The organism is Martinezella calliandrae (assembly GCF_030272695.1).
Classification (GTDB): domain Bacteria; phylum Pseudomonadota; class Alphaproteobacteria; order Rhizobiales; family Rhizobiaceae; genus Rhizobium; species Rhizobium calliandrae.
In genome coordinates, this window is sequence record NZ_JARFYN010000016.1 from 55,655 (window position 1) to 113,325 (window position 57,671).

General features: G+C 59.0%; 47 protein-coding genes and 2 pseudogenes (2 of these 49 running past the window's edge). 28 read left to right on the plus strand and 21 right to left on the minus strand.

Annotation, left to right across the window (positions count from 1 at the left end; all coding sequences use genetic code 11):
- The 5 genes from PY650_RS14415 to PY650_RS14435 form a co-directional block, all read right to left on the minus strand.
- Positions 1-811, minus strand: the 5' portion of a protein-coding gene (locus PY650_RS14415; protein WP_285879986.1) for an SDR family oxidoreductase. Its footprint begins 29 nt before the window's first position; the window shows 811 of its 840 coding nt (coding positions 1-811); its start codon is at positions 809-811; its stop codon lies off the left edge, out of view.
- A 125-nt stretch (positions 812-936) separates the two neighbouring features.
- Positions 937-1,587: an HD domain-containing protein gene (locus PY650_RS14420; RefSeq protein ID WP_285879987.1), complete on the minus strand. Its 651-nt coding sequence runs from the start codon at positions 1,585-1,587 to the stop codon at positions 937-939.
- 66 nt (positions 1,588-1,653) lie between these two features.
- Complete coding sequence (locus PY650_RS14425; protein ID WP_285880054.1) at positions 1,654-3,114, minus strand: catalase; 1,461 nt, start codon at positions 3,112-3,114, stop codon at positions 1,654-1,656.
- Positions 3,115-3,229: 115 nt separating this feature from the next.
- Positions 3,230-4,060 (minus strand): alpha/beta fold hydrolase, encoded by an 831-nt coding sequence (locus PY650_RS14430; RefSeq protein WP_285880055.1) that lies wholly within the window; start codon positions 4,058-4,060, stop codon positions 3,230-3,232.
- Between the two features lie 987 nt (positions 4,061-5,047).
- Positions 5,048-7,777 (minus strand): ATP-binding protein, encoded by a 2,730-nt coding sequence (locus PY650_RS14435; RefSeq protein ID WP_285879988.1) that lies wholly within the window; start codon positions 7,775-7,777, stop codon positions 5,048-5,050.
- A gap of 450 nt (positions 7,778-8,227) precedes the next feature.
- Between PY650_RS14435 and PY650_RS14440 the strand changes: the two genes are divergently transcribed.
- Positions 8,228-8,851: an HD domain-containing protein gene (locus PY650_RS14440; RefSeq protein WP_285879989.1), complete on the plus strand. Its 624-nt coding sequence runs from the start codon at positions 8,228-8,230 to the stop codon at positions 8,849-8,851.
- 62 nt (positions 8,852-8,913) lie between these two features.
- Here the strand turns inward: PY650_RS14440 and PY650_RS14445 are convergent, their stop codons facing one another.
- Positions 8,914-9,765, minus strand: a complete 852-nt coding sequence (locus PY650_RS14445; protein ID WP_285879990.1) for an alpha/beta fold hydrolase — start codon at positions 9,763-9,765, stop codon at positions 8,914-8,916.
- A 539-nt stretch (positions 9,766-10,304) separates the two neighbouring features.
- Here PY650_RS14445 and PY650_RS14450 point away from each other — a divergent pair.
- The 9 genes from PY650_RS14450 (at position 10,305) to PY650_RS14490 (ending at position 17,564) form a co-directional block, all read left to right on the plus strand.
- A complete protein-coding gene (locus PY650_RS14450; protein ID WP_285879992.1) occupies positions 10,305-11,186 on the plus strand; it encodes an NmrA family NAD(P)-binding protein in 882 nt (293 codons plus the stop codon).
- A gap of 32 nt (positions 11,187-11,218) precedes the next feature.
- A complete protein-coding gene (locus PY650_RS14455) occupies positions 11,219-11,593 on the plus strand; it encodes a hypothetical protein (RefSeq protein ID WP_285879993.1) in 375 nt (124 codons plus the stop codon).
- 68 nt (positions 11,594-11,661) lie between these two features.
- Positions 11,662-12,378 (plus strand): SDR family oxidoreductase, encoded by a 717-nt coding sequence (locus PY650_RS14460; protein WP_285879994.1) that lies wholly within the window; start codon positions 11,662-11,664, stop codon positions 12,376-12,378.
- Positions 12,335-12,940 (plus strand): MarR family winged helix-turn-helix transcriptional regulator, encoded by a 606-nt coding sequence (locus tag PY650_RS14465; RefSeq protein ID WP_285879996.1) that lies wholly within the window; start codon positions 12,335-12,337, stop codon positions 12,938-12,940. The genes PY650_RS14460 and PY650_RS14465 overlap by 44 nt, the downstream gene beginning before the upstream one ends.
- A gap of 484 nt (positions 12,941-13,424) precedes the next feature.
- Positions 13,425-13,826 (plus strand): GFA family protein, encoded by a 402-nt coding sequence (locus PY650_RS14470; protein WP_490390929.1) that lies wholly within the window; start codon positions 13,425-13,427, stop codon positions 13,824-13,826.
- Positions 13,827-13,870: 44 nt separating this feature from the next.
- Positions 13,871-15,250 (plus strand): aldehyde dehydrogenase family protein, encoded by a 1,380-nt coding sequence (locus PY650_RS14475; RefSeq protein WP_285879999.1) that lies wholly within the window; start codon positions 13,871-13,873, stop codon positions 15,248-15,250.
- A 126-nt stretch (positions 15,251-15,376) separates the two neighbouring features.
- On the plus strand, positions 15,377-16,381 hold the full coding sequence (locus PY650_RS14480; protein ID WP_285880000.1) for an alpha/beta fold hydrolase: 1,005 nt from the start codon (positions 15,377-15,379) through the stop codon (positions 16,379-16,381).
- Between the two features lie 41 nt (positions 16,382-16,422).
- Positions 16,423-17,217, plus strand: coding sequence for an SDR family oxidoreductase (locus PY650_RS14485; RefSeq protein WP_285880001.1), 795 nt, complete (start codon positions 16,423-16,425; stop codon positions 17,215-17,217).
- Positions 17,218-17,453: 236 nt separating this feature from the next.
- Positions 17,454-17,564, plus strand: coding sequence for a hypothetical protein (locus PY650_RS14490; protein WP_285880056.1), 111 nt, complete (start codon positions 17,454-17,456; stop codon positions 17,562-17,564).
- Here the strand turns inward: PY650_RS14490 and PY650_RS14495 are convergent.
- From PY650_RS14495 to PY650_RS14520, 6 genes and pseudogenes are all read right to left on the minus strand, one after another.
- Positions 17,525-17,950: pseudogene (locus tag PY650_RS14495) on the minus strand (aminotransferase class I/II-fold pyridoxal phosphate-dependent enzyme); the annotation flags it as partial. The gene PY650_RS14490 and the pseudogene PY650_RS14495 overlap by 40 nt on opposite strands.
- 519 nt (positions 17,951-18,469) lie before the next feature.
- Entirely contained in the window at positions 18,470-19,441 is a 972-nt protein-coding gene (locus tag PY650_RS14500) for an HlyD family secretion protein (protein ID WP_432761531.1), read from the minus strand.
- A 222-nt stretch (positions 19,442-19,663) separates the two neighbouring features.
- Positions 19,664-19,867 (minus strand): DUF1656 domain-containing protein, encoded by a 204-nt coding sequence (locus PY650_RS14505; RefSeq protein ID WP_285880002.1) that lies wholly within the window; start codon positions 19,865-19,867, stop codon positions 19,664-19,666.
- Entirely contained in the window at positions 19,864-21,756 is a 1,893-nt protein-coding gene (locus PY650_RS14510) for an FUSC family protein (protein ID WP_285880003.1), read from the minus strand. The genes PY650_RS14505 and PY650_RS14510 overlap by 4 nt, the downstream gene beginning before the upstream one ends.
- 32 nt (positions 21,757-21,788) lie before the next feature.
- A complete protein-coding gene (locus PY650_RS14515) occupies positions 21,789-22,262 on the minus strand; it encodes a winged helix-turn-helix domain-containing protein (protein WP_285880004.1) in 474 nt (157 codons plus the stop codon).
- A 229-nt stretch (positions 22,263-22,491) separates the two neighbouring features.
- Positions 22,492-23,127, minus strand: coding sequence for a response regulator transcription factor (locus PY650_RS14520; protein ID WP_285880005.1), 636 nt, complete (start codon positions 23,125-23,127; stop codon positions 22,492-22,494).
- Between the two features lie 1,059 nt (positions 23,128-24,186).
- Between PY650_RS14520 and PY650_RS14525 the strand changes: the two genes are divergently transcribed.
- Entirely contained in the window at positions 24,187-24,513 is a 327-nt protein-coding gene (locus PY650_RS14525; protein ID WP_285880062.1) for a response regulator transcription factor, read from the plus strand.
- Here PY650_RS14525 and PY650_RS14530 read toward each other — a convergent pair.
- Positions 24,506-30,394, minus strand: coding sequence for an AAA family ATPase (locus PY650_RS14530; protein WP_285880006.1), 5,889 nt, complete (start codon positions 30,392-30,394; stop codon positions 24,506-24,508). The genes PY650_RS14525 and PY650_RS14530 overlap by 8 nt on opposite strands.
- Positions 30,395-30,679: 285 nt before the next feature.
- On the opposite strand from PY650_RS14530, the gene PY650_RS14535 reads away from it, so the two are divergent.
- The 16 genes and pseudogenes from PY650_RS14535 to PY650_RS14610 all read left to right on the plus strand — a co-directional run bounded on the left by PY650_RS14535 (position 30,680) and on the right by PY650_RS14610 (position 47,714).
- Complete coding sequence (locus tag PY650_RS14535) at positions 30,680-31,594, plus strand: 3-hydroxyacyl-CoA dehydrogenase (RefSeq protein WP_285880007.1); 915 nt, start codon at positions 30,680-30,682, stop codon at positions 31,592-31,594.
- A 21-nt stretch (positions 31,595-31,615) separates the two neighbouring features.
- Positions 31,616-32,569: a 3-hydroxyacyl-CoA dehydrogenase NAD-binding domain-containing protein gene (locus tag PY650_RS14540; protein ID WP_285880008.1), complete on the plus strand. Its 954-nt coding sequence runs from the start codon at positions 31,616-31,618 to the stop codon at positions 32,567-32,569.
- A 68-nt stretch (positions 32,570-32,637) separates the two neighbouring features.
- The gene (locus tag PY650_RS14545; RefSeq protein ID WP_285880009.1) at positions 32,638-34,164 is read left to right on the plus strand and encodes a CoA transferase; all 1,527 of its coding nucleotides are present in this window, start codon (positions 32,638-32,640) and stop codon (positions 34,162-34,164) included.
- 121 nt (positions 34,165-34,285) lie between these two features.
- Positions 34,286-35,653, plus strand: a complete 1,368-nt coding sequence (locus PY650_RS14550; protein WP_285880010.1) for an NAD(P)/FAD-dependent oxidoreductase — start codon at positions 34,286-34,288, stop codon at positions 35,651-35,653.
- On the plus strand, positions 35,650-36,120 hold the full coding sequence (locus PY650_RS14555; RefSeq protein WP_285880011.1) for a hypothetical protein: 471 nt from the start codon (positions 35,650-35,652) through the stop codon (positions 36,118-36,120). Before PY650_RS14550 ends, PY650_RS14555 begins: the two co-directional genes overlap by 4 nt.
- Positions 36,121-36,352: 232 nt before the next feature.
- Positions 36,353-37,759, plus strand: coding sequence for a cytochrome ubiquinol oxidase subunit I (locus PY650_RS14560; RefSeq protein WP_285880012.1), 1,407 nt, complete (start codon positions 36,353-36,355; stop codon positions 37,757-37,759).
- Positions 37,752-38,762 carry a cytochrome d ubiquinol oxidase subunit II gene (gene cydB / locus PY650_RS14565; protein ID WP_285880014.1) on the plus strand — a complete coding sequence of 337 codons (1,011 nt, stop codon included), beginning with the start codon at positions 37,752-37,754 and terminating at the stop codon, positions 38,760-38,762. Before PY650_RS14560 ends, cydB begins: the two co-directional genes overlap by 8 nt.
- Before the next feature lie 67 nt (positions 38,763-38,829).
- Positions 38,830-39,012 (plus strand): annotated as a pseudogene (locus PY650_RS14570) (3-hydroxyacyl-CoA dehydrogenase NAD-binding domain-containing protein); the annotation flags it as partial.
- Between the two features lie 279 nt (positions 39,013-39,291).
- Positions 39,292-40,152, plus strand: a complete 861-nt coding sequence (locus tag PY650_RS14575; RefSeq protein ID WP_285880016.1) for an AMP-binding protein — start codon at positions 39,292-39,294, stop codon at positions 40,150-40,152.
- Between the two features lie 19 nt (positions 40,153-40,171).
- Positions 40,172-40,396: an AMP-binding enzyme gene (locus PY650_RS14580; RefSeq protein WP_285880017.1), complete on the plus strand. Its 225-nt coding sequence runs from the start codon at positions 40,172-40,174 to the stop codon at positions 40,394-40,396.
- Positions 40,397-41,391: 995 nt separating this feature from the next.
- A complete protein-coding gene (locus tag PY650_RS14585; RefSeq protein WP_285880018.1) occupies positions 41,392-42,570 on the plus strand; it encodes an acyl-CoA dehydrogenase family protein in 1,179 nt (392 codons plus the stop codon).
- An 11-nt stretch (positions 42,571-42,581) separates the two neighbouring features.
- Complete coding sequence (locus PY650_RS14590) at positions 42,582-43,937, plus strand: LLM class flavin-dependent oxidoreductase (RefSeq protein ID WP_285880019.1); 1,356 nt, start codon at positions 42,582-42,584, stop codon at positions 43,935-43,937.
- 11 nt (positions 43,938-43,948) lie between these two features.
- Complete coding sequence (locus PY650_RS14595; protein ID WP_285880020.1) at positions 43,949-44,290, plus strand: DUF3088 domain-containing protein; 342 nt, start codon at positions 43,949-43,951, stop codon at positions 44,288-44,290.
- A 13-nt stretch (positions 44,291-44,303) separates the two neighbouring features.
- Positions 44,304-45,527, plus strand: a complete 1,224-nt coding sequence (locus tag PY650_RS14600) for an acyl-CoA dehydrogenase family protein (RefSeq protein ID WP_285880021.1) — start codon at positions 44,304-44,306, stop codon at positions 45,525-45,527.
- Complete coding sequence (locus PY650_RS14605) at positions 45,524-46,852, plus strand: LLM class flavin-dependent oxidoreductase (protein ID WP_285880022.1); 1,329 nt, start codon at positions 45,524-45,526, stop codon at positions 46,850-46,852. Before PY650_RS14600 ends, PY650_RS14605 begins: the two co-directional genes overlap by 4 nt.
- Positions 46,853-46,865: 13 nt before the next feature.
- Positions 46,866-47,714 (plus strand): NADPH-dependent oxidoreductase, encoded by an 849-nt coding sequence (locus PY650_RS14610; RefSeq protein ID WP_285880023.1) that lies wholly within the window; start codon positions 46,866-46,868, stop codon positions 47,712-47,714.
- Positions 47,715-47,725: 11 nt separating this feature from the next.
- Here PY650_RS14610 and PY650_RS14615 read toward each other — a convergent pair whose 3' ends face one another.
- Positions 47,726-48,730, minus strand: a complete 1,005-nt coding sequence (locus PY650_RS14615) for a LysR substrate-binding domain-containing protein (RefSeq protein ID WP_285880025.1) — start codon at positions 48,728-48,730, stop codon at positions 47,726-47,728.
- Positions 48,731-49,027: 297 nt separating this feature from the next.
- Between PY650_RS14615 and PY650_RS14620 the strand changes: the two genes are divergently transcribed.
- Positions 49,028-50,647, plus strand: a complete 1,620-nt coding sequence (locus PY650_RS14620) for an ABC transporter substrate-binding protein (protein WP_285880026.1) — start codon at positions 49,028-49,030, stop codon at positions 50,645-50,647.
- 62 nt (positions 50,648-50,709) lie between these two features.
- Here the strand turns inward: PY650_RS14620 and PY650_RS14625 are convergent, their stop codons facing one another.
- The 7 genes from PY650_RS14625 to PY650_RS14655 all read right to left on the minus strand — a co-directional run.
- A complete protein-coding gene (locus PY650_RS14625) occupies positions 50,710-52,128 on the minus strand; it encodes an FAD/NAD(P)-binding protein (protein WP_285880027.1) in 1,419 nt (472 codons plus the stop codon).
- Between the two features lie 7 nt (positions 52,129-52,135).
- Positions 52,136-53,371 (minus strand): acyl-CoA dehydrogenase family protein, encoded by a 1,236-nt coding sequence (locus PY650_RS14630; RefSeq protein ID WP_285880029.1) that lies wholly within the window; start codon positions 53,369-53,371, stop codon positions 52,136-52,138.
- Between the two features lie 74 nt (positions 53,372-53,445).
- Positions 53,446-54,504, minus strand: coding sequence for an aldo/keto reductase (locus tag PY650_RS14635; protein WP_285880030.1), 1,059 nt, complete (start codon positions 54,502-54,504; stop codon positions 53,446-53,448).
- 15 nt (positions 54,505-54,519) lie between these two features.
- Positions 54,520-55,455 carry an ABC transporter ATP-binding protein gene (locus PY650_RS14640; protein ID WP_285880031.1) on the minus strand — a complete coding sequence of 312 codons (936 nt, stop codon included), beginning with the start codon at positions 55,453-55,455 and terminating at the stop codon, positions 54,520-54,522.
- Positions 55,433-56,428 carry an ABC transporter ATP-binding protein gene (locus PY650_RS14645; protein WP_285880032.1) on the minus strand — a complete coding sequence of 332 codons (996 nt, stop codon included), beginning with the start codon at positions 56,426-56,428 and terminating at the stop codon, positions 55,433-55,435. Before PY650_RS14645 ends, PY650_RS14640 begins: the two co-directional genes overlap by 23 nt.
- Entirely contained in the window at positions 56,428-57,429 is a 1,002-nt protein-coding gene (locus PY650_RS14650) for an ABC transporter permease (RefSeq protein ID WP_285880034.1), read from the minus strand. Before PY650_RS14650 ends, PY650_RS14645 begins: the two co-directional genes overlap by 1 nt.
- On the minus strand, positions 57,426-57,671 hold the end of the coding sequence (locus PY650_RS14655) for an ABC transporter permease (RefSeq protein WP_285880035.1). It continues 744 nt past the right edge of the window; only the last 246 of its 990 coding nucleotides appear in the window; the start codon falls outside the window, past its right edge — the gene reads right to left on this strand; the stop codon is at positions 57,426-57,428. The genes PY650_RS14650 and PY650_RS14655 overlap by 4 nt, the downstream gene beginning before the upstream one ends.

Consider the following 57,671-nt stretch of genomic DNA (forward strand, 5'->3'; position numbering starts at 1 on the left):
CATCCTTTTGAGACTGTAGGGCGGCGAGGCGTTCGGCGAGAGCGCTGTGCACGAGTTCGTAAGCGTCGCTTCCAAGTGTCAATCGCTTGGGTGCAGGATGAACTTCAGATGACGCGATGATCGCCGCCGCAACCTTGCGTGGATCTCCGCGAAACATCTTCAATCCGGCAGCCTGAATTGCGCGTCGAAAGTCACCGGCACCTGTCTGATCATAGACATCTAGGACCGGCGCGCCGTCCGCGCTCGACCCCGCGAAGTTCGTCCGGGATGCACCGGGCTCCACTAGCGTGACCTCTATACCGAACGCTGCGATCTCCGGGATCGTCCCTTCGAAAAAGCCCTCGATTCCCCATTTCGTGGCGGCATATACGCCCATGGTCGGGTAGGCAGCTTGGCCCACCGACGAGGAAATCTGGAAAATCCGACCGCCGCCTCTTTGGGAACGTAGGTGCGGAATAACCGCTCGCGCAAGCCGTATGGAGCCTAACAGATTGGTGTCGATCTGGCGCTCAATCTGAGCGTCACCCAACTCTTCTGCCGCCCCAAAGAGAGCATAGCCGGCGTTACTGACGACAAAATCTATCCGGCCAAGATCGTGGAATGCCATTGTGACGACACTGCTGATCGCCTCAGCGTCTGTGACATCCAGATTTCCAACCCATAGCCTATCACCATAACGGGCCTTAAGGTCCGCGATATCGACGGAGTTGCGCACCGTTGCGGCCACGCGATTGCCGCGCTCCAGCAATAACTCAGTCAATTGACGGCCGAAGCCGCTACTGGTCCCAGTGATAAACCAGGTCTTGGTCATCTGGGTGCCCTTCTCTTTACGATTGTAACGATTGTGCCGACAAGGCTGCGTCTTCGAATTCTAAAGTCGTGGATGATGCAGCAGTAACCGCACCACCCACAGGCGCCTTCGGGATTGCGGGGAACTCAGCTCTCCCAAGGCGAATTGAGCACGATATCGGCGAAGTTTCCGCGCTTGTAGGTCGGATCCATCTTCTCGAGTACGTCCGCCTTGACGTTGCCGAAGGTGGTCTCCGGCTTCCTGATGGTGCCAAGGCAAAAGCTCGACAGGATGCCGTGCTTGAACTTCAACCCGCGAGGGTGGCAAGCGCAGACCTCGGCGCGTTCATCTGCGGAAAAGTCGTTATAGGCCAGACCCATGACGTCCATCTCCACCCCAGCCGTGACGAGAGCAACCGTCGGCCGCTTATGCTGGGGAATGCCGGGCGTGGTGTGAAGGGCAATGGAGTCCCACACGTCGTCGACATCGCGTTCCGAAACGTCGTAGGCCGCGAGAAAATTCCGGGCGGCATTCGCGCCATCGACCTCGAACCGCTCCGTCTCGCTGGCATAGCTGTCCATTATACCCATGTCGTGGAACATCGCGCCGACATACAGAAGCTCGGGATCGAAGCTCAAGTTCTTGCGCTTCCCCGTGAGAGATCCCCAAATAAAGACACGTCTTGAGTGATGGAATAGCAAGACCGTTTCAGTGTCGCGAACCAGCTCGGTTGTCGCCTTTGCCATTGCACTGTCGGGAATTTTGATCCCCGCGATTACGCTTGGTGTGGCTTCCATAGTCCTCTCCTCAATTTGAAACGTGACGCACCCGCATCCCCTTCGGCAGGGATGCGGGCCTAGTAATTACTCGGCCGCATCCAGCTCGTTCAGTCCGAGCGCCTGAGCTATGCCAGCTCCGTACCGAGGGTCGGCCTTGGTACAATTCGCCGCATGTCTTTGTCGCACTGCCATCGAGACACCCTGCATCGCCCTTGCCGTGTTTTGGAAAAGCACCTGCTGCTGTTGTGGGGACATCAGGCGGAAGAGGTTACCCGGCTGCTCGAAATGGTCGACATCAACCCTGTGATCCCAATGGTCCGCGTCTCCGCTTATGGCGAGCGGGGGCTCCCGGAAGTTTGGCTGTTCTGCCCATTCGTTCTGGGAGTTCGGGACGTAACTAGGGGTCGGACCGTGATTTCCATCGATCCGCATGGCCCCGTCGCGGTGGTAGGAATGGTGCGGACACTTCGGCGCATTGACCGGAATTTGATGATGGTTCACACCCAGGCGATAGCGCGCGGCGTCACCATACGAAAACAGTCGCGCCTGCAACATCTTGTCGGGAGAAAAACTTATCCCCGGCACAACGCTTGCGGGCGTAAAGGAGGCCTGTTCGACCTGTGCGAAGAAGTTATCAGGGTTGCGGTTGAGTTCGAAATATCCAACCTCGATCAAAGGATAGTCGCCATGAGGCCAGACCTTCGTCAGATCGAATGGATTTACCGGGTGAGATGCTGCGGCAGCTTCCGGCATGATCTGTATGTACATGGTCCAACGCGGAAATTCACCACGTTCGACGCTATCGAAGAGATCGCGTTGATGACTTTCCCGGTCGTTCCCAAGGAGAGAGGTCGCCTCTTGGTCAGTGAGGTTCTGGATTCCTTGCTGAGTCTTGAAGGTGAACTTGACCCAAAAGCGCTCATTCGCAGCGTTGATCAAACTATATGTATGGCTTCCAAAGCCATTCATATGTCTGAATGTTCTCGGCAAACCTCTGTCGCTCATCACGATTGTCACCTGATGTAGCGCCTCTGGCAACGACGTCCAGAAATCCCAGTTGCTTTCCGGATTGCGCATCCCCGTCCTCGGGTCTCGCTTGATCGCGTGATTGAGATCAGGGAACCTCAGCGGATCTCGGAAGAAGAAGACCGGGGTGTTGTTTCCGACAAGATCCCAATTCCCCTGCTCAGTATAGAATTTCAAAGCGAAACCCCGGATGTCACGCTCGGCATCCGCCGCACCGCGTTCGCCGGCGACCGTCGAGAAACGGGCGAACATCTCTGTCTTCTTGCCGACACTTGCAAAGACAGCGGCCTTGGTGAACCTGGTTATATCGTGAGTGACCGTAAAGGTGCCGAATGCACCTGCCCCTTTCGCGTGCATGCGTCGCTCAGGAATCACCTCCCTGTCGAAATGCGCGAGCTTTTCGATCAACCAGACATCCTGAAGAAGCGCAGGCCCTCTTGGACCGGCGGTCTCGATGTTGAAGTTATCGACGACAGGCGCGCCCGCCGCCGTTGTGAGCGATTTGGACTCGTCAGCCATAACAATTTCCCCTCTTGATCGGCATTTGAACGGGCAACAAAAACTTTCTAGGCGTTGAACGCCGGTGATTGCTGTAGAAAGCAAGCGCGGCGGCGCGTGCGCCGCGCTCTTCTGGTCAGGCCTTGATGAAGGCGAGTAGATCAGGATTGATTACATCGGGATTCGTGGTGCACATCCCGTGCGGGAACCCGTGGTAGGTCTTGAGTTCGCCGTGCTTGAGCAGCTTGGCTGAAAGAGGACCAGCATCCGCGTAAGGAACAATCTGATCGTCGTCGCCATGCATTACCAAGGTTGGCACCGTGATTTTCTTCAGATCTTCAGTGAAATCTGTTTCGGAGAAGGCCTTGATGCAATCATAGTGGGCCTTCGCACCGCCCATCATTCCCTGACGCCACCAATTTTGAATAACGCCCTGGCTAACATTCGCCCCTGGGCGGTTGAAGCCGTAGAATGGTCCACTCGGCAGCTCCAGATAGAACTGCGCCCTATTCGCCAACAGCGCCGAACGCAGCCCATCGAAGACGTCAATGGGAAGACCGCCCGGATTCTTGTCGGATTTCAGCATGACGGGTGGCACCGCGCCGATGAGGACTGCCTTGCCGACTCGTCCAGGCTTCGCCCGGGCGACGTAGCGCGCGACTTCGCCTCCCCCCGTGGAATGGCCGATATGAACTGCATTCTTCAGGTCGAGTTCGTCGGTCAGAGCCGCCACATCCGCCGCGTAAGTGTCCATTTCGTTGCCTGTCCAGGTCTGCGAAGAGCGACCATGGCCACGGCGGTCGTGGGCAATCACGCGATAACCCTTCTCCAGGAAGTACATTGTCTGCGCATCCCAGTCGTCGGCGCTCAACGGCCATCCATGATGGAAGACAATCGGTAGCGCTTCGCGCGGACCCCAGTCCTTATAGAAGATTTCCGTGCCATCTTTTGTCTTGATGAATGACATGATGCTTATCCCTTCGTGAGGTTTAATCTTTTTCGTCGCGGCCAATGCCGCGCCTGGAAGCGCCAGCGCTGCTGCAGCCACACTGCCAGCGACCAGCAACTGTCGACGCGTTGTCTCCGACGAAAAGGAACTCGTTCGATTTTTCATCGCTAAATCCTTCGCTGACGATCGCTCCTCCAACGATGACGACTGTACGCACTCCCGGAGACTGGACGAGTAAAGCGTCGTAAATTGATGCAAATCAGAGCGAGTATGCGGGGATCGAAGACATCCAGTTGAGATGAAGCGTGGTCTTCAACAATCCAGAGCTGGCGGGCTATACGGCCTACGCAAGAAGCCGACGTCTGACAGATGCGACTTTAAAAAGGGCGTGCGCCGCAAGTATAGGCGAATCCTTGGTATCGCAGACAATCAAGACGCCCCCCCTGGGGCGGTCCGACGTCAGATCTAGTCGGCGACCGGGGACGACCGCCACGGGCTTCCCTTGATCCAAAAAGGACCGGACCGTAGGGGCCAACCCACCTTCGCTTGTCGCCCATATCGAACCCGAAATGCCGATGCAAAAGGCAGCGTCAAAATCCTCGATGACCACCTGGTTTATCGGAAGGCAATCAGCAAGGTCGTCGCGAGCGGTACGGTCGGACAGAAAGCGCTTTACGTGCAGATCTTCGCGCGAAGGCTGTCGGATGTCTGGCGCCAACGTTGGCGGACCACCAAGAGGAGAGGCTAAGGCCACGTCAGCAGACCTGTCCTTGAATAGGTAATATGGCGGCGCAATCCGTGCAACCATATACTCGCTGTTGAACAGCTGATCACGCTCGTCCGATAACGCTATGAGGAGGCGGATAGGAGTTGTGCCGTCCATGTGAATTCCTCCAGCTGAAGCAGTATGGCTACCATGACGGGAATCCACGAGTTCAGTAATGTAAAAAGATGTAAACAGGATCGTTTATCTAACGCTGTCGAAAGCTGGCGGAGTCAACACGCTCAATGCGAACGAGCTACGAGGGAAAGAGGGACTCGGTCCCGTTGAATTTCCGAACTGAGACGCCTTTGCCAAGCGACAGCTCCGTCCTCTGTCGCGACCCGCATTGCTTGACCGAAACAACGTTCCGCTGCCGATCCGGCATTTCGACTACTTGATTGAAGATGCAGGTTACCATGGATCCTGTAAAGCTCGGGCAAGCACCAGCGCTCCCCAGATGACAGGCACTGCGCGATTGCGGAGCCGATAACCTGCTGGGCTTCTTCGGGCCTTCTGGACCCGGCCGTCGCTTGTGCGTCAACAGCCAAAAAGATTGTCTGGAATAACAAAAAGCCCTGGTTCCGCAACACGCGCATTGCGGGACGCAGCTGGGCCAAGCATTCGTCATATTGCCCGGAATGAAGTTTTAGCTCTGCTTCAAAGCAGTCCGCATATGTGTGCCACACGTCAAGAGAGAGAGCTTTTGTATGCTTGCGCAGATCTCTAATATAGTTGGCTGCGAGATCGTAACGTCCAGAAAGAAGTGCGAGAGGGCACGCGGCCTCAGCAAGCACATTACTGAGCGATAATGTATGGCCAATGTCCTTGGCATACCGAACCGCAGTTTCCACCTCATTGAAGGCTTCATCTTCGAAGCCTAAAACCCACAGGCAACGCGCGTTGATTGTTCTCGCGGCGACATTCTGATCAAATTGAAAGCGGATCGCGTGTCGCTCGGGCGAGATTTCGGAATAATCCGCTATCATGCCGGTTAGATCGCGATTTGCCTGCTCGTGTTGCCCAATCCAATGCCTGTTGGCACCGCGAAGACGTCGGGCGATGATGGAATCAGTTGGATCGGGCGACTTAGCGGCAAGCAATACAAAGCGTTCCGCCATCTTGGCCCCGGCACGCGGTTGACCTTTGTTAATCGCGTCGACCCAAAGCGCCCAGATGGCACGAAGCTGATGGTCGACATCACCGAGCTTTTCTGCGATCCGTAGCGTGGTCGACCAAGCCTCGAAGCCATATTCAGGTGCGTCCGTGGAGCGCAGTTGAGGCCACCCGAGCGCAGAGTACAGCTTCATCCGGCTCGTCTCATCTGTCCCAGGGTCGTTCTCCAAAAACTTAATCGCCATCGACACGGCGGCAAGGCATTCGTCCAACATGGATTGTTGGAAGAACAGCGGAAGGGCTGCGATAGTGAGTCTCACACCCAAACGCTGATCGCCGCCAGCCGCGAGAGTCCAATCGAGCGCGGCTCGAAGCGGTGGTACATAGGTGGCAAAATCCCGCGACCAGCCGTTCGCGGTCGTCGTATAGAGCTCTCGTTCCGCAGCCTCCAAGACGCCGACTAAGTGACCGGCGAGGCATTTTATCGTCTTGGGCCGATTGCCGGTTTCTCGAAGCTTTTCGCCGGCGTACAGCCGTGTGGTATCCAAAAGCCGGTACAACGTGTCGTTGGTCGAGATCGCTGCAACGACGAGCGATTTAGCCACCAATGATGCGAGAAGATCACCCGCCTCGTCGCCGCCGATTAACACCTCACCGAGTTCGGCGGAAAACCAGCCCGGTAACACCGAAAGCTGCCTGAGAGCCGCCTGCTCGGCAGGCGACAGAATAAGATAGCTCCAGTCAAGTGTAGCGCGAAGGGTCTGATGACGCGCCATCGCCGTTCGTCTGCCGCGTGTCAAGATACGAAAGCCATCTGAGAGAGACCGCGACAGCGCCGCGACTCCCATGGTCTCCAGACGACCTGCGGCGAGCTCGATCGCTAAGGCGATGCCGTCCAGTCTAGTGCAGATGTCAATGACGTGAACGGCGTCATCATCGGTGAGCTTGTAGCCGCCGAGACATGCGTCGGCCTTCTCGACGAACAATCGTACGGCTGGCGACCGTAAGGCGATTTCAGCTGTAACATCACGCTCCGATAGTCCCAGCGGAAGAAGCCTGTGGACCCGTTCCCCATCGGCCCGCAACGGTTCGCGACTAGTCGCCAGGATCTTGAAACCGGATGCTTGCGCGAGCAGCTTTTCGACCAGTTCGGCCACTCCGGCTACCAAATGCTCGCAGCTATCGAGCACCAAAAGAATATCGCGCTCGTGGAGGAATGAAGCGATGGCGCGAATGACATTGTCCGACCGGGATGCTACCCCAAGAGCGCCGGCAACAATTGTAGGGACGAGATCGTCCTTTCCAACTTCGGACAGATCGATCCAGACGACCTCTGTTTGGCTGCCGCATTTTGAAACGACGGCCCTAGCGACTGTCGACTTGCCGATCCCTCCCGGTCCGACAACAGTCACCAAGCGTGTCCGTGCAAGCTGCCTGGAGACGGATTCTATGACTTCATCGCGGCCAAATATGCCGGAACTGGGCTCATTGAGAACGGGGCTTGGCGTTTCGGAGGGTTTCACCTCTGAAGGGCCGGGTTCCGATCTGACCTCAACGGGGGCAATGAAAGTGTAGCCGCGCCCCGGAAGATTGACGATGAATTGCGGGTCGCTTTGATTGTCGCCAAGCGCCTTGCGAAGAGCCGACATGTGGACGCGCAGGTTTGCCTCGTCAACAAAGGTCTGTGGCCATACATGCCGCACAATCTCGGAGTTAGATTTTACTGTGCCCGGATCCGTCGCGAGAAATAGAAGAATATCGATCGCGCGACTTCCCAGCGAGACTGACTTCCCATCCCGAACCAGACTTCGGCGGGAAGGCGCAATCGAGAACTGGCCGAAGTATAAACTTCCTTCCACTTCAGTTCTCCAGCAAGGTTTGGTTCGACGTACCGTTCTTTAAAATCCCGGCGTGAGATGCACTGACTGAAGCCACTTTTTCTGCGGCATATCTTATGCTGATGCTGGAGCCCTAAGAGCGAGCCACCGCGATCATTGAAATATTCTGCGTATATACGTTTTTTTATGTGACATTGTTTAGGGAAGCTTGCTGCCCAGGTCTCGTATAATCATGAAGAAATTGGGATGAACCCGCCGTCGATCAGCGGATGAAGCCTCTGAAATCGGCCTCCAAGTTGAGCGTTTCATGCAAGACGATCCGAATGCGGAAGCATAAGCTACAACGAAGCGTGTTCTCTGCGGATCGGAAGCCATGGGCTCGAAGTATCCAAGAAATGGCGCTAGGCCGGCCTGACGAGAAACTTCTCCAAGCTTAAACAACACTCCCCAAACATAAGCTGAGACGAACAAATGCTCAAAAATATAAGTGCGCCCGATTCTGGTATTGCTCGAGACGCAGAAGAGCTTGCACGCGCAAATCTCACACCAATGCTCTTCAACCACGTGATGCGATGCTACTGGTTTGCCGAGCTATTTGCGGCAAAGGAAAACTCCACCGCCGACCGCGAGCTTATATTTCTCTCCTCGACGCTTCATGACCTAGGTTTCAGCGAACTCGGCCGTGGACCTGGCCGTTTCGAAGTCGAGGGTGCTCACGCGGCGCGAAAATTTCTTATCGAAAAGGGTGTAGACAGCGATCGCGCTTGGAAAGTCTGGAGCAACATCGCGTTGCATACCTGGGACCTTAACCTGTTCAAGGAGGACGAAGCCCGTATCATGGAGCTCGGTCTACTTTATGACGTGGTTGGAGTTCCAAATGCAGGGCTGCACGAAGAAGATGTCGCGGAAATCGTGGGGCGCTATCCCCGACTAGGGTTCAAGCGTGGATTCCATGAGCTGCTCTGTGAGGAACTCGACACCAAGAAACCCTACCCCCACTTCGTACACATTTGCACATGTATCGCGAACTCGCGGTCTCCTCTTCCTATACCTGATGCGCAAGACGTCCTTAATGGGGCGCCTTTTGACGAATGATACTCTAGGGCTTCGCTGCGGGCTTGGTTGGCAAATCTAAATTTGCCCCCAACGCCTATCGGCTAGTCTTTGAAGAATGAAAGAAGTAGTGCAGAGAGCTCGTCAGGCGCCTCCTCCGGGACCAGATGACCACAATCGGAGATTATATGGGCATCGAGTTTATTGACCAGCTTACCGATGCTATCCTGCGCCTCAGTCGCTCGCCCTCTCCCGGCACCGCCTGCGACGCTCAATACGGGAAGCGTTGGCTTGCCTCCACGCTCGATATGGCCAGTCACGAACGCGGCGGACTCTTCAATCGTTCGGTAATATTCGAACCCGCAACGCATCGCACCCGGCTGTGAATAGCAACGCACATACTCGGCGATATCCTCGGGTCCGACGGCCCCTGCGCGCTCACTGTATTCATCATAGAACCAACTGAGATAAATCGATTCCTGGCCGGCTGTGAGCGCTTCCGGAAGGTGCGGTGTCCGGTGAAAGAGGTGATGCCAACGGGCGCCACCCTGGCCACTCCCTGCAACACGTCCGTCACCGGCAAGCACCGCGTCTACCAGGGCCAGCTTCTTGACCCGCTCGCGCGCAAGCAACGTAGCCGCGAACGCCACCGGCCCACCCCAATCGTGGCCCACGAGATAGAAGGTGTCGATGCCAAGCAGGTCGATCAACTCGATGATATCATTTGCCACAGTCCCATTGTCATAACCATGGGCTGGTCGAGAGCTGTCCCCTAACCCCCGCATATCTGGAGCAATGACCCGATAGGCTCGTGATAGTTGGGGAATCACATGCCGCCAAGTGTGCGAGGTGTGCGGCCATCCATGAAGGAGGATAACTACCTCGGCACCGCCGACACCTTCCTCGACAAAATGAAGTTTGACCTTTGAGAGCTTGGCGAACCGGCTGTGAGCCATTTCTCTTCCTCCTTGGGCGCTGTGATCGGAGACGACGCCTTGCATTGACCCGGCTTCAGCAACTTCGAGCCGCTTCAGGTCCTAACGAGAACATTGCAATCCTTGGTGACATTCGCCGCAGACGTTGCGGTTACAGACGCTAGGGGATGAAACCCGGAGCGGTCTGGTAGGAAGAGACCTCAGTTGGCAACTTTCAGCCCACAACGTCTCTCCATCAACGTCTCGTGTTTGCCTTGATGCGGGAACGAGGAAGAACGCTCCGGAGATACCAACAGGCCCTTGAGCATGTGCCTGCTATTTTTTTGCAAGCGCTCGCTGACGTTTTCTGCCGGCCTTCCCTCTTTTGCGCCCTTCCATTTCAGTCGAGGCGTAGATGAGACTGAGACACGCAGTCGCCGGAGGCCGGGCAAGGAAAAACCGACAAAAAGCTGCCACTCTCAATGCCTCCCCAAAATTCCTCTTGACGATATGTGCATATGCTCCTATATCAATTTGCATTGAGAGCATATGCTCGCTTTCTACAACGAGAAGTGAATGTCATGAGCGCAGCCGAAATACTTGTTAGCGGCGCCACCGGGAGAACCGGCTCGGCCGCAATCGAAGAACTATTGAAGATGGGAAAGACCGTTCGGGCCTACGTCCGTTCCGATGACGAGCGCGCCGCGGCCTTCAGAAAGCGTGGCATCGAGACCGCGGTCGGCGACTTCACCGATATCGACGCAATCCGCGCCGCCATGGAGGGCATCAACTCTGCCTACTTCTTGCATCCGATCGCTCCCGGTATCGTCGGAGCCGCCGCCTATTTCTCCCAAGCCGCCAAGGAAGCCGGCGTCTGCGCTATTGTGAACATGTCTCAGATCTCAGCCCGCCGTGAATCGACGAGCCATGCGGCGCAAGATCATTGGGTCTCGGAGCGGGTGTTTGACTGGTCGGGTGTTCCGACAACCCACCTTCGCCCGACCTTCTTTGCAGACTGGCTTGTCTACCCACATTTCGCCAGGGAGATCTGGGCCACCCGAAAGATCGAATTCCCTTTCGAGAACGGCACCCACGCGCCCATCCCCACCGACGACCAAGGCCGGGTAATCGCACACCTCTTGGCTAAGCCGGAGGGTCACGGGGGCAAGATCTATCCTCTCCACGGACCTGTCGAGATGAACCACACCGAGATTGCAGCAATCATCAGCGATCTTCTTGGCGTGAAAATCGAATACGCGCCGACCTCTATAGCGGCCTTCAAAGACAAGATGGAAAATCTTTATAAGTTCCCACCCTTCCTCACCCAGCACCTCGTAGAAGTGGCTCAAAATTACCGGGACGGCATCTTCTCAGGAACAAACGATGCGGTTGAGAAGATCACTGGCACCCCGGCACTCACCGTCAAGCAGTTCATTAACAACAACCGCGCTGCATTCGTCTAAGCGACGCAACAGCGAAGATTGGAGATACGACGATGTCGCATAACGAAGGTGAACGTCATCCGTTTTTGGATGATCTGACTGAAGACGCCGAGCTCACCAGCTCGGTCCTCCGTGAAACCGTAATCGGGCGCAAGGCGATCAAACTTGCCGTCAATACAGTCGGCACATTCTACGTCTCCCAGACCCCGACGTTCCTGGAAACCGTCGGTTCGCGCCTCGTTCTTGAATACCATGCGGAGCTGACAAGCGGCGAGAAGCTGAATGCCACAGTTCTCGTTGATCGCAACGCCGATGGATCGGTTCCACGGGTTAGCGTCAGGATGAGCCCTCTCGGTTCGGTCATTGCCCTGTCGTCTCACCTCAGGGGCGCCCTCGAGGGCAAAATTTCAGAAAGCCTCTTCTTCTGAACAACCACAACCAACAGCCAAGGATCGAACATCGGTCTGGCTCCCAATCCTCAGAAAGGAACCCAGTTATGGACGTCGCCAAAAACACAGTATTCGTTACCGGCGCAAGCCGAGGGCTTGGCCTTGCCTTTGCTCGCGAGGCAGTCCGCCGCGGTGCGACCAAAGTCTACGCAGGCATGCGTAATATCGAAGGCTTCAACGAGCCTGGTATCATCCCGGTTAAGATAGACGTGACGGACAAGGCGTCTATCGCTGCCGCCGCGGCTCTCGCCACCGACACCAACATCCTCGTTAACAATGCAGGCATCGCCGCTTTGATCGATGGGCCGCTTTCCGGCGACGTCGAGGAGCAGTCGAAGCATCTGTTCGATACGAACTACTATGGCGTGGTGCGCGTCACTCAGGCGTTCGAGCAAGCTCTATCGAACAAGGCGCAGGCGGCGATCATCAACGTCTTGTCGGACATCGTTTGGCTTCCGCGACCCATTCTGACGCCATACGCTGCCTCGAAGGCCGCGGCATGGAGTTTCACCAACCAGCTGCGCCATCACCTGCTTGAACGTGGAATCAAGGTGCTTGGATTGCATGTTGGGTTCCTGGACACCGACCTGACCAAGGGGATCGACGTTCCCAAGGCTGACCCTCAGGACGTGGTTCGCCAAACCTACGACGCTCTGGCGGCCGGCAAGAGTGAAGTAATGGCCGACCATGGAACGAAAGTGCTGAAGACCACTCTCTCCGATGAACAACCGGGCTACATCCACTTGCCGGAAGGCATGTTCTGATTCTGGAATTGTTGCGCAAAGCTATAAAAGCCGCAGGCAGGAGATTTTCGAATCTTTTGCCCGCGGCATTCGAAGTGAACGGAATTTTGAGGAAATGGAAATGCTCACAGCTAACCAACCGCTGGCGATTGACCAATGCACCTGTTCCGCCATGCGGAAGGCAAGCCGCCAGATCACCCGTTTCTACGACGCTTATCTTGAGCCCAGCGGACTTCGAATCACACAATTTTTGATCCTTGCAGCGTTAAACGAGGCTGGTGGGGCGAATATCAACACGCTTGCGGAAAGGCTCGATATAGAACGAACTGCAATGGGAAAGATGGTGGGCCTTCTCGAGCGCGATGGCTTCCTCCAAGTCACGCAATCCCCCACCGATGGCAGGGCTCGCATCATTCAGCTTACCCCGGAGGGCAGGCGATTGCACAAGGAAGCCGAGCCCCTCTGGCACCGAGCACAATCCGATTTCGTTACCAGAAATGGCGGCCTGAACATTGAGAACCTCAGACGGGAATTGGATGCGATCGATGTCGGAGCCCCGATCGATGGTTCCTTGACCGACTGATCTACCTTCCGCGTTCTCTGCGTTCGTTCCCGTTTTGATATGGAGAACCTTTGCACGCGATGGGGATTTGACCGATCTATCGTCGGGACGAAGCCTCTTAACTGTGTGACTGCACACTTTGTGTCCAAGGATTAGATGTGCCCGAGGTCAAGTCTTTGGCGAGCGCACACATTCCGGACCGGCATCAGCCACAACCGCCGTGAGGCAGCTCGCCCAAGCCTCCTGCCCACACCCCACGAGCGCTCCGTCGAAAATTTATCCAGCGCGGACCGAGCGAAGGCTGGTTCAACGTTTTAGTTCGACGGCCAGATTAACGCTACCGGATCGTTCCAAAGGGGGTAGTCCAATACTAGAGCTTAGCCCCCGTTCCCACTACGCTGGATACCGCCGGAAAAGTGCCGGTGTTATCCAACGAAATCAGAGCGAGGGATACGTGACCTCTCTAGCTGCCACAAAGCCGGTTTTACCCCCGAGGCCTGATCGCATGACCGGGGGGTGCATGTGCGGAGCCGTCCGTTACAAAATCGAGTCGCCACCACTTGGCACTGGTCTCTGCCACTGCGATCGGTGCCGGCCTCAGTCAGGAAGTGCATTCTCTACGGTGATGTATGTGCCTCGGCGCTCGCTCACAGTGGAAGGCAAAACGGCATATTTTGCAGATATCGGCACGAGCGGTCTTCCGGTCAAGCGGGTCTTCTGCCCCGAATGCGGCTCGCCTCTATTCACTGACATGGACCTCACACCCGAAATCATGTTCGTCAAGGTGGGTACGACCGACGACAATCAGTGGTTTTTCCCCAGCATCGAAATGTTTGTTGTCCGCCGGCGGTCGTGGCTTGCGCCCCTATCGGATGTGCCGCAATTCGATGCCAATCCTCCTATCTGACGCTTGATGCACGCAGCACCATCATTTTTGGAGTGAACAATAATATGGAAAATTACTTAGAAGTTTTAGAGCGATGCCAACGTCATTTTGCGACGGGCGTCACTCGCAGCTATGAATGGCGAATCGACCAACTGGATCGTCTTGCACGAATGATTTCAGAAAATGAGGTCGATCTGCAGGCGGCAATGGCCGCCGACTTCAAGACAGCCAGCCAAGAACTGATTTTCGAGACGCAGGCGTGCCTCGGAGAAATCTTGTTTCAGAAGAGCCAGATCCGAGAGTGGATGACGCCCGCGGAGATGCCAGTCCCGAAACCTCTGGCGGCCACTGGTCACAAAGCCCTGGTCTATCGTGACCCTTATGGCGTGACACTTCTGATCGGCCCGTTCAACGGGCCTTTGCTTCTCCTCTTCCGTCCTGCTGCTGCCGTGCTTGCAGCAGGAAATTGCTGCGTGCTGAAGCTCAGTGAACGCCTGGGGGCGACAAGCACTCTGTTGGCGAGGCTCATCCCCACGTATTTCGAACCGCAAGCTGTAACTGCCCTGCAAGGCGGCCGAGAAGAAATGGCCAAGATCCTGAAGTTGCGGTTCGATTTCATTTTCTTCACTGGCAGCACCCACGTCGGTAAAATCGTCGCGCGCGCCGCAGCTGAAAACCTGACGCCAGTCATTCTCGAGATGGGTGGCCAGAACCCAGCACTGGTGGATGAGACAGCCAACCTCAAAGACGCCGCCAAAAAAATAGTTTGGGGCATGTCCGCCTGGGGCGGCCAGTGGTGCACATCTCCTGGCTACGCATATGTCCACGCGTCGGTCGCGGACAAGTTTGTCGCCGCGGCAAAGGACGCTTTGATCGAGCTTTACGGATCGGACCCCAAGAGCAATCCGGACTATTCCCGCATCATAAATTCGAAAGAAGTTGAGCGTTTGGCGGCCTTGCTAGATCCGTCAAAAGTGGTGGCGGGAGGAAAGTCGGACCCCGCAGCTTGCTATCTCGATCCGACAATCGTCTATCCGACAACCTGGGACGATCCGATCATGGATGATGAGGTGTTCGGACCGGTTCTGCCTGTGCTCACTTATCAAACCTTAGACGAAGCTATGTCACACATGTCGGCGACCCCGAAGCCGCTGGCTGCGTTTATTTTTAGTCGAGACCAGGAAAAGATCGACCGCTTTCTTGGAGAACTGTCGTTCGGCGGCGGGGCCGTTAATCAGGTCAATATTCACCTGTTTCTTGTTTTGATGCCGTTTGGCGGAGTCGGCCAGTCCGGTTTGGGTCATTACTACGGCAAGGCCGGCTTCGAGGCTCTGACCCACGCGAAGTCAGTCCTAATCTCCCCGCCTGACGTTGCAATCGAGCATTTGTTTCCGCCCTTCACCACCGAGAAAAACAGCGAACTTGCGATGTGGTTCGACTACTGAACGGTGATCTACGCAAACCGTTCAATGATTTCCCAACCCACAGTCCAGACATAAGCACTGTTCGAATTTCGACATCTAATCTCAACCCTCTCAGGCCCACGGCCAGTTTATGTAAGGAATCTTGAATTGACTGCTACAGACGCTCGAATACTGAAATCGCGCCGCGACTTTTTATCGGTTGCCGCAGCCGGGCTCGCTCTTACCCTGGCGAACTCCGGTCAAGCCGCTGCACAATCAAGCAGCCTTGAGCCGCCGGCCTCCTCAAAGGTCCCATTTGTCGAGCATGAAATCGAACATGATGGCCATAAGGTCTACGTTCGAGAGTATCCCGGAGAGGATCCGGCCTACGTCATGATGCACGGCTTCCCGGATAATCTCCACATCTATGACTATGTGGTGCCTCTCCTCACCCAAGCCGGCCGGCGCGTGGTAGTGTTTGATTTTCTCGGATTTGGAAAGTCGGAAAAAATCGACTCAGCCACCTATCGCTACACCTTTGCGCAGCAGGTGGGCGATCTCGCCGCTGTTGCCGACGCCCTGAAGCTCGACAAGTTCATTCCGGTCGGCCACGACGCCGGCGGTCCAGTCGCAATCAATTACTCGATCGATCATCCAGAGCGCGTCGCGTGGCTTTGCCTAATGAACTGCTACTACGCGGATTCGCCGACCTTACGCCTTCCCGAAATCATCGAAGTTTTTGGCGACCCTTGGCTGAAGGACCTTGCGCAGACATTCTTAGAAACCCCCGAGATGATGAACTGGCTCCTCGCATTCCAGGACAATCATTTCCAAGCCAAAATGCCCCCTGCTCTTCGGGAACGCTTCACCGGAATTCTTCGGCCCATTGTCAGAGACAACTTCGCCAATGGCGCTGGACCGGCCTTCAGGCAAATGACGTCTCAAGTGCGCGAAAACGTCGCTTACAATACGAGCCGTCTTCCGGACGTTCACAAATTTGCACCGAAGGTCAGGCTCATTTGGGGCACGCAGGACCCTTACTTGACCCCCGAAGCTGCAGACGCAATTGCGGCGAACTTCCCCCATGCCAGTGTTAAATCCGTCGAAGCTGGCCATTGGCTCATCATCGACAAGCCGGAAGAGGTCGCTCGGCACCTACTGGCAGACGCGTAAGTGAACTTGGCGATCCCACCACACTAAGTGAGTAATCCACGATGAAATCAATTCTGATCACCGGAGCCGGCACTGGCCTGGGACGAGGCGCGGCGATTGGCCTTGCGCAATCGGGACACAAGGTAATAGCGGCCGTTCACCTTGAGGAGCAGGTTCGCGAACTCGGCGAGGAGGTCTCTCGTCTTGGTCTCTCCAGCTCGATCACCGTGAAAAAGCTCAATCTTCTCGACCCAGACGATATTGACTCTGCAGTTAAGTGGGATTTCGACACTTTCGTCAGCAACGCAGGTGTCGGTCAAGGCGGTCCAATTGCGGAAGTTCCGATGGAACTCGTTCGTCGGACTTTCGAGACCAACGTGTTCGCGAACCTCGCATTGACCCAGAAAATAGTCCGTAAATTCGTTGAAGCCGGCACGAAAGGTCGGCTCATTTTCGTGAGCTCAATGGGCGGGCTCATGACCGTGTACGGCCTCGGGGCCTACGGAGCGACGAAACACGCGATTGAAGCCATCGCGTCATGCCTGCGGGAGGAGCTTGGCGACTACGGGATAAGCGTTCAGACAATAAATCCCGGGCCTTTCGCAACCGGTTTCAATGACCGGATGGCTGATTCCGCATTCAATTGGAGCGACAAATCCGGAAAGGTTACCGATGATTCCAGCGTCCGCGGACAGCTTTCGAGGGTTACCGAAAAGCAATTCGATCCTCAGGACATGATTGACAAAATGGTAGAGGTCATCGGGGCAGATGATGGGCTTTATCGAAACGTCTGGCCGCCGCAGATCGAGCAGCTCGTGAAGGAATTCGAGCAGGAAAGCTGGACTCGGACAGTGTAACGAAGACGGTTGACACTTGTGCCTGATCCCGTGCCTGCACAAGAAAATTCGCGCTCTGGCCCCTGTTCGTGGCCGGACGAGCGCCACAAGCGCAGGGCAGTGTCCAGATATGAGCGGTTCCTCCGCTGGATCTTCGAGGAGTATGCGAATGGGGTCAGTCCGGCGACGATCGCCCCCTGAGCCTCAACGCCCGCGGTGTTCCCGCGCCGCAGCACAAGTACTGGCGCGACGAAACCATCCGCGGCGACGGCAAACGCCAGACCGGCATTCTCCACAACGAGCTCTATGTCGGCCGGATCGTCTGGAAGCGCACCGCATCGATGATCTTGGCATCCGCCGAGATATAGCCGCCAAGGCAGCCGAATGCCTTCGCCAACGTCCCCTCGATCACATCGATACGGTGCAAGGCGCCTTCACGCGCAGCGATACCGGCACCGCCCGGCCCGTACATGCCGGTCGAATGGACCTCGTCTATATAGGTCATTGCGCCGTAGCGTTCTGCGAGATCGCAGATGCGGTTCACCGGTGCGAGGTCGCCGTCCATCGAATAAAGCGCTTCGAACACAATCAGCTTGGGTCGCGCAAACGGCTCCGCCGCCAGCAATTCTTCAAGGTGTCGCACGTCATTGTGACGCCAGATCTTTTTTTCGACGCCTGAGCGCCGGACGCCCTCGATCATCGAATTGTGGTTCAATGCGTCCGACAGGATGAGGCAGTCCGGAAGCAGTCTGGCCGGCTACATTCCGAACGGCGCTACCGCGAGTTTGTAGATCTCGAACGTGTCGCCGGGCGCTTTCCGCATGCAATCTGGCACTCTCCGGAAGTACCAAGGGCCTCAGAAAAGAAATGATCATATATCATGGGACGGATCTCCTTTCGTTGTTGTTCGAGGACGGAATTGTTGGCGGCCCAAGAAGCCAGCTGACGGCGCACGATCTCGCCCCAGGGCGGCCGGTCCCCGGAGGGAAAGGACCGGCCGCGGGCGAGCCACGGCGGGGGGGACGGAGCGCCGGGCGCCAAATGCTTCCAATGCGGACTGCTTGGATGCGATTATTGGTAGCGGACATGCGCGGCCGATGGGAGTAAAGCAGTCAAAATTGCGCCAAATCCTGGCAAAATGCCGCTTCCGATCGATGGTGATATCCGTCAAGAGAGATCGCGAAACGGCACCCTGTGGCATGTCCAGAGGGTGCCTGGCTCTGGCGGCCGTATGTCAGATCACATCCGATGCCATAAGGCCTTGCACTCTCTTTCAGGAATCACCCTGGCCGGAAATACACTCAGGCCGTTGCGAAGATTGTCCGAACCAACTGACCAAGCTGGCCTCCAGATCCGAGCGCAATCGCTTCAGCCGCGTTTCACCTTCAGCAGCAGAACCGTTGCGGATCGTAATCGTTGCGGTCAGGCCTGACACGAGCGGCACGCCTGGGGGCACTTTGTCGATTGCGATGCGCACCGGTACGCGCTGCGCCAAACGCACCCAGGTATAGACCGGATCGACATTGGGGAGTCCTTGTGTGGCTGCAGTGGCGTTGGACACGCTGACACCACGCGTCACGGTCGCTATATGTCCAATGATCGGCGCGGAATAGCCCAGCAGATGGGCCTCGGCTCGATCGCCGATGCACAGCCGCGAGAGCTTGGTTTCCTCGAAATAGCCATCGATCCAATAGCTGTCGGCGTCGATGATCGAGACGTTCGTGGCGCCGGCGCGGGCGTAATCGCCCTCCCGGAGCAAGAGGTTGGTCACGACACCATTCACCGGGCTGCGCACGACGGTGCGCTGCAGATTGATTTCGGCCTGCGAAACCTGCTCGTGCGCGGCGTCGACTGCAGCACTGGCTTGCAGTGCCGCTCCTTCATAGACCTGCTTCTCCTCGATGCTGGTCGCCATATCCTGAGACAAGCGGCGGCGCCGTTCAGACTGCAGGCCTTTGACATCCCGATCTGCTGTCCTTTGCTGCAAGGCCGCCTTGCTTGCACGAAGCGCCACCTCGAAATCGAAGGGATCGATGACATACAAAATGTCACCCTTGCGAACGAACTGATTGTCTGCAACGAGAACCTGCCTGATCTGTCCGGAGACTTGCGGAGCGATGCTCGCCACCTGCACGCGAACGCGACCGTCGCGAGTCCAGGGCGCAAAATTATAGACATCCCATGTCGTCAACGCCGCCAGCACCCCGACGATGAACATGCCCGCGGTGGCGATGCTGCGTAACATCAACCGGAACCTGGCTCCTAACCGGCCTCGTAATGGCGCTGCCTCCTTGACCCTTGGCCGGGTCACATGCCTTTCCGGAGGCAATTCGGCTATTCCCAGAGCAATCTCATTGAATTGACCGACTGCGGGCGGCGTTTCCCCAGGCGGAACCGTCGGCGCTGGAGTCGTCGCACCGCGCTGAACAAGGTCATTGCCAATTATCGTTTCCATCGGTGTTCTCCACTAGAAAAGGTGCATCAAGAGACAAAGGATCATTGTGTAGAGGCTGAGCTCGGCAATCTGGGGATTGCTGAAGAGCTTCGTGAATCCGACAAGAAGAAGAATCGGACGAAGGAGAAAGGCGATTACGAGTGCCGCAGCCAGGTAGGCTGCGAAGGGCGCAACCAGGACGCCTTCAATGACAAGTTCGCGAAAGGTGTGTGTCATCGTATGATCTCCGGGATTGGTTGGACCTGTCGGTCGCCGTCGATGAGGTTGCTCGCGGTTAGAAGGATCGTTGCGATGTCACTCGCGGCAGGGTTCTCAGACGACACTTCGCGGCGGATCGCGCCTGCCAGGGTGCGCAGCGCCTTGGCATCCTGTGCGATGAGCGCAGCACGTGCCTGGTCCGCAAGAAGAGCCATTGGACCATCGGCGAGTTGAAGGAGTTTCGCATCGCAAAGACGCATCACGGCCGATTGATCGAAGCAGGAGAGCACGTCGGCAAGAGAACCGCTGTCCTGAGTTCCACCCGCCGAGATGAACTGATCGAGCCGTGCCATTTCGCGAAACGTTGCTTCTTCGGGTGATTGCCCGCTTTCGGATCTGAGCCGGCCCAGATCGTCTCGGGCTGACGAGACCAATCGTTTTCTGCGTTTCGCATCAGAGACAGGAGGGATGAGAATTTGCGCTACGAGCAGGATCGCAGCCGCAACAAAAATGAACACGCCGGTGATCAAAAATGTCAGCGGATTATAGGATTGCGGATTGCTTGGCGCGAGAAAGATCGTGATGAAGGACAGATTGACGCGGCCAAGCGACGACCAGAGAAGGTTCTGTGACGTCATGCAGAGCGTTGCTCCGATGAGGAAGGGAGCCATCGCAATTGCCAGCAGCGGAAAGGCGTCTGTCCCATCGAGAATGAAGAATTCGAGAATGCCGGTCAAAAACGCTGCGGTAGGCACACCGAGCAGCGCCATGGCGGTAAAGGCGCGTGGACTTGGCGTCGTGGCCCCAAGTGCTGCGATCAACAGGACAAAGGACAACGAGACGCTCGTCGCAGGCCAGCCGGTCCAAATGAACAGCGCCGAAGCGATTGCAATCCATAGAGCAGCGCGCACACCGCTTTCTATGGCAGTTCGATAGGAACGGAACATCGGCGCGCGCCGTGCCTGCGAGGGCCACTTGGCCGATCTCAACGCCAGAAAATCAGCACGGAACCCTCCGTCGCGCCGTAGGAATTCTTTCGTTGCCCACGCCGCAGTATGAGTCTCACGGCGTCCCTGGATCTCACCAGGGCGTGATTGTGGCGCGACAGCGGTCTCGATATCCACGGCAGCGCCGCTCATGGAGATCTTCAGGATCCGCGCCGCCTGGAGTTCGCCAGCCAATGCGACGACGGCGCTTTGCCCGGCGGCGTTCCTGGCAGGGCCGCCGTTTGCATCGAAGCCAATACTTGCCATTGAGGGACCGAGGACCATAATGTCGCGCACCAGATCGAGAAAGGTCGACGTATTGCACGGTTCACGTGATGAGACTGACATGGCATAGGCCCGCACGCGACGGTGCAAAGCTGCGAGTTGGGCAACAAAGCGTGGATACTGGGCTGGTGCGAACATGAGATCGTTAACGACCGCCGTCGCAAGGATGCCGATTGCGATCGAAGAGCCGCGCGATATCGCGACTTCGAACACCTGATGGGGATTGTCGAGCTGCTGTGTTGCGATCAGCCCGACCGTGTAACCCGACAGCACCGCCGCATAGGCGCGATTGCCATCCAGAAGCTTTGCAACAAAGATGCTGCTTCCCATCCACAATGCGAATGCGGCGAGGATCAGGTCCCTCGTCTGCGAGAACAAGCCGGTGATAACGATCGATGCGACCACGCCGACAATCGTGGCCAGCAAGCGATAGCCTGCCTTTTCCAATGCCTGGCCTCGTGTCGGTTCCGCAAGAATGGAAACCGTGAGCGCTGCCGTCGACGGCGCCTCGAGCTGAAGCCAGAAGCTTACGAAGAGCGCAAGGGTGGTGGCCAACCAGATGCGGATGGCGAACGACCAGGCACCAGCCGGAAATGTCAATATTTCGAATGGTTTGCCGGAAGGTGTCATAGCCATGGTCCTGTTCCTTCAGAAATCGGCAGCCGCCATCAGTTGCTGGATCCCGCCACCTCGACCGAGGCGACGAAGCGATAGCCACGTCCGGGGATGTTGATGATGAATCGATTGCCGTCCCTTCCGTCACGAAGCGTGCGGCGCAGCGCCGACATATGAACCGTGAGGTTGGCGGGCTCGACGAAAATATTGGGCCAGACGCGGGCCATCAAATCTTGCTTGCTGACCAGCTCGCCAGGACGTTCGAGTAAAGCAATCAGGATTTCCAGAGCCCGGCTTCCCAGCGGCACGGGCTTGCCGCGTTCCAGCAGAAGAAACCGCATCGGAAACAGGCAAAACGGTCCAAATGAAACGTCGGTTGACGCTGCGCCATCGACCGACCCTGCTGATTTGTCGATGAGCGGCTTGTCTCTATCCGGACTCTGAACAGCCTGTCCTGTGCCAAGTCCCGCCCGAGAATGAAGTTGCTCCAAGGGTTCGAAAATTGCAGTCGATTCCAGTGCTTGCATGATAACCTCACGTGCTTGGCAGGGCTTATCCCAGCAAAATCTTCGTGAGGCATAATTTGATGATTTGGGGTACCAAGCGCTATTCGACGTGCGTGGCGTCTGTTTACCGATTTGGTTGCGTTACCTGAACCTTGATTTACAGATCGTGACGCCGGCGGCTTCCACCGAGCAGTTCGCGGCGATCAGCGTTGTGACTGCGCCAGACTAACGAAACGTGGAAGCGTGCAACTCAGGAGCGTTGCGGAGCGTCGGGTACCAGCTTGAGCTTATCAGCCATTCGGCCGAGTTCCGGAAGCGATCCGGCTTTCATTTTCTGCATCGCCCTGCTGCGATGAACCTTCACGGTCGCTTCGGCGATCCCGATATCGTAGGCAATCTGTTTGCTCAGGCGTCCGCGTGCAACTTCGATCACGATCTCACGCTCCCGGGGACTTAATGACAGGAAACGCTCCCTTAGGTCGGCCAAGTCCTTTTCACTTTCACGACGGCCACGATCGCGAGATAAGCCGAACTGAATAGCATCGAGCAGATCCTGATCGCGAAACGGCTTGGTCAAGAACTCGATGGCACCCCGCTTCATTGCCTGTACGGACATTGGGATGTCGCCGTGCCCTGTGATGAAGATGATGGGGATTTCCCTGTTTGCCGTGGCGAGCTCGCGCTGGAGATCGAGGCCGCTTTGGCCGGGCAACCGGATGTCAAGCACCAGGCAGGTGGGGCAATCCGGTTGTTCGGCCGCAAGGAACTCGGAGATGGACGCAAATAGCTGAACGTTCATGCCGACCGATCGCAACAGTCGGCCGACCGAAGCGCGGAGGTCCGGATCGTCGTCTATTACCAGCACGGTGGAGGTTGCGTCAGGCATCGCTGCTGCTCGGGAGAGATTGCGAAAATAAGCCTTCGTCTGGTTCGAAGTTTGGGAGACCGAGCATTTTTAGCGCTAATCGCTGAATTTGAACAGCTCATTCTATTCCGGATGACGGGTACGATGTACGGGAAAAGTTAATGCGCAATCCCATAACTCCGGGGCTCGTTCGATACACTGTCCGAGACGGCGGTCGACTTTGGCGATCTACGGCTAGACCGACAGCCACTGGGCGACGCGCCCATCAGTTCACGTACGCCACTCGGCTTCAGCGGTCACGCGAGCCACTCCTTTTTGGGAGCGTCAAGATGGAAAGCATTATCAGCCTCCGCCGGGAGCCATCGGCAAGGGCCTTAAGCTGACCCACAATCACTCGCTCGGTGATGTTAGCGGCGCGGAGCATCGCCTGCGTTGTCTTTAAGTATTGCTTGCCTCACTGTGAGAACTGAAACGCTATGAAGGCCTCGCAGGATTCTCTGGCAAAGCTGGTGGAAGGCGATTTGGAGCCAGGGCAGCCAATTGCCGTCACTTGCCCGACGAGCTCTGAAATGATCGACGCACTTCCTGGAGCAAAGCTGGGTTCGCCAAGCTTGATAGCGGACGAGACCAAACTTGCCTCCACAGACTGCGCATCGCCTGGCCTTGCCAGACCCGTGATCTTCAAAGTGATGAGACATTGTTCTCTCCTATTTACCTGATGCATTTCGCATGCATGCAGACTAAGAGAATCATCACCAGCGGCTCAATTGAGCGCAGGTCGATCTCGGGTATCCAAAAGGGGCGAGATGATGATACGAAGGCTTATGGCGCCCGGGTTTGCTCGTAGAGGTCTCTCTCGTTCACGAGGCATAGACACGCAACTTCGCAATTGTCGTTGAGATAAGCCAAAATTTACCATGCGCGGGCATTCCGCCGGTGGCATTCTTTGAAGGTAACGCGCAAATCCATGCGGAGCGCCGTGGACGGCCGCCTTCGCGAGGTTTTTAAACTGCCAAAGGCGGCACAATGAAAGGCCTGTTGGTTTCGGTCGTCGACGATGATCGGCATTTTCGCAAATCCATGCGACGTCTCATCAGATCGCTTGGCTATAGCGTCGACGATTTTACCTCTGCGACAGACTTTCTCGCCTCCCCGCGCCTTGCCGATACCGCCTGCTTGATCTCCGACATTAATATGCCTGTCATGAGCGGGCTTGAACTCTTCCGGCACCTTGTCGCCCAGGGCTGCACAATTCCGACAATTTTTGTGACTGGCCTTCCCAATGATTCCGACGAGGCCCATGCCTTAAACGACGGAGTCCTGTGCTACCTCGCCAAGCCAGTGGATGAAGAACGTCTCACACGATGTCTTTTCGAAGCTCTCAGGTCGGCTGGTTCGCTCAAGTGACGTCTGCTGCGGCGGCGCGGGGCAAGGTGAACCGGAATAGAGCGCCGCGCGGTTCGTTCGCCTCCGCCCACAGCTTGCCACCATGAGCATTGATAATGGACCGGCATATCGAAAGGCCCATGCCTGTTCCACTGGGCTTCGTGGTATAGAAAGCCTCGAAGATGCGTTCGAGATGTATCGGATCAATACCGGGGCCGGAATCGCGCACGGCTACAAGGACGCCGGTCGGGTCTTGCTCGGTACTGATCACCAGCTCTCGTGCGCCCGCCTCGACCGAGGCCATTGCCTCGGCCGCATTGAGAACCAGGTTCAGCAAGACTTGCTGTAGTTGAACACGGTCCCCCGGCACCGTTGGCAATCCAGCCGCAAGCCGGGTCTGGACCGAAACGCCGTTCCTGTGTGTCGCGCTGCGTGCCAATGCAATCACTTCGTCTATGGCGGCATTGAGATCGAAATGCTCCTTTCGTGGCGGCGTTTTTTTCATTTGCTCGCGAACGCGGTCGATGATGTCCCCCGCTCGATCAGTATCATCGACAACACAAGCGAGCGCTTCCTTGACCTCGCCCATGTCGAGCGGCTGCATTTCCAGGAAGTTCTGGGCCGCACGGGCGTTGTTGCGCGCGCTGGCGATCGGCTGCGTGATTTCATGGGAAAGCGAAGCTGCCAATTCTCCCATCATGCAGACGCGGTTCATGCGTGCAAAATCCAATTGCATCTGCTGTAACCGCGCCAGCGCTTGCGTACGATCCTCGATGTCTGTCAGGAGAACATACCAACGGGTAATGCGCCCAGAGTCATCGCGGATCGGAACGCCGCGGACGTCGAACCACCGATATTCACCATCGAATCGCCTCAGCCGTGTTTCGGTCTCATAGGGAACACCGGCGGCAATTGATTTTGTGAAAACTTCAGCGAGATGGGGAAGATCATCGGGATGAATGGTCCCGTTTGTGCCCCAGTCCTTCAACCCTTCGAGCGGCCGACCACAATACTCGATGATTTGGCGATTGACGGATTCGATCTCACCATTCGGGGCGAGGACCCCAACAAGACCAGGTATTCCATCTATCGCGGAGCGCAATCTTCGCTCGCTTTCACGCAGCGCTTCTTCTGCTCGCTTGCGATCGGTCAGATCGAGCACGAATGCGACGGCCTGGTCGCCATCCTCTTTGAACCGCGCGGCACCGATCAATACGGGAACGCGGCTACCGTCTTTCCGGAAATATTCCTTCTCGAAGGGCTGGAGGGTCCCGATTGAATTTAGCGCTGTCCGAGTGAGTATATCGCGCTCGCGCCATTCCGGAGGGCTCAGCTCGGTCCACCGAACGCGGCCCAGAACCAGGTCCTCACGGTCGTATCCAAGGATGCGGAGAAACGCGTCGTTGGCTTCAAGAATCCGGCCCTCCCGATCGGCAACGAAGATCCCGATGATATTCGCGTCGACCAAGCGCCGAATCTTTCGTTCGCGGTCCGCGAGGTCCTGATAAAGCCGCGATTTTTCGAGCGAGATTGCCGCCTGCGATGCAAGCACCTTCAATAGGGAGACGCGATCGGGCGTGAACACGTTTGGCGCCAAATTGTTCTCAAGATAGAGAATGCCTATGAGTTTTCCCTGATTGATCAACGGCAAACAGAGAATAGAACGAACACGACGCTCAACGATGTAGGGATCGGCTGAAAAGGCATTTTGAGATGATGTGCCATCAATAATGATGACCTCTTGGGTGCGCATTCCATAACGAATGAGCGATTCCGGCAGAGCGGCTTCAGGGTCGGGCCGGTCCCGCAGATGCACGGTTACATCCACTCCATTGGCGGTCGCTTCAGCCTCTATTTGCAGCTTATCATCTCGCGGGACAATCAAGAGACCGCGTTCGGCGCCGGCGTGTTCCAGGGCCGCGCGCATGAGCTTTTCCATGAGCTTTTCTAGAACGATCTCGCCAGAGAGTGCTTGAGAGACTTCGACAATCGTCGCGAGGTCGAGATATTCCACCGGTGCCTCGATTGTGCCGGTTAACCCCCGCGTGCGCTCGTCCTGCTTCAGCCATGGATGGTGCTGATCCAGTTGCCGCACCTTGCCATCGGCGCCCCATTGGAGATAGGCTCGCCGTGCATTTCCCAAATAAAGATTCGCGATCTCCTCGAAGCCGCGCGCCGCGTAAAAGCTGGCAGCCAGCTCGTAGGCAAGCGCCTCGTTGTGAACAAATCGGTTCGCGCGTGCCGACGCAATGGCGCGTTCGTATAGCTCCATGGCATCGAGCGGGCGCCCCTCGATACGGGCAATCTCCGCTGCGACCAGCGCGGCGAGGTTCTCGAAATTCTCCGGGCAGTGCTTCGACCAGATCTCAAGCTGCCGGTGGTGCGCGACCAAGGCGCGGACACGATGTCCGCGCTCCTCTGTCACTGCCCCGTTACAGGCCATTGCATTCGAGAGCGCACCGTAGAAATGGTACTCCGCGGTTTCGAAGAGGGACGCCGATGTCCATAGGAGCCGTTTTGCTCTCTCCGAGGCATCGAGAGCACTCATATAGTCGCCTGCAAGGAAGCGCGCCTGGAGCTTTCGGCACCAGTACCAGCATTCAGCAAGCGCTAAGTCCGAGTTGCTGGAGTAATGACTCTCGATCCGAAGTTCGTCAAACTGCTCATCGTCGAAGCGCCCGAATATCGGTGTCAAGCCGCGAAGCGTTCGTATCAGCCCAAGCTGCGCAGAGATGATGTCAACGATGAAGCCAAACTGCGCCTTCTGCGCGAACATGAGGCCATGCTCAGCCTCGCGCTGCACCTCGGGGAGTGGATCGCCCGCCGCAAGAAGGTTCGTGTTCAATTGATTGCAGCTGTAGGCAGCGTAAGTGAGGTCGCCGGTGAGATTGGCCGCCTCGAAAGCGCGGCGCACAAAATCGCGGCCAGCCCGGACATGCCTCGTCCAAGGCATAATGAGGCTACCGAAAAGCAAGAAAGTGCGGGCCTCGAACCGCCTCAAGCCCCGTTGTTCGACCAAATCGCAACCGAGCCGGCCGAATCGAAATGCGGCTTGATAATCCTGGAACTGCGCGCCAGCGACAACGCCGAGCGTGGCATAGGCAAAGCATGAGCTTTCGCAGTTGCCTCGTTCAAGGCTAAGATTGACTGCGCGGCTCGCGATCAAGGCATATAGATTCGCATCCGTGAAGAATGCGGGTGGTATGATTCTGGTAAGAACCTCTAGTGTCGCGCGCGATGCTGCATCGCTCATCAGACGAAAGTCGACCAGGTCCTCAATCGCTCGGCCGCCGAGCTGCGACCAGACGCGCTCATACTCGCACCGCGCCTCCTCTTCCGATGGGTGTCGCGACCATTCGATGCCCAGATGCCGGAGGTAGTCGAGGCCGACTGCGACTGCCTGGCTGCTTTGACCAAGTGTCGTGTACAGGTCTGCAAGCAGGCAGGTGACGCTGGCGCGTTCGACCGTCGTTGCGGCGCGATCCGACAGTGCTTTAAGGCGCTGCTCCGCTTCCGGCTGCGCGCCGGTCAAGAACTCACATTCGGCGCGATCCAGCTCCAGCTCGAAGGCCAGCTCCTGCCTGCTCTCCCATGCATCTTCCGGCAGCAGCGCCGCGCCGGTAACGAGATAGGTCAGGGCCGAGGTATAAGCAGCCGATGCCTTCGCGCGCTTGCCAGCGGCCTGATTCAGCTCTGCAAGCTGCTCGCATTCCTCCTGTGACGTGATCAGCGGTGCGCCACGATTGAGCTGGTTGACGATTTCGAAGATTACCTCATCGCGTTTTTCCCGTGGTGTCCGCGCCAGCAGCATCCGGCCGATCGTCAAATGCAGCTCAGCGCGCGACTGTTCCGGTATCAGCGCATAGGCGGCTTCCTGCATCCGGTCGTGAACGAATCTGTAGGAGTGCTCGAGACGCTCGATGAATTGTTGGCGTAGTGCGTCCGCCAGGGCGACGTGCACCTGATCCTCGGATATTTCGAGAACAATAGAAAGCATCGCGACGTCGGCGACATTGCCGAGGCAGGCGAGCTGCCGTAATGCGTCCAATGTGTCGAGCGGCAGCCGCGTCAGCTTTCCGGCCATTAGCTCCACAACATTGTCGGTATACCGTTTGGCGTCGATGGCACCAAGGTCCCAGGACCATCGCGCCCGCCCGTGATCGAAGACCAGGAGACTCTCGTCGGCGAGCACATGAAGGAATTGAGTAACGAAAAACGGATTGCCGTCTGTCTTTGCGTGCACCAGCGTTGCGAGAGGCTCAGCCAGCTCGACGTCGCAGCGAAGCGACTCCGCGATAAGGTTTCCAAGGTCATTTGTCGTCAGCGGAGCCAGCTTGATGTCCTGCACCCTGCCGGTCGCGCGCATGGTCTCCAGCTTGCGCATGAGTGGATGCGCAGCGGTGACCTCGTTGTCGCGGAAAGCGCCAATGAGGAGGAGATTGCGAAGATCAGATCGGGCCAACAGGTCTGCCAAAAGGTCGAGCGTCGCCGCATCCAGCCATTGCAGGTCATCGATGAACAAAACCAAGGGATGTTCGGGACGAGCAAAGACGCCGATCAATTGCCGAAGCACCATCTGGAAGCGTATCTGCGCGTCCTGCGGCGGTAGCTCAACGATGGGCGGCAACTCTCCAATGAGAAGCCTCAGTTCTGGAACCAGATCCGCCATTAGGCCTGCGTTTGATCCCAGGGTCTGCTGAAACACGTCACGCCATGGCGCAAGCTCCCCGTCGCTTTTGCTGAGCAGAGGCCGGATCAGGCTTCGAAGCGCCTGTGCCAGCGTCGCGTAGGGAACATCGCGTTTGAGCTGATCGAATTTGCCGGAAGCGAACAGGCCACGTGGCAGGACCAGCACCGCCTGCAGCTCATTGACAACAGACGATTTGCCGACGCCTGAATAGCCAGCGACCAGGACCAATTCCGGGGCGCCACCATTGACGACGCGGTCGAAGGCGGCAAGTAAAGTCTCGACCTCGCATTCCCGCCCATAAAGTTTCTCTGGGATCAGCAGCCGATCGGGCGTGTCGTGTTCGCCGAGCGGAAAGTCCTCAATCCGACCCTGTGCCTCCCATTCGATCAGGCAATTGCGAAGGTCGCTTTCGAGCCCAGCCGCCGTCTGATAGCGGTCTTCAGCCCGCTTCGCGAGCAGTTTCATGACAATCGCCGAGGTGACGCCGGGGATCTCCTTCAGCCGTTCCGCAGGCGGTACCGGCTGCTTGGCGAGATGGCAGTGCACCCATTCCATCGGCTCCGCGGCGGTAAACGGCAAAACACCGGTGATCATTTGATAGAAGGTGACGCCAAGCGCGTAGAGGTCGCTCCGGGTATCGATTGATCGATTCATCCGTCCGGTCTGCTCGGGCGCCATGTAGGCGAGCGTGCCGGCGATCGTCTCCGGAGGGTGAGGCGACTGACGTTCGCGCGCGAAGCGTAAGGCGATGCCGAACCCGGTCAGCCGCACCTCACCGGTCGCCTCATTGAACAGGATGTTGGCAGGCTTGATATCTTTATGAACGAGCCCGTGCTGATGAACTCCGCCGAGAGCAGCGGCAACAGCGGTGGCGACGCGTAGGAACAATGCTGTTTCCATTGGCGCGCCGAGCAATCGGTCAAGCGGCTCCCCGCCCGCATCCTCAAGAACCAGCAGGGTCCGCCCGGCGTCGCGCACGAGGTCGAGCGGCCGCGCTACCCACGCGCCGTCGAGTTCGTCCCTGAGCTCGTATTCGCGCGTGAGGCGCTCGAGGCTTGAGCGGGACGGGTGGTCGGCGGTCGGGGCGACCAGCAGCACGGCGCGCCGCTTGCCCACATCGTCAAGTCGCCAGCCGCGGCGAAAGGCACGTTCGCCGTCCTCCCACGCCAAGTGAGAACCATCCTCCGCAACATTCTGCGAATGCGGCACCATCGCCAGACTCCGGCATCCATACGCCTGATCGAGGTCAGCCAGACCGCTTTGGAGATGACCGCGCCTAGCCTCTTTCCGGCTTGAAGAAATCGTACCTCATCGCCGGCAAAATGCCAGCGGTCCGAGCGCCGATTATCGATCCGAAGCCTTCGTGTGGCGCCTCCCCTTAGCAGCAATTTGGCGGAATTTGCGGGCCTTTACTCACGCCTCCAGGCGCCGATGCGTCAAGTTGAGACCAGCCAAGGCAACACGTGTCAAGGCAATAGAAACACCGAAGGAAAGACCATGACGGCAATTGAAGCAACCAAATCAAAGAGCCAAGCGGGCATCGCCCGAGCCGGTCGACTGTTCGTCCTCGAATTGAGCGGCGACCGCATCCACTCGATGAACCCGGACGGTTCCGACCGCAAGACCATCGTCACCGACTGCCGCTACCCCGACGGCATCGTCGTGGATACCAAGGCTGGCCATATCTACTGGACCAACATGGGTATTCCCAATCTCAATGACGGATCGATCGAGCGCGCCGACCTCGATGGCCGGAATCGAAAGATCATCGTCCCGCAGGGCTTCACCCATACACCCAAGCAGCTCCACCTCGATCGGGAAAACGGCAAGCTCTACTGGGGCGACCGCGAAGGCATGCGTATGATGCGCGCAAACCTTGACGGTTCGCAGCTCGAGACGCTAGTCGAGACCGGTCAGGGCGACGAGGATGCACGCGATCAGACGAAATGGTGCGTCGGCATTACCGTCGACCCGAAACTCGGGAAGTTCTACTGGACCCAGAAGGGATCCGACAATAGCGGCCAGGGCCGCATCCTGCGCGCCGGCATCGAGATCCCGGCGGGCCAAACGCCGGCGAACCGCAGCGACATCGAGGTCCTGTTCGACAACCTGCCCGAGCCGATCGACCTCGAATTCGATGTGGAGAACCGCGTCCTCTACTGGACCGATCGCGGCGATGCTCCGCGCGGCAATACCGTCAATCGCGCTCCGGTCGACAAACCCGCTGCCCCGGAAATCCTCATCACGCATCTGATGGAGGGTATCGGCATCGCCCTCGACGTAACCGGCGACCGGATGTTCGTCACCGACTTCGCCGGTTCGGTCTACTCCGCCGACCTCGATGGCAAGAACGAGCGCAACTTCCTCTACGCCCAAGGCAATCTCACCGGCATCGCCTACGCCGAAATCTGAAAACCGAACAGGAGAATAGTCATGTCGAATAACAAACCCATTCGCCGCATCGCAATCGTCGGCACCGGCGTCATCGGTGCGAGCTGGGCGGCCTTGTTCCTCGCCAAAGGCCTGAAGGTCGTGGCGACAGACCCGGCACCCAATGCCGAAACCAGACTGCGAGAATTCGTGGCAAGCGCCTGGCCAGCACTGACCCGCCTCGGCCTCGCGCCCGGCGCATCCCAGTCGAACCTGACGTTTACCGGCGACCTTGCCGAAGCCCTAGCCGGTGCCGACTTCGTCCAGGAAAACGGGCCGGAACGGGTCGACTTCAAGCAGAAGCTCTATAGCCAACTCGACGAGTTGCTACCGCCGGACGTGATCATCGCTTCAAGCTCGTCGGGCATCCCGATGAGCCAGATCCAGCCGGGCGCCGCCCGGCATCCCGAACGCTGTGTGATCGGTCATCCCTTCAATCCTCCGCACCTGATCCCGCTGGTCGAGATCGTCGGCGGCGCCAAGACCTCGGCGGAAACGATCGCACGGGCCGACGAATTCTATACGTCGATCGGCAGAAAGACGGTGCGCGTCAACAAGGAGATGCAGGGACATATCGCCAATCGCCTGCAGGCCGCCCTGGCCCGTGAAGTCTACTATCTCGTCGCCGAGGGCGTCGTCAGCGCCGCTGACGTCGACACGGCTCTTTCGTGGGGGCCTGGTCTGCGCTGGGGCATCATGGGAAACATGATGCTCAACCATCTCGCCGGCGGCCCCGGCGGCATCGAGCACGCCCTGAAGCAGCTCGGCGGACCGATGGCAGCCTGGTGGAAGACGCTCGGCACGCCCGACATGACACCGGAATTCCAGCAAAAGCTCATCGACAGCGTCCACGTCGAAGTCGGATCGCGAAGCATCGCCGAGCTCGAAGCTGAGCGCGACGAGCTTCTGATCGGTCTCGTGGAGCTGCGCAACAAGCGAAAGGAGATCAACGGCTAGCAGAACACCGCAGCCGTCGAACGTCGGCTGCGCCATTCACCCATTTTCCAATTCTGATGGAGTTTAAGATGAATATCGCAACCACCATGGACATCAAAAGCAACGAGTCGGATCTGCTTACCGAGACGATCCAGTCCAAGCTCGAAAATCCCGCGCGCAGCCCGGAATTCGACATGCAAGCCGCTGTCGACCAGGTGCTGCAGGAGGTCGGCATGTCGACGGCCGATGCCGGCGGCACACTGACCTTCTACGGGCGCGATCCGATCATTCCAAGCCCGTTCCGGTTTGGCACGATGGCCGCAGTCAGCCTTGCCGCCAAGTCCGTCGCGATCGCTGCCCTGTGGCGCGACAGGACCGGTGAAGGACAGGATCTCTTTGTCGACACGCGCAAGGCGCTCCGGCGTTTTGCCGGCTTCTACGACCGCAAATGGGAGACGATCAACGGCCGTCCGCCGGCCCTGACCGATCCGATGAACCCGTTCCTCGAATTGCCACTCTTTCGCGAGACGAGCGATGGACGACATGTCGTGGCGCTGAACATCTACCCCAAGTCCGGGGCCCGTGCTCTGAACTTCCTACGGTGCGGCGTCAGCGTCGAATCCCTTAATCAGGCGATCCTGCAGTGGAAGGCTGACGACCTGGAGAAGGCAGCCGCCGAAGCCGGGCTGATCTTTGCGAAAGTGCGATCCTTCGACGAATTCCGCAAGGAAGTTCAATATACCGAAGTCCTGTCCAGGATGCCGCTGATCTCGGTCGAGAAAATCGGTGAAAGCGACCCGGTCCCGTTCAAGGCAGGCGCGAAAACACCCTTGGACGGCATTCGTGCCTTCGGAATGGGACATGTCATTGCCGGAGCTGCCATCGGCAGGGACCTCGCCTATTACGGTGCCGACGTCCTCAATATCTGGCGACCTGACGACACTGAGGTCGACGGGCTCGCCTGGGACGCACAGGTTGGCATGCGTTCGACATTCCTCGACAGCTCCAATCAGGACCGCGCGAGGTTTGACGCACTGCTCAAGGATGCGGATATCTTCTTTGCCAATAAGCGTCCAGGTTATCTGGAGCGTCACGGTCTCGATGCCGAAACGCTTAGTGCGAAGAAGCCTGGCCTGATCCATGTGCAGGTCCTGCTCCACGGCAACAAGGGTCCGTGGAAGAACCGGCCGGGATTTGATGAAATCGGTGCAGCCATCACCGGCCTCTTTGCGATCGAAGGGTCGCTGACGCATCCCAAGTCGCCGCCGATCATTCCGATCGTCGACAATATCGTGGCTTGGATGGGGACCATCGGGGTTCTTTCGGCGCTGCGCCGGCGGGCCATCGAAGGCGGCAGCTATCGCGTCACCGTCTCCCTGACCCGAACGGTCCTGTGGCTGATGTCGCTAGGCATATTCGACAAGGAGTATGCGCGCGCGACAGCGGGCTCCTCGGACGAGCATGCCGATATCGCGCCCGATCTCTTCACGGCCGAGACGCCGCTTGGAACCTACCAGGGCATGACCGACCAGGTGGTGTTCTCGCGCACCCCCGGCTCCTTTAAAACGGTGCTCGTGCCACGCGGCTCGAGCAAGCCTGAATGGCTGAGCGACTGAGACGCAGGATCTCCCAGAGCCCAACGTGAAAGGTTTCTCCCATGACAGGCGCTGCCGTGATGGGAGAAACCGTCTCCTCGGGGCGAACCCGTCAAACACCCCCCAAGAAAGAGGTGCATCAATGAATGCGATAATATCCGCAACCCCGGCCTCGGACGCCACCGTGAGAGTGGCGGCAAGCCACCGAGAAAAAAAACGCGTCGTCATTATTGGCGGCGGCTTTGCCGGCATCGCCGCAACGAGGGCACTGCGCCACGCCGGTGTCGAGGTTGTCCTCATCGACCGGCGCAATCACCACATATTCCAGCCCCTCCTCTACCAGGTGGCGACGGCAGTGCTCGCGCCGGCGGAAATCGCGGCCCCCATCCGGCAGCTCGAGGTGAGCCAAAAGAATCTGAGCGTCCTTCTGGCAGACGTCACCGCCGTCGATGTCGCGTCCCGCACGATCGAGGCTCGTTCTCCCGGCGCCGGAGCGCAGAAGATCGCTTACGACTATCTCGTGGTGGCCGCAGGCGCACGCCCCAGCTATTTCGGGCATGACGAATTCGCGCAGTATGCGCCAGGTCTTAAAAATCTCAGCGACGCGGAAACCATCCGCGCCAAGATCCTCAGTGCCTTCGAACTCGCCGCCACAACAAAGGACGACAGCGAACGGTCGCGACTGCTGACCTTCGTGCTCGTCGGTGCGGGACCATCCGGCGTGGAACTGGCGGCCTCGCTGGCGCACATGGTCAAGGTTACCCTGCGCGGCAACTTCCGCCATATCGATCCGGCACGGGCACGCATTGTCCTCCTCGATGCCGGCAACCGCGTTCTCCCCACTTTCGCCGAGACGCTGTCCAGCAGGGTGACCCGACGGCTGACGAGACTTGGCGTCACGGTCATGACCGGAATGAAGGTCGAGGCGGTCGACGCCAACGGTGTGGTCGCGGGCGGAACCCGGATCCCGAGCGCCAACGTACTCTGGACCGCCGGGGTCGCGGCATCGCCGATCGCGAAGATGCTCGGGACCCCGACAGACCGCGCTGGACGCGCGCTCGTCGATCCCTTCCTGAATGCTGTGGATGCACCTGATGTTTTCGTCGTGGGCGATGCGGCTGCGGTCATGCAAGGCGGGCATCCTGTGCCCGGCGTGGCGCAGGCGGCGATCCAGGAGGGCCACTATGTCGGAAACCTGATCGCAAGCAAGCTGCAGGGACGAAACGTGAAGCGACCATTTCGTTATTTCGACAAGGGGAATATGGCAGTCGTCGGCAAAAATTACGCCGTCCTGGAACGGGGCGGGTTGCGCACTGGCGGGTTTCTGACCTTTCTCCTCTGGGCCTTCGTCCACATCCTTTCTCTGCCGCAACTGCAAAATCGCCTCCGCGTGCAGCGGCAATGGTTCTGGTCCTATCTGACCGGCCAACGCGCTTCCCGCCTGATCCCCGAGACCCCGATGCATGAGACACCGGGGCCGGCTGCCGGCGGAAGGCCGCTTGATCCATGAACCCCTCCTATCTCCCGGCGCTCGCCGCATTGGCGGGATCTGTCATCGGCGGGCTGACGTCCTTTGCGTCGGCCTGGCTGACGCAACAGCGGCAGAGCCGCGCCGCGCAGATCTCGGGGGAAAAGATGAGGCGACAGAAACTCTACAAGCAGTTCATCGACGAGGCCTCGAAGCTCTACGCCGATGCCCTGGTTAACAATCAGGCGGAAGTCTCCGCGCTGGTCAGCATCTATGCGCTGACCGGGCGCATGCGTGTCATCTCGAGCGCCTCGGTGATTGAGAAAGCCGAGGCGGTCGTTCGCCTGATCATCGATACCTATTTCGCGCCGAACAAGACGTTTTCCGAAATCCGCGAGCTGATGAACGGCCAGGCCATGAATCCGTTGCGCTCCTTCAGCGAGGAATGCCGGGCCGAACTGCAGACGCTCGGCGGCCGCAGCGCTCTGGGCAAGGCTGGCCGTGCTTAGCCTCAATACTCCGCTTGCATAAGATTGGCGCAGGAAGCCTGCGAAAGTGGATGCTTGCCTATCGAGTATCCAAGCTTGCAGGCGGTTTTCAACGATTTGGCGCGAATTGCCGCCATTTACTCACCCCTCCGAGCCACCGCAGCTACTGTCGAGCTGCCGGCGTGCGCTGCAGGCGGCATTGAGGATCCTCGGATCCCTCTCCTATAGATCCCTGAAACAAAAGAGGTCAGCGATGCATCTCGATCCCATTCTCCTATCGCGGGTCCAGTTCGCCTGGGTGATCGCCTGGCACATCCTGCTGCCGGCGTTCACCGTGGGAGCGGCGTCCTTTATTGCCATCTGCGAGGGGTTGGCTCTCGCGACCGGACGCGAGGTCTATGTCCGCATCTCGACGTTCTGGATCAAGATCTTCGCCATCGCTTTCGGCATGGGAGTCGTGACGGGGCTCGTCATGCCGTTCCAGTTAGGCAGCAATTGGAGCCGCTACGCATCAGCGACCTCCAACGTCCTCTCGCCGCTGTTTGCATATGAGGGGCTTACGGCTTTCTTCCTGGAAGCCGGTTTCCTTGGTGTCCTTTTGTTCGCTCGCAATCGGGTGCCGCCGTGGGCGCATTTCTTCGCGGCGCTCATGGTGGCGATCGGAACATTGATTTCGACGTTCTGGATATTGTCCGCCAACAGCTGGATGCAGACCCCGGCCGGCTACGAGATCATCGACGGTCAGTTCTTTCCGAGAGACTGGATCGAAGTGATTTTCAATCCTTCGTTTCCTTATCGGCTCGCGCATACGGCCGTCGCATTCTTCACGACGACGGGATTCGTTGTTCTTGGCGTCGGCGCATATCTCTTGAGGCGCAATCGATCTGTGCAGGAAGCGCGCACCATGATGTCGATGGCGCTATGGCTGCTGACCGTGTTGGTGCCCTTGCAGATGGTGATCGGCGATATGCACGGCCTCAACACAAGCAAATATCAGCCTGCAAAACTCGCCGCGATTGAAGCCCGTTGGGATACCGGCAGGAGTGTATCGCTGACGCTCTTTGCGATTCCGGACGACAGGGCCGAGCGAAATACGTTCGCGATCGAAATTCCCGCGCTCGGAAGCCTGATCCTGACCCACGACCTCCATGGCGAGGTGAAGGGTCTGAAGGACTTCCCCGCCGATCAGCGTCCGCCGGTCGCGATCCCCTTCTTTGCCTTCCGCGCAATGGTTGGATGCGCGGTCGTGATGCTCGCGCTCGTGCTTCTGGGCGGCTGGTTGCGGTGGCGCAGCCGGCTCTATGACACGCGACTGTACCTGGCGGCATGTCAGTGTGCGATTCCGCTTGGCTTCATCGCAGTCATCGCCGGATGGTTCGTGACTGAGGTCGGTCGGCAGCCATGGACGGTCTACGGTCTTTTGCGTACTGCAGCCTCGGTGACGCCGTCTCTAACAGGCTCCGAAGTTACGCTGTCGCTCTTGGCTTACATCTCGGTTTACCTGCTGATCTATCCGACGGGTCTCATCCTGCTGTTTCGGCTCGTTCGCAAAGGCCCACCTGCGACCGGCAAAGCGGCTCAGTCAATCGCGGCCGGCAGACCTGCGACGCCGGTTCTCGCCCCGCAATCGACGTCGCGAAAGGAGAAGTGCGATGACTGAGGTACTCGATTTGGTTCCGATCTGGACACTGATCCTGGGACTGGCTGTATTCTTCTACGTTCTGCTAGACGGATTCGATCTCGGAGTGGGCATGCTCTATGGCTTGGCACCCGATAAGCGCTCCCGCAACGCCATTATGAACTCGATCGCGCCAGTCTGGGATGGCAACGAGACATGGCTCGTGCTAGGCGGCCTTGGCCTTCTCGCGGCCTTCCCCACTGCCTTCGCAGTGATCATTCCCGCGGTCTATTTCCCCATCCTGGTGATGTTGCTTGCGCTGGTGTTCCGCGGTGTCGCATTCGAGTTCCGGTCGCACGAGGCTGAAGAAAAGGGATTCTGGGACCGCGCATTCTGCTACGGATCCGCCGTCGCCACGTTTGCGCAAGGCGTCGTGCTTGGCGCATACGTTCAAGGTTTTCCGGTTCGCGATGGCCAGTTCGCGGGAACGTCCTTTGCGTTTCTCACGCCATTTTCCATTTTGACCGGCGTCGCCTTGATGTTCGGCTACGGACTTCTCGGCGCCGGCTGGCTCATTCTGAAAACTGAGGGTAACATTCAGGCTGCGGCGCGTCGCCAAGGTCGCATCTGCCTCATCGGTGTCGTCGCTGCGATCGCCGTCGTCAGCATCTGGACCCCAGTCGTGAGCGCCGCCGTGGCGGCGCGCTGGTTTACCTGGCCCGACATCGCGCTGTTCGCGCCGATACCCGTGCTGTTTGGCGTGATTGCGCTCGGGACATGGCGGTCCCTCGGCGGCAAGGCCGAAGCGGTGCCCTTTTTTGGCGCCATCGGCCTCTTCCTGCTGGCATTCGCCGGCATGGCCATCAGCCTGTACCCGATGATCGTGCCCCACCAGCTAACGCTGTGGCAGGCCGCTTCCTCTCCGCGCACCCAGGCATTCCTTCTGGTCGGAACGCTATTCCTGCTGCCCGTCATCCTGACCTACTCGAGCTGGTCGTATTGGGTGTTCCGCGGAAAGGTCCGGGCCGATGTGGGGTATGAATGACAGCTGGCATCCACACTTTGTCGGATCAGGCGATGACGACGAAACATCATCACGAGGAGATCAGACTATGTCGCATGTCAAATCCGTTCGCCAGGTCGCGGTCATTGGCACAGGAGTGATCGGCGCCAGCTGGGCGGCACTCTTCCTGGCCAAAGGTCTCGACGTCGTCGCGACCGATATCGCGCCGAACGCCGAAGCCTCATTGAGAAAGTTCGTATATGCCGTCTGGCCGACGCTCGAAAGGTTGGGCCGGAGCGTGACGAACTCCTGATCGGGCTGCTCGAATTGCGTGCCAATTCTGCGTGAGAAACCGACGCAGGTTCGCAGCAGGCGGACCGCACTGCCGAATTCTTCGTCCCGTCGAACAAAACCGAGGATGCCGCCATGACGGATAGACACATACAGGTCACTAAGTCGGCCTATCAGTATCCACTGCTGATAAAGCAGCTGTGGCATGCGCCGCTGATGCAGGCGGCCGATCAGACGGTCGTCTATCGCGACATCGGGCGTTTCACATATCGTCAGTTGCATGAGCGCATCGGGCGGCTTGCCTCCGGCCTCGCCAAACGGGGTCGCCACCGGCGATACCGTCGGCGTGCTCGACTGGGACAGCAACCGCTTCCTGGAGGCCTACTTTGCCGTGCCGATGATGGGGGCCGTCTTGCAGACGGTGAACGTCCGCCTTTCGCCTGACCAAGTCGTCTATACGATTGACCACGGCGGCGCGTCGGTGCTGCTTGTCAACGATGACTTCGTGCCGATGCTAGAAGGCATCAGGAAGCAACTGCCCAAGGTAAAGCTGCTGGTCCTGATGTCAGACCGGGCGGCGCCGCAAACCGGGCGGCTGACATTCGCGCGCGAATACGAGGACCTGCTAAGCGGTGCGTCGCCTGACTATCGGTTCCCGGATTTCGATGAGAACACGCTCGCCACAACATTTTACACAACGGGGACGACGGGTTCGCCCAAAGGCGTCTCCTTCAGCCATCGACAGCTTGTGCTCCATACCCTTGCCCAGATGGCATTCTTAGGGATTGCGGCGAAACAGGGTCGTTTGTGCCGCGACGACGTCTACATGCCGATCACCCCTATGTTTCATTCCCACGCCTGGGGGCTTCCGTGGACGGCGACACTCTCCGGTATCAAACAAGTGTATCCGGGACGCTACGACCCCGCTCTTCTCCTCAAGCTGATCAAAACCGAAGGTGTGACTTTCACACACGGCGTGCCGACGATCCTGCAAATGCTGCTTGGCGCGGCGACGGCGGCAAATACCGATCTCGCCGGATTGAAGATGATAGTCGGAGGTTCGGAACTACCGAAGGGTCTCGCCAGGCAGGCGCTTGCGCAAAGGTGTTTCGGAAGCCGTCGTCATTGGCGTCGAGGATGACAAGTGGGGCGAGCGACCATTGGCTCTGGTCATCAGGGACGCGAAAACAGGCGGCGATCTCAGCGAGACCGAGATAAAGACGCATCTGAAATCCTTTGTCGATGCCGGGGTGATTTCCAAATTCGCAATCCCCGATAGGATAGTGTTTGTTGATGCGCTCCCCAAGACGAGTGTCAGGAAGTTCAACAAGAAGGAACTCAGGGAGATATACGGGAACTCCCGGCCCATTTTGCAAAGAGGCTAAGGAGCCACCGTCAGCACAGCCTTGCGTCCAAGAATGGTCCGCGCATCACAAGAAAACGCAACCCGCCGACCGTCACACCGGCAACCATCGTCCCCCGCTTCTGGTTGAACGGATCGGCGGTCTTGTCGACACGACGCGATTAAAATCCGCCGCGGATACCGGACGTACTGCCGCCTGTGCTCTCACGATGCCGATTCACAACCCCTGCGCGCTTCTCGACCGAGTGCTGGAAGAACCCAACGAAAGTGCATGATTGTAATTCAGGGTCAACAAACACCCCCGCTTTGAAGGTTGGAGGAGTAGCAGGCGTAGAGGTGAACGGGGCAGACGCTAATTTCACGCTTCGGTACGCTGTTGATGTCCAAAGCAGCGGATTTTTCGTATCGCAGTTGGTTGCGGGGTTTAACACCCTCGATTTGCACCTACGATTTAAGGGATTGATTTTGTTGGAAAGAGGCTTATTGCGCGGAATAACGGACAAACAAAACCCCGCCAAGTCGTTGCTTTGGCGGGGTTTTCTGAGAAGGATTTGGTTGCGGGGGCACGCAACACCCGATTCCTGCGATTGGTCGAGCGCGCGATACCAAGCTGGTAACATAAACAATTATTGGCGTTGTTCTTGAAGAGACATGAACCCTCGGCGACATCGTTGTGTGAAGCTAATTCAGATCGTTATCTTGAAAATTCATTCCATTAGTCGATTTCCGAGTGATTGGGCGTCGAAGACAGCTGGCCGCCGTTCTTGTTTCCGCCTGTACGATCGATTTGAACTGAATATCGCGTTCGGGACGAGGGAACCAATAGCGGATCGCCAGCGCATCACGTATTAGCTGAAATGGTGCGCCCGACAGCTCTTGTCGCCGATCTCATCGGTCGATGCCAGCACCTGCGAAAGAATTTCTTCGCGTTGAATCAAATAGATATTGCTGGACTTGCGACGGCGTTCGCCGAACCCTTCATGCCTGAAGCAGGGCGCAGGCCCAGAAGGGGCAGATATGTCTTTCGAACCCGATTCAACCGATCCTCTCGTCGCCAAGGCTATCGAGCTCAGGGCAATTTTCCATCGAGATGCTGTCGACCGTGACAAACAAGGCGGCAGGCCTGTCGAACAGATTCGTCTGCTGAAGGAGAGCGGGCTGCCGTCGGCACAGATCCCTCTTCAGTATGGTGGGCAGGGGGCATCTTGGCTATCGATCATGCGCATCGTGCGGGAATTCGCACGGACGGATGGTTCTTTGGCGCATCTTTTCGGATACCACCATCTTCCGCTTAATCTCGTTCTTTTCCGCGCTTCGAATGCGCAGAAGGACCACTGGCTGCGCGCCTCGGCGGCAGGAAACCTGATCTGGGGCAATTCCGGCAATGCGATGTCGAAGACCTCATCCGGAAGGCGAACCGACAATGGCTGGGTCGTCAACGGCAAACGCCCCTTCTCATCCGGTTCCCACATAGCCGACTACATTCAAATCTCATGGGAGAACGCAGAAGGTGAACGCCTCACGGCCGCAGTTCCCGCCGGCCGAAACGGGATCGTCATCGAGGACGATTGGGATGGCATCGGCCAGCGCCAGACGGGCAGCGGCACGGTCAGCTTCCACGATGTCGAAATCCTCGATGACGAGGTGATCAGTTCGCCTAACGTGCCGCTGACACCGTATACGTCTTTGACGTCGCTGTTGCAGCAGAGCGTGCTGCTCAACGTCTTCGTCGGCAGCGCTCAGGGCGCGCTCGAAGAGGGACGGGCCTATACGACGACATCGTCGCGCCCCTGGATCTACTCCGGTGTCGAAAAGCACACCGACGATCCGTGGATCAAGCGGCAGTATGGCGATCTCTATATCAAGACGCTGGCGGCGACAGAGCTTGCCGACAAAGCGGCCCGCAGTCTGGACGAGGCTTTCAACCAAGGCCCAAGCCTGACGCATGCGGATCGCGGGGCTGCGGCCATCGATATCGCGACTGCGAATGTCTATGCCGGCGAAATCGGGCTCTCGGTCTCGAGCGAAATCTTCGAGGTCATGGGCGCCCGATCGGCGACCAACACCAACGGCTTCGATCGCTTCTGGCGCAATGTCCGTACTCACACCCTGCACAATCCTGCCGAATACAAGAAGCGCACCGTCGGCACCTGGCTGCTGACCGGCGAATTTCCCGTACCGGCAATGTACCGCTGAAAGGATTTCCCGTGGCAAGACGCAAGGATCAGATCAAACTCGGCGCTTTTCTGCTGTTCACAGGCCATCATGTCGCAGCCTGGCGGCACCCGCAGGCATCGGTCGGCACCGAATTCGAAAACTATCTTGAGCTTGCCAAGCTCGCGGAGGCTGCGAAATTCGATACGATTTTCTTTGCCGACGGCGTGGCGGCGCGACTGAAGGATGTCGATGCGGCGAGCCGCAAGGCGCACAACGGGATCTATCCGTTCGAGCCGATCACCCTGCTTTCGGCCCTTTCAAGCGTCACCAAGAAAGTCGGCCTCATCGCAACGGCTTCCACCAGCTACTCCGATCCTTATAACCTCGCCCGCCAATTCGCGTCGCTCGACCGATTGAGCGGCGGGCGCGCCGGCTGGAACCTGGTCACCTCGTCCGATCCCGATGCCGCCTATAATTTCGGCCACGACGCGCAGATTCTGCATGGCGACCGATACGACCGCGCTGAAGAATTCGCTGACGTCGTGCTCGGCCTCTGGGATAGTTGGGAAGATGACGCCTTTATCCGCGACCGCGAAAACGGCCGTTATTTCGATCCTGAAAAAATGCACCGGCTGGACCACCAGGGACATCATTTCAAGGTTCGCGGGCCGCTGAATATTCCACGCTCGCCGCAGGGCCGCCCGGTTCTGGTGCAGGCCGGTGCGTCGGAGTCTGGCAAGGAGCTTGCTGCGCGTACGGCCGAAGCGATTTTCGCCGCACAGATCACCCTCGATGAGGCGAAGGCTTTCTATGCCGATGTCAAGGGACGGCTCGGTAAATACGGCCGTTCGCCCGACGATCTGAAGATCCTACCCGGCATCTTCCCGGTGGTCGGGCGAAGCGAGGCGGAGGCGCAAGACAAATTCGAGGCACTGCAGGAGCTGATCCAACCGGAAGTCGGCCTCAACCTCTTATCGCAGTTGAGCGGTGTCGATCTGCGGTCCTATCCGCTCGATGGTCCGGTGCCGCTTAACCCACCCGTTACAAATGCAGGAAAAAGCCGTCAGGAACTGGTACTCGATCTCGCCCGCCGCGAAAATCTAACCATCCGTCAGCTCTATCTGCGCATCGCCGGCGCGCGCGGCCATTGGCAGGTCGTCGGCACGCCGTCACAAATCGCCGACGTGATGGAAGAGCGGTTCGAAAATTACGGTGCCGACGGCTTCAACATCATGGCGCCGATCATGCCGGGTGGACTTGCCGATTTCATCAACCTCGTTGTGCCGGAACTGCGCCGCCGCAGCCTGTTCCGCCACGAATATGAAGGGTCGACGCTGCGTGAAAATCTCGGATTGAAGCGTCCGCCCAACCGTTTTTCCGCAGGCAATGCGGTCGCCGCAGAATAAGGAGAAGATCGATGGCGCGTGATAAATTGTTCCTGATTTCGCCGGGGTTTTCAGACCCGAAACATCCCGGCACTACCTTCGTGTGCCCCTACTGCAATGCGATCGAGGGCCTGCTCGCCAGCTTCTCGCAGCTTGCATCGGCCATCGATATCGAGCGCGTACCCTTCGCCCGTCCACGCCAAAAGGTAATCGATGCCGTCGGCGAGGAGAACCAATCCCTGCCAGTCCTCGTTCTCGCCGGCGATGCACCGCCTGACGCGAAGAGCTGGAACGATACGCGCTTCATCAATACCACGGATCGCATCTTCGAGCTGCTCGCCGAGCGCCACGGCTTTCCGCATCTCCACAAGTGAAGGGTAGGAAACGATGACCGTAAAACCTGCCCCCTTCGAACCGCCCTTACCGTCGCCAACCCTTTTCGAGCCGGATACGACGAACCCTCATCTCGCCAAGGCCGCCGAGCTGCGTGAGATCTTCGCCCGGGATGCCGTCGAGCGGGATCAACTAGGCGGCAGGCCTGAAGAACAGATCAGGCTCATGAAAGAAAGCGGCCTGGTCAACCTGCTGATCCCCAAGGAATTCGGCGGCATCGGCGAACGCTATTCGACGGCGATGCGGATCGTCCGGGAATTCGCCAAGGTGGATGGATCGCTCGGGCACCTCTACGGCTATCATTTTGGGCCGTTGCAGAATGCCGTTACCGCAGGCTCCGATGCCCGCTCGCAGGATATCCTGCGCCGCTCCGCCGCCGGGCGGTGGTTTTGGGGGAATACGAGCAACAGCTTTTCGAAAAGCCTCTTCGGCAGGCGTGAACCAGACGGCGGTGTGGTCCTCAATGGTTTTCGGCCGTTTGCCTCCGGCTCGCATGTCGCCGATTACCTGATGGTTGCCTGGGAAGACGAGGAGACGAACATACGCAGCGTCGCCTATATCCCCCCGAGCCGCGAGGGCATCACCATCGCCAATGACTGGGACGGCATCGGCCAGAGGCAGACAGGCAGTGGCAGGGTTTTCTACAAGGATGTGAAGATTCATGCCGACGAGATATTGCCGGAGCGGCCGCGCGATCCGATCGCTCTGCTGACGCCAATGCAGCAGCAAAGTGTGCTGCTCAACGTCTTCATCGGCAGCGCCCAGGGTGCCTTGATCGCGGCGCGCGACTATACCATCAGCAAATCGCGGCCCTGGATCTATTCCGGCGTCGAACGCCATCAGGACGATCCCTGGATCAAACGGCAATATGGCGAGCTTTGGATCAAGGTGCAGGCGGCAACGGCGCTTGCCGACAGGGCGCTGGCGGCCCTTGACGCCGCCTATGCCAAGGGACGGGATCTGACGGCTGAGGACCGAGGCAAGACGGCAATTGCCGTCGCTTCCGCCAATGTGCTGGCAGGCCGTGTCGCCCTGGAAGTGACCAGCGAAATCTTCGAGGTCATGGGTGCTCGATCCGCCGTCAGGTCGTATGGTTTCGACCGCTTCTGGCGCAATGTCCGCATCCACACGCTTCACAACCCCGCCGAATACAAGACCCGCAACGTCGGAACCTGGTTCCTGACGGGAGAATTTCCCGAACCGGGGATCTTCCAATGAGCGCGAAACGGCAGCTTCACCTCAACATCAACATCCTGCATTCCGGCTTCTCGCCGGCGGCGTGGCGGATGGAGGGGAGCGATCCCCGCGCTTCCTTCGATATCAATCACTACATCAACGTGGCGCGTATCGCCGAGCGCGGCACGTTCGACGCGATCTTCCTCGCCGATCAGGCAGCTATATCGGATCGCGTCGATTTCCGGCCTTTAACATCGCTGGAACCAACGATCGTGCTGGCAACCGTCGCCGCCCACACGGATCGCATCGGCCTGATCGCCACAGCATCGACCACCTATAACGAGCCCTATAATATTGCCCGCCGTTTCGCGACGCTTGATCATGCGAGTGGCGGCCGGGTCGGCTGGAATATCGTGACCAGCGCCGATCTTTCGCAGAGCCGGAACTTCGGTCTTGAAAAGCCGGTCGCCCACAAGAGCCGTTACGAGCGGGCAGCCGAATTCACAACGGTCGTGAAAGCACTGTGGGACAGTTGGGAAGAAGAGGCCTTCATCGGCGACGTCGCCACCGGCCGCTTTGTCGATCCGGCTCGGGTGCATGCGATCGCCCATCGCGGAAAGTATTTTTCCGTCCATGGCCCGCACAATGTCCCGCGCCCGCCGCAGGGCCATCCGGTCCTCGTTCAGGCCGGCGGTTCCGACGATGGGCGCGAGCTTGCGGCCGAGCACGCTGAAGCCGTCTTCTCGGCCTCTCAATCCTTCGAGGAGGCGCTCGCCTATGCCGACGATCTCAGAGGACGGGGAGCTCGCTTCGGCCGCGCGCCGGACAGCCTGCTGGTGCTTGCCGGGCTTGCCACCATCATCGGCAGCACGGAAGCGGAAGCCAAACGGCGGCAGGAAGAGCTGCGCGAACTCATTCCGCTGGAATACAGTCTTGCGCGATTGTCCGGCGTGCTGCAGATCGACCCGAAACAGCTGAAGCTCGACGAGCCTCTGCCGGACGATATCCCGCTGCCGGCCGACGGCGGACACACCTTCTTTCAAGCAACCTTCGCACTTGCCCGACGCGAAGGCTTGACGGTGCGCGGTCTCATCCGGGCGCTCAACGGCGGAACCGGTCATCGCACCATCATCGGCACGCCAGAGGCCGTTGCCGACGATATCGAAACATGGTTCCGCGCGGGTGCTGCGGACGGCTTCAACCTGATGCCGGATGTCCTGCCGCAGGGGCTGGAGGTGTTCGTCGACGAGGTCGTGCCAATCCTTCGCCGCCGCGGTCTTTTCCGCCAGGATTATACCGGCCGCACGTTGCGGGATCACCTTGGCCTTGCCCGCCCTGCCAACCCCTATGCCGTTGCCGCCGAATGAAGGAAAAAATGCGATGACACCCTCCGCCGCTGCCGCCAAAGACGCGGACGATCGCCTGGCTACTCTTGCCGCCGCGCGTTACCGCAATACCCAGAAGCTCACGGGTGATTGGAACGAGACACTGGACACGCTCCTGTCTCACCGCAGCGTGCGCGGCTATCTGCCGAAACCGGTGCCGGAAAGTGTGCTTCAGCTCGCAATCGCCGCGGCCCAATCCGCGCCGAGTTCTTCTAACCTGCAGGCCTGGAGCGTCGTTGCGGTCGAAGATGAAGCGCGCAGGAACAGGTTGAATGCGGTTGCCGGCGTACAGAGGCAAATCACGCAGGCACCTCTGCTTCTGGTTTGGCTCGCCGACCTCTCCCGGCCCCGCAAGATCGCAACGGAGCAAGGCGCCACCGCGGAGGGGCTGGACTTTGTCGAAAGCTTCCTCCTTGGTGTCATCGACGCCGCGCTTGCCGCGCAGAATGCCGTCGTCGCATTGGAGTCGTATGGGCTCGGGAGTTGCTACATCGGCGCGCTCCGCAACGATCCGGAGACGGTCGCTCGTGAACTGGAATTGCCGGACGGCGTCTTTCCGGTGTTCGGCCTGACGGTCGGCTATCCCGACCCGGCCGCGCCGGCCGACGTCAAGCCGAGATTGCCGCAGACGACCATATTGCACCGGGAGCGCTACGACACGCAGCTGCGATCGGACGACATCCGAGACTATAATACTGCGCTGCGAAGCTTTCAGGCAGAACAATCCATGCCGCGCATCGATTGGACCGAACAGGTGAAGAACCGCATCGGCACCGTCGAGTCCTTGAAGGGACGCCATGTCCTCGGAGCGGTCGCCCGAAAATTGGGATTCAAGTTAAGATAGAGACGAACTGCCTATTCGGCCGCAATGAGGCCTGGACGTATGCTCCGGCGCGATATGTCGTCGATCGCTTGCAAAGCCTTCGCTTCCGCCTGGAGCCAGTTGCGGAAGAGGTCGACCCGCATCAAGCGTGCCTTAGGTACGGTCGTCGCAAAGAAATAGGAGAAGTTGACGGGCTGTGGCGCACCGAAGGGGCTGACAAGCCGGCCCGTCCTGAGCTCGGCTTCCGCCAGCCGGACCTTGCCGAGACCGAGCCCTTGCCCGGCCAGCGCAGCGTCGATCACCAGAGATGATTGGTTGAGCCGAATGCCGCCTTGCGAGAGCCGGTAGGAAAGCCCCTCTGCCCTGAGCCAAGCATTCCAGTCCGGGCAGGAATGGTCGTATTCTGCGCCTTCCTCGTGTAGCAAGGTCACGTCCTCCATAAATTGAGGCCCGCCCCAGAGCGAATGGCGGTCGGCAAATTCGGGACTGCAGATCGGCAAGACGGCTTCGGAGAACAGATGATCCACCGCAAGGCCCGGATAGGCGCCGCTGCCGTAGCGGATGACGCAATCGGCTTCACCGGCGTTGAGGTCGGTCAGTTGTGTGGACGCGTCGACCAGAACCTGCAATCCCGGCGCTGCACGCCGCAGGCCGTCCAGCCGGGGTATCAACCATTTGCTGGCGAAGGAGGGCGCCACGGACACACGGATCGGCAAATCGTGATCGCTGGCTGCAAATTGCGCCATGGTGGCGAGGACGGCATCGAAGGCATCCGTCAGGCCGGGCACCAGCGCCAGGCCGGCGGAGGTGAGCTGAAGATGCCCCCGTGCGCGGTGGAAAAGCGGTTGGCCGAGATAATCCTCGAGCAGGCGAATCTGTTGCCCGACCGCAGCCGAGGTCACGTGCAACTCCTCGGCCGCACGGATGAAATTCAGATGCCGCGCCGTTGCGACGAAGGCGCGCAGCGACGTCAACGGCGGCAGCCGCGCCAAGGTCGGCTGAATGGATTTTTTCCGGGTGCTGGCAACTGTGCTCATAGCTGCGATTGCAACACAATCCTGCCGGCCAAGACGAGAACATGCTTTGCGTTTGTCCGAAACGACGGAGACTTTTTCTTCCCCGCAAGCCCTTCAAGAGGAAGCAAAAACTAAGACTGCGCAGTAGTCTATATTTTTACTGGATTATCGCCCTGCCTCGAAGCCGACCTCGGCCTCCTCGAGAAGCTTTTCTTTCGAATAGGAGGAGAAAAACATTCTTTCGAATTTGCCGGCTTCGATCTGAAGATATGCGCCCAAACAGATGCCGCGATCATATCTTTAGCGAGGAATAGTCAGATGGGCGTCAACCGCCGTCAATTCAATCAACTGCTGCTACTGTCGACTGCCAGTGTCCTCATGCCGTCGATGGGCGCTCTCGCCGCCGAGGAAAAGCCGCCGAGGGGCGGCACGCTCAATTTCATCGTCGAGCCCGAGCCTCCGACGATCCTGGCGCTGGCGCATACCGCCGGCGGCACGCAGAAGGTCAGTCCGAAAATCACCGAGGGGCTGCTGGCCTATGACTTTGACCTGAAGCCACAGCCGCAGCTCGCGACCGAATGGTCCGTCAGCGAGGACGGCCTCACTTATACGTTCAGGCTTCGCCCGAACGTCAAATGGCATGATGGCAAATCGTTCACATCGGCCGACGTTGCCTATTCCATCGAGCTGTTGAAGCAAGTCCATCCGCGCGGCCGCGGAACGTTCGCCAATGTGACGGCCGTCGAGACACCGGACCCGCTGACGGCGGTCTTCCGCCTTTCCAAACCGGCTCCCTATCTTCTGACCGCGCTCTATGCTGCCGAATCTCCGATCGTGCCGAAGCATGTCTACGAGAACACCAAGATCGCCGATGTGCCGACCAACCAGAACGGCAGCGCGCCGATCGGCACCGGTCCCTTCATCTTCAAGGAGTGGGTGCGCGGCTCGCATATCATCCTCGAACGCAATCCGGACTATTGGGACGCGGGCAAACCCTATCTCGACCAGATCGTGGTGCGTTTCGTGCCCGATGGTGCTGCCCGCGCAGCAGGCTTCGAAACCGGGGAATTCGATCTCGGCGGCGACAATCCGATCCCGCTTGCCGATCTGGAGCGTATCAAGGCGCTGCCGAATATCGGTATCGAGCCGCGCGGCTACGCGACGAAGGGCGACCAGACGCAGCTCATCTTCAATCTCGACAACGAATATCTGAAGGATGTCCGCGTGCGGCGCGCCATCGCCCACACGATCGATCTGAACGTTATCCTGAACACCGTCTGGTACGGCTACGGCCATATCTCGCCGACCCCGATCAGCGTATTTCTGCCGCACTACGTCGACCCGTCGATCAAGCCCTATACCTTCGATATGAAAGCCGCCGAACAGTTGCTCGACGAGGCCGGATACAAGCGCGGGGCAAACGGCATCCGTTTCCGGCTGCGCCTGACGCACAATTCCTACAATGAAGGCTTCAAGCGCGTCGCCGAATATCTCAAACAGAATCTCACGCGCATCGGCATCGACGCAACGATCGATTCCTATGATTTTTCGACTTATATTCAGAAGGTCTATACCGAGCGCGCTTTCGACGTGACGGCCGAATATCTCGGAAACCAGTTCGATCCGACGCTCGGCGTGCAGCGCATCTACTGGTCGAAGAACTTCAAGATCGGCCTACCCTTTTCCAATGCCAGCCACTATGCGAATCCGGAAGTCGACCGCCTGCTGGAGGCGGCCTCGGTGGAAATCGACGACGCAAAGCGCAGACAAGAATTCAATGACTTCCAGAAGATCATTGCCGACGAGGTCCCGGTAGTGAATCTGATCGCGCTGGAGAATGTCACCGTCTTCAACAAGCGGGTGAAGAACCATACGATCGGCGCCGAGGGTGTGCAGGCGAACTTCGCCGAGGTCTATATCAAGGAAGGCGATGGCTGAGAGCGGCCGAAGCCTGAAGCGAGGGCGCATCGTGGGTGCGCCCTCTTTCGTTTCAGACCAGGTCAAGACGCAGCTCTAGCGGGGGTGATCTTGGCCAGAATGCGATCGGCAAGCGCGATCGCCTGTGTGCGTTGCTCGCTGATCGAGCTTGATTCCCAGGCAACGCCACGTAGCGGATGGCCGATGGCGCTCAAGTTGCGGTGGATGAAGCCCTCTTCCGAGATCACATCCCCTTCCGGCGTCGCATCGATGCCGAAACTCGTGGGGTGCGGCCGCACCTCGCCGCTTGCAACCAGGCTCTTGACGAACGGATCGGAAATTCGCCGCCAGTCATGCAGTTGATGCCCCCTGCAATCGATGACGCCGTCGAAAGAAATCCGCTCGACACCCGAGCGGACCTTTAAGGTCGCCGCGATCCTGGCACCCTTGACCGACAATCCCGCCAATCTCGCAGGCCGCTGCAAGAGGCGGCCTGCGGCTATTACTTCCGCGACCGTTCGATAGCTCTCAGGCGCTGCGCGATGCGCTGTCACGTCCCAGAAAGGACGTAGGTGGCGGGCAAAACGTAGCCGCTCGCGGTCGCTGGCATTCTGCCACAGCGGCAGGACGTACGACCGCAATGCCAGCGGGAGCCCCTGCCAGTCACCGCCGGCCGCGGCAATGGCCCGGCGCTCGGCCTTGACGGTGGACAGCAGCGACCGTGCCGTCGTCGGAAGCGGCCGATCCGCGAAGAGATCGCGCGCCGCTTCCACAGTCCTGCGCCCTTCGACGAATTGGCCCCGGCGCGATATCACTTGGTAGTTGCCGCGAAACCCACGTGCCTCCATGCTGGCAATGGCATCCACCATCGACAGGCTCGAGCCAATCAGCAGGATATTTTCTGCTCCCACAAGCCGGTCGAGCGCCGCGGAATTCCATGGCGTGTCGGCAAAGCCCGGATGGCCTGCGATGGATGCTTCCTGTGGAGAAAGTTGTGCTTGAAAGACACCGAGCGCGAGAACAGCTTCTTCCGCGTCAATGATTGTGCCGTCGGCAGCGGTGACCCGGATTCGGTGGGGAGCCGAGACGAGCTCGGTTGCGGAGGATCGAAGGTGACGCACGGTGGATCCGTGCCGTGCCTTGGCGATAGCCCCGTTCAATTCGTCCCGAACGTAGGTTCCAAAGAGATAGCGCGGCGGGCTGCTGGCGCCGATATCCGCCGGCAGTTGCCAACCGTAAGCCTGGCCATTCGTCGCGAGCCAGCGCGCCAAATGCTCTGGATCCTCTGGATAAAGGGAAAAAGTATTGGCGGCGCCGTTGACCAGATGGACGGCTTCGGTCGTGCTATAGGCAACGCCACGCCCCAGTTCCGCGCGCGGTTCTATAACTGTGATCGAGAGCGGCACTTCGGTGCGATCGAGCAATTTGAGCGCCGTCAGCGCGCCGGCGAAGCCGCCGCCGATGATGATGATCGAATGTTTCGAGAAATAATCGATCTGCATGCGTCCCTCAGAAGACCTTGCCTTCTTCGAGATGCGTCGTCGTGCCATTGATGTAGTAATCGCCGACGACCCTCGCCTTGTGCAGCAGCGGATTGTGGTTGAGGACCGTTCGGATGTTGCGCCAGTGGCGATCGAGGTTCAGATGCCGAGACGTAGCCGATCCGCCCCCCAGTTCAAACACGTTGGTTGCCGCCGCAAGGGCAAGCTGCGAGGTGACGATCTGCGTACGGGCCGTCGTCAGCGCGCTTTCAACCAGTGCCGCCTCCAATCTGTCCGGATTATCGGCCGCAAAGGCTTCGACCGTCCGATCGAGCGTATGCGCGCTCTCGCGGATGAGCGTATCGACCGCGAAGGAGCCGGCCGCGATCTCGCCCAAGATCTTCTGCACAAAGGGATCGGCATTTGCGGTTTCGGCCGCACTGTGGGCTGCCGAACGCGCCTGCCTGCGGACGTAATCGGTGCCCTCGGCCAAAACCCCCCTGACGGCGCCTGCCATCGAGGCAGCGAGATGCAATTGCCGCAGTGTCGACGTATGACGGCCGACAAGCGTGTTCAAGCCTCTCGTGGAGATTTCATGCGGCAGGACCTCGACATCGTTGAGGAGCACACCGCCGCTTGCCGTCAGGCGCTGGCCCATGCCGTCCCAGTCATCCAGGATCGTGACGCCCTTGCGATCGACGGGAAAGAGCACGCTGACGAGTTGGTCCTCGTCATTCTTGGCGCTGAAGGAAGCGAAATCGGCAAAGGCCGTGCCCGTGGCATACCATTTGCGGCCGTTGAGGCGGTAGCTGTCGCCAACTTTCGTCAGCCGCGTCGTCACCTCGCCCGGCCGTTTCGTGCTCTGTTCAGTATGCGCGCCGCCGAAGAGTTTGCCGGATAACACGCGGCTGAGCTGCGTGCGGTCGATGGCCGTGTTGGAATTGAGCAGCAATCCCTCGGTGAAATTGAAATGGCTTCGAAGGGCATGGGCGACATTGGAATCGGCTGCGCCGATCGCCATGATCATCTCAATATAGTCCACCACCGAGCCGCCGGGGCCCCCGAGAGCGACGGGAATACGCAGCGCACCGAGGCCGGCTTCCTTGAACAGCCGGAAGGCTTCGAACGGTAGCTCGCGCTCGAGATCGCGCTTGGCGGCATCCCTGCCGATTTCCACTACCAGGTCGGGGACCTTGGCCAGCAGGACGGCGAGATCATCGGCTGTTGGAATGGCTGATGGGACAGAGGAAACGGCGTTCGGCATGAGGAGCCCCTTCGGCACCAGGAAAACAGAGGGCGGGGCTTGCGATCACCGCAGCCCCGACCGGTGGGGGTCGATCAGGCGACGGCGCGCGCAAGCGGTACGACGTTGTCGTCTGTGCCGGCTGGGCCGCGCGGCACCCGGCCCTCGACCGGATGGCTTGGATCGTTGAAGCCCGGCGTCGACGGGTGTCCTGTCGCGACCAGCCGGTCGACCATGGCCTCATCCTCGGCGTCTATCTTTACGTCGAGGGCGCGGACGTAGCTGTCCCAGTGCTCCTCGGTGCGCGGCCCGGTAATGGCGGCGGAAATCAGTTTATTGTTCAGCACCCAGGCGATCGCGAACTCGGTCGGTGTTACGCCCTTGCGCGCGGCATGGGCTGCGATCTCCTTGGCGATCGTGATCGATTCCGGCCGCCATTCGGTTTCGAGGATACGCTTGTCGCCGCGGCCGGCCCGGGTGTCGGCGGCCGGTGCCTGGCCGGGTTCATATTTGCCGGTCAGCACGCCCCGCGCCAGCGGCGAATAGGAGACGACGCCAAGCCCGTAGTGGTAGGCGGCTGGGAGCTGTTCGGCTTCCGCCGTGCGATTGACGATATTGTAGAGCGGCTGGCTCGCCACAGGGCGGTCGATACCGAGCTGATCGGCAAGATGCGAGATTTCCGCAATACGCCAGCCGCGGAAATTCGAGACGCCGAAATAGCGAAGCTTGCCGGCGCGGATGAGATCGGCGATGGCGCGCACAGGCTCCTCCAGCGGCGCGTCGAAGACGGCGCGGTGGAAATAGAGGATGTCGATGTAGTCGGTGTTGAGGCGCCGTAGCGAATTTTCGACGGTCTCGATCACCCACTTGCGCGAATGGCCGCCAAGGTTCGGGCCTTTTTTGTGCGAGTTGACGAATTTCGTGGCGACGACCCAGTGATCGCGATGCGCCTTGATGCCACGGCCGACCACCTCTTCCGATTTGCCGTCATGGTAGACATCGGCTGTGTCGATGAAATTGATCCCCTGTTCGCGCGCCTTGTCGATGATGCGGAAGGCGACATCATCCGGCGTCGGCCCGCCGAACATCATCGTTCCCAAGCTGAGCGGCGACACCTTAAGTGCGCTGCGTCCGAGATAGCGGTAATCGACCATTGGCATTCTCCATTTCTATTGGGCGTGATGGCAGGCAACCGCATGGTCGCTGCCGAATTGGCGCAACGCCGGGTTTTCAGTCCGGCAGATATCGGTGGCGAGTGGACAGCGTGTGTGGAAACGACAGCCGGTCGGTGGATTGTGCGGGCTCGGAAGATCGCCGTTGATCGGCGCGGCCTGCTTGCGTCTGGTTGGATCCGGAACGGCGGCGAGCAGCGCCTGCGTGTAGGGATGTTTCGCCCCGACCCAAAGGTCGCTCGTCGATGCGCTCTCGACGATGCGGCCGAGATACATGACCAGCACACGGTCGGCGAAATAACGCACGACCGAAAGGTCGTGCGAGATGAAGAGATAGGAAAGCGACAGTTCCGTCTTCATCTCGACGAGAAGATTGAGGATCTGCGCCTGGATCGACAAGTCCAGCGCCGATACGGGCTCATCGCAGATGACGAGCTCCGGCTGCAGGATCAAGGCGCGGGCGATGCCGATGCGCTGGCGCTGGCCGCCGGAGAATTCGTGCGGATAGCGCTCGAGCGCATCGGCCGGAAGACCGACATGTTCGACCATCGCCGCCGCGATCGCATCGCGGCGCCGGCGGTCGCCGATGCCGTGCACTGCAAGCGGCGCCGTCAGGATCGTGCGGATTGTCTGGCGTGGGTTAAGCGAGGCGAACGGATCCTGGAAAATCATCTGGATGCGCCGGCGGATCGCCTGTAGCTCCCTGCCCGACATCGCCGAGACATCGCGGCCCCTGAAGGTCACACGGCCCGCAGAGGGGGCAACCAACCGCATCAGCGATTTCCCGAGCGTGGATTTGCCGCAACCGGACTCTCCCACGAGCGCAACCGTCTCGCCCTCGCCGATTTCGAGGGAAACGTCATCCACGGCGCGTACCGTACCCTCGGCCGCCGGGTAGTGTGTCGAAAGCCTATCGACCGAGAGAAGCGGCATGGGACGCCTCCGCAATGGCTGGAACATAGGGGCAGGCAACCTCGCGTCCGGCGGAAAGGCTGAGAAGCGGCGGCACGGAGGCCCCGCAGGCGGCTCGCGCGACCGGACAGCGCGGCCGGAACGGGCATCCCTTTTCGCCGGCAGCGGAGACGATCGAACCGGGGATTTCCGATAACGGTCCGTCGCGGTAGTGATAATCCGCCTTCAGCCGTGGCGATGCCGAAAGCAAGCCCTGCGTGTAGGGGTGATAAGGCGTCTCGAAGACGGCATCGGGCAGCCCCTGCTCGACCTTGCGGCCGGCATACATGACAACGACCCGATCAGCCCATTGAGCGACGATGCCGAGATCGTGCGTGATGAGGATTACCGCCATGTTTAGCTGGCTGCGCAGCCGGTCGAGCAATTGCAGCACCTGGGCCTGGATCGTGACGTCGAGCGCAGTTGTCGCCTCATCGGCGATCAGAAGCTTCGGATTGCAGGCAACGGCGATCGCGATCATGACGCGCTGGCGCATGCCGCCGGAAAGCTGGTGCGGATAGTCGTCCACGCGCCTTGCAGCTTCGGGAATGCTGACGAGATCGAGCAGCTCGATCGCACGGGCGCGGGCCTGCTTGCGGCTCAGATTCTCGTGGGTGCGCAGCACCTCGATGATCTGATCGCCGATCGTCAACACCGGATTGAGCGAGGTCATCGGCTCCTGGAAGATCATTGCGATGTCCCGGCCGCGGATCCGCCGCATCTCGCTCTCGGCAAGCGCCAAAAGATTGCGCCCGTCGAACAGGATTTCACCGCCGGCTTTTGCGTGAGCAGGCAAGAGCCGCATGAGACCCAGGGCGGTGAGCGATTTGCCGGAACCGGATTCACCGACGATCGCCAGCATCTCGCCCGGCGCGGCGGTGAAGCTCACGCCTTTGACGGGTTCGGCGGCGGAGAAACGAACGGAAAAATTCCGGATATCGAGAAGTTCCGTCATTACCGCTCCTCCGAAAAACGCGGATTGAGCGCATCGTTAAGACCGTCGCCGATCAGATTGAGCGCAAGAACGGTGAAGACGATGGCGAGACCGGGCAGCGCGGTCAGATACCAGGCGGTGCGGATGGCATCGCGGCCGGTGCCGATCATCGATCCCCAGGAGATATGGTTGGGATCGCCGAGTCCCATGAAGGAAAGCGCTGACTCCATCAGGATCGCGCTCGCCACCATGACCGACGAGGTGACGATCAACGGCGGCAGCGCGTTCGGCAGGATCTCAAGGAAGATGATGCGCCCGTGACCGAAGCCGAGGCTTCGGGCGGCCAAAACATAATCCTTCTCGCGAATGGCGCGGAACTCGGCGCGCGTCAGCCGGGCAACCGTCGGCCAGCTAACGATGGCGATGGCAAATGTCACGGTCGTGACCGACGGCTGGGCGATCGCGACAAGCACGACGAGCAGCACGAAGCTCGGTATCGTCTGGAAGATTTCGATGAATTTGACGAGGAGATCGTCGACCAGCCCGCCGAAATAGCCGGCGAGCGCACCGATGGTGATGCCGGCGCCAAGCCCGAGAAGCGTCGCGGCTATACCGACGGTCAGGGAGATGCGCGCACCGTGCAGAATGCCGGCGAGCACATCGCGACCCATTGAATCGGTTCCGAGCGGATAGGCCCAATCCTGGCCCGGCCATAAGAAGGGCCGCGCCACCATCTCCATCGGGTCACCGGGATAGAAGACCGGCGCGAGCAATGCCGCGAGGACGATGAGCGCCAGGAAGGCGAGCCCGAAAAGCGCATTGGGATTGGAAAGGAATATCTTCAGCTCGCGCCGCCGGCCCTGCCAGCGTGTGCCCGGCGCCGAAACGGTGCGCGCGTCCGGTGCATGGATATGTGTCCAGCGCGGTTGCGCGGGCGACGCTGCGGGCTTCGCCTTGGCCGCCGCCTCGGCGGCGAATTCAATCCGCGCGCCGCGGTAGGTTCCAACTTTCGGGGCGTTCATCGGCTTGCTCCAATTCTTGGGTCGATCCAGGCTTGCAGGAGATCGACCGCGGCATTGGCGACAATCACCAGAAAGGACGACAGCAACAGGATGCCGAGCAGGACGCTGAAGTCGCGGGCCATCACGGCTTCGAAAGCTAGGCGGCCGAGACCGGGCCAGCTATAGACCGTCTCCACCACGACTGCGCCGCCGAGCATGCCGCCGAAATGCATGCCGGCCATGGTGGTGATCGGAATCAGCGC

What these genes read in the sequence shown, in the direction of transcription:
- PY650_RS14420 (WP_285879987.1), bottom strand. Translation starts at nt 1,587, where the DNA reads ATGGAAGCCACACCAAGCGTAATCGCGGGGATCAAAATTCCCGACAGT.
- PY650_RS14425 (WP_285880054.1), bottom strand. Translation starts at nt 3,114, where the DNA reads ATGGCTGACGAGTCCAAATCGCTCACAACGGCGGCGGGCGCGCCTGTC.
- PY650_RS14430 (WP_285880055.1), bottom strand. Translation starts at nt 4,060, where the DNA reads ATGTCATTCATCAAGACAAAAGATGGCACGGAAATCTTCTATAAGGAC.
- PY650_RS14440 (WP_285879989.1), top strand. Translation starts at nt 8,228, where the DNA reads ATGCTCAAAAATATAAGTGCGCCCGATTCTGGTATTGCTCGAGACGCA.
- PY650_RS14445 (WP_285879990.1), bottom strand. Translation starts at nt 9,765, where the DNA reads ATGGCTCACAGCCGGTTCGCCAAGCTCTCAAAGGTCAAACTTCATTTT.
- PY650_RS14450 (WP_285879992.1), top strand. Translation starts at nt 10,305, where the DNA reads ATGAGCGCAGCCGAAATACTTGTTAGCGGCGCCACCGGGAGAACCGGC.
- PY650_RS14455 (WP_285879993.1), top strand. Translation starts at nt 11,219, where the DNA reads ATGTCGCATAACGAAGGTGAACGTCATCCGTTTTTGGATGATCTGACT.
- PY650_RS14460 (WP_285879994.1), top strand. Translation starts at nt 11,662, where the DNA reads ATGGACGTCGCCAAAAACACAGTATTCGTTACCGGCGCAAGCCGAGGG.
- PY650_RS14465 (WP_285879996.1), top strand. Translation starts at nt 12,335, where the DNA reads ATGAACAACCGGGCTACATCCACTTGCCGGAAGGCATGTTCTGATTCT.
- PY650_RS14470 (WP_490390929.1), top strand. Translation starts at nt 13,425, where the DNA reads ATGACCGGGGGGTGCATGTGCGGAGCCGTCCGTTACAAAATCGAGTCG.
- PY650_RS14475 (WP_285879999.1), top strand. Translation starts at nt 13,871, where the DNA reads ATGGAAAATTACTTAGAAGTTTTAGAGCGATGCCAACGTCATTTTGCG.
- PY650_RS14485 (WP_285880001.1), top strand. Translation starts at nt 16,423, where the DNA reads ATGAAATCAATTCTGATCACCGGAGCCGGCACTGGCCTGGGACGAGGC.
- PY650_RS14500 (WP_432761531.1), bottom strand. Translation starts at nt 19,441, where the DNA reads ATGTTACGCAGCATCGCCACCGCGGGCATGTTCATCGTCGGGGTGCTG.
- PY650_RS14505 (WP_285880002.1), bottom strand. Translation starts at nt 19,867, where the DNA reads ATGACACACACCTTTCGCGAACTTGTCATTGAAGGCGTCCTGGTTGCG.
- PY650_RS14510 (WP_285880003.1), bottom strand. Translation starts at nt 21,756, where the DNA reads ATGGCTATGACACCTTCCGGCAAACCATTCGAAATATTGACATTTCCG.
- PY650_RS14515 (WP_285880004.1), bottom strand. Translation starts at nt 22,262, where the DNA reads ATGCAAGCACTGGAATCGACTGCAATTTTCGAACCCTTGGAGCAACTT.
- PY650_RS14520 (WP_285880005.1), bottom strand. Translation starts at nt 23,127, where the DNA reads ATGCCTGACGCAACCTCCACCGTGCTGGTAATAGACGACGATCCGGAC.
- PY650_RS14525 (WP_285880062.1), top strand. Translation starts at nt 24,187, where the DNA reads ATGCGACGTCTCATCAGATCGCTTGGCTATAGCGTCGACGATTTTACC.
- PY650_RS14530 (WP_285880006.1), bottom strand. Translation starts at nt 30,394, where the DNA reads ATGGTGCCGCATTCGCAGAATGTTGCGGAGGATGGTTCTCACTTGGCG.
- PY650_RS14535 (WP_285880007.1), top strand. Translation starts at nt 30,680, where the DNA reads ATGACGGCAATTGAAGCAACCAAATCAAAGAGCCAAGCGGGCATCGCC.
- PY650_RS14540 (WP_285880008.1), top strand. Translation starts at nt 31,616, where the DNA reads ATGTCGAATAACAAACCCATTCGCCGCATCGCAATCGTCGGCACCGGC.
- PY650_RS14545 (WP_285880009.1), top strand. Translation starts at nt 32,638, where the DNA reads ATGAATATCGCAACCACCATGGACATCAAAAGCAACGAGTCGGATCTG.
- PY650_RS14550 (WP_285880010.1), top strand. Translation starts at nt 34,286, where the DNA reads ATGAATGCGATAATATCCGCAACCCCGGCCTCGGACGCCACCGTGAGA.
- PY650_RS14555 (WP_285880011.1), top strand. Translation starts at nt 35,650, where the DNA reads ATGAACCCCTCCTATCTCCCGGCGCTCGCCGCATTGGCGGGATCTGTC.
- PY650_RS14560 (WP_285880012.1), top strand. Translation starts at nt 36,353, where the DNA reads ATGCATCTCGATCCCATTCTCCTATCGCGGGTCCAGTTCGCCTGGGTG.
- cydB (WP_285880014.1), top strand. Translation starts at nt 37,752, where the DNA reads ATGACTGAGGTACTCGATTTGGTTCCGATCTGGACACTGATCCTGGGA.
- PY650_RS14575 (WP_285880016.1), top strand. Translation starts at nt 39,292, where the DNA reads ATGAGCGCATCGGGCGGCTTGCCTCCGGCCTCGCCAAACGGGGTCGCC.
- PY650_RS14585 (WP_285880018.1), top strand. Translation starts at nt 41,392, where the DNA reads ATGTCTTTCGAACCCGATTCAACCGATCCTCTCGTCGCCAAGGCTATC.
- PY650_RS14595 (WP_285880020.1), top strand. Translation starts at nt 43,949, where the DNA reads ATGGCGCGTGATAAATTGTTCCTGATTTCGCCGGGGTTTTCAGACCCG.
- PY650_RS14600 (WP_285880021.1), top strand. Translation starts at nt 44,304, where the DNA reads ATGACCGTAAAACCTGCCCCCTTCGAACCGCCCTTACCGTCGCCAACC.
- PY650_RS14605 (WP_285880022.1), top strand. Translation starts at nt 45,524, where the DNA reads ATGAGCGCGAAACGGCAGCTTCACCTCAACATCAACATCCTGCATTCC.
- PY650_RS14610 (WP_285880023.1), top strand. Translation starts at nt 46,866, where the DNA reads ATGACACCCTCCGCCGCTGCCGCCAAAGACGCGGACGATCGCCTGGCT.
- PY650_RS14615 (WP_285880025.1), bottom strand. Translation starts at nt 48,730, where the DNA reads ATGAGCACAGTTGCCAGCACCCGGAAAAAATCCATTCAGCCGACCTTG.
- PY650_RS14620 (WP_285880026.1), top strand. Translation starts at nt 49,028, where the DNA reads ATGGGCGTCAACCGCCGTCAATTCAATCAACTGCTGCTACTGTCGACT.
- PY650_RS14625 (WP_285880027.1), bottom strand. Translation starts at nt 52,128, where the DNA reads ATGCAGATCGATTATTTCTCGAAACATTCGATCATCATCATCGGCGGC.
- PY650_RS14630 (WP_285880029.1), bottom strand. Translation starts at nt 53,371, where the DNA reads ATGCCGAACGCCGTTTCCTCTGTCCCATCAGCCATTCCAACAGCCGAT.
- PY650_RS14635 (WP_285880030.1), bottom strand. Translation starts at nt 54,504, where the DNA reads ATGGTCGATTACCGCTATCTCGGACGCAGCGCACTTAAGGTGTCGCCG.
- PY650_RS14640 (WP_285880031.1), bottom strand. Translation starts at nt 55,455, where the DNA reads ATGCCGCTTCTCTCGGTCGATAGGCTTTCGACACACTACCCGGCGGCC.
- PY650_RS14645 (WP_285880032.1), bottom strand. Translation starts at nt 56,428, where the DNA reads ATGACGGAACTTCTCGATATCCGGAATTTTTCCGTTCGTTTCTCCGCC.
- PY650_RS14650 (WP_285880034.1), bottom strand. Translation starts at nt 57,429, where the DNA reads ATGAACGCCCCGAAAGTTGGAACCTACCGCGGCGCGCGGATTGAATTC.